We start from the raw sequence: 40,425 nt of genomic DNA, 5'->3' as shown, positions 1-40,425 counted from the left end.
TTCTTTATTTATAATACTTCGTATTATCGGCTCGCTTTCTTAGGGGACAGCTTCAGCCTGTAGTCTTCAGCTTGTCCTGTTCCCTCAAGAGTCTCGCCATAAATACTAGGTATTTATATGTAATTTATAATAGAATACTCAAAATTGGGACTATAACGAAAGTAATCTATAGTCAAAGGAAAATAGATGAAGAACCATTTTTTGGATTAATGTAGTAGCTCAACGAGCTGAAAATAATCAAAATAACAATGAAAAAGGTAATTTCTATATTATTTCAATAGAAATTACCTTTTTTCATTTGTCCAAGAACTTTATGTCCCGGACCTTTTTTGCATTTTATAAACTGTTAATCAGAGTACGGTGTCATTACTTTAGTGCTTTATTACCAATATCGTTTCTATAGAATAAATTATCACTATTAATTTTTTCAACATTTTTATAGGCTTCTTGTTGTGCTTTAGCTAAATTGTCTCCTTGTCCTATAGCTAATATGACACGACCTCCTGAATTAACGTATTGATTATTTTCTTTTTTCAAGCCACTTACATAATAGTTCTGATTCAATTCGAATCCACTTACTTTATGCCCTTTTTCATAATGACCTGGGTAGCCTTTAGAGGCTAACATCACACCAACTACAGATTCATCTTTCCATTCTAAATGAATCTCGTCACCTTTATCTAGAGCGATGATATGATCCATCAAATCACTTTTCATACGTGTTAATAATACTTGTGCTTCTGGATCGCCAAATCTTGCATTAAATTCAATGACTTTTGCTCCATCTTCGTTAAGAATAGCTCCGATATATAACAAACCGAAGAAATGATAACCTTCTTCAGCCATTGCATTAGCAATAGGTTGAGCTATTTCATCATTCGTTCTTTTTAGTATATCTTGGTTAATATGTGGTACTGGACAATATGCACCCATACCACCCGTATTAGGTCCTTCGTCATTATCATATGCACGCTTATGATCTTGCGCAATACAATCAAAAGGTATAGCTCTTTTACCATTAACAAAGGTCATGACTGAGAACTCTTCACCTTCTAAGAACTCCTCAAATACTACTGTACCAGAGTCCTCACTAAACATTTGATTCACAGCTTCTTTAGCATCATTTCGATTGGTAGCTATAACTACCCCTTTACCAGCTGCTAAACCATCTTTTTTAATCACAATTGGTAAATCGCAATGATTAACATATGTTAATGCCTCGTCTTTATTATCAATTTCTCTATATTGAGCTGTTGGAATATGATATTTATCCATAATTCTCTTTGCAAAAGACTTAGATCCTTCTATTTGAGCAGCATCACTATTAGGCCCAAATACTTTAATTTGATATTCTCTTAATAAATCAGGCAGACCATCAATCAGTGGTTGTTCAGGCCCAATCACGACCCATTCAATTTGATGTTGAGTTACAAATTCTAAAATACCTTCATTATCATTTTCCTTAATATCTGTATGAATTTGTGCAACATTTACCATAGCTTCATTACCAGGTATAACATGCACCTGATCAACTAATGGAGATTGATTTAATTTATTTGCTAATACATGTTCACGACCACCAGCACCTATAACGAGTACGTTCATGAATTTACTCCCTTCATGTTTTAACTTTTAGTGTTTAAAATGACGCATACCTGTCATTACCATTGTAATTCCATATTTATTTGCCATATCTATCGACGCTTGATCTTTAATTGAACCACCAGGTTGAATAATTGCTTTAATGCCATTTTTAGCAGCTAATTCTACTGTATCGTCCATCGGGAAAAAGCCGTCAGATACTAAAGCTACATTCTCATTAATTTCTATTGCTCTTTCTAATGCAATTTTAGCTGATCCAACTCGGTTCATTTGGCCCGCACCAATACCTACTGTTTGTTTTTCATTACTTAAGATAACAGCATTACTTTTAACAGCACTTACAACTTTCCAACCTAATAACATTGCATTCCACTGCTTTTCTGTGGGTTGAACTTCAGTTGCAACCTTCATGTCTTCACGACTAACTTCGTAATTATCTTTATCCTGTACTAAATATCCACCAGATACTGATACAAATTCCTCTTCTCTACTATCAATCGTAGTATCTATTTCTAATAATCGAATATTTTTCTTTTGAGTCAAAATTTCTAGCGCTTCATCTGTAAATTTTGGTGCGATAACTACTTCTAAAAAGATTGAATGTAACGTTTGAGCTAATTCTGCCGTCACTGCACGATTTAGCGCAATAATACCACCGAATATCGATTGATTGTCTGCATCAAATGCATTTTGAAAAGCAAATTCTATAGATTTCCCAATTCCGACGCCACACGGATTCATATGTTTAACAGCTATTGTAGCTGGTTCTTCAAATTTCTTTACTAATGACAGTGCTGCATCTGCATCTTTAATATTGTTATAACTTAATTGCTTACAATGTAATTGTTTAGCACCTGCAATAGTATGTTTAGCATTAGATGTTCTTACAAAATAAGCTGATTGTTGTGGATTTTCTCCGTAACGTAATGTTTCTTTATTATCTTTGAAGAAATTAACAATTGCTTCATCATATTGAGTCGTATGTTCAAATACTTTAATCATTAGTGATCTACGGTATGCTTCATCCAATTGATTGTTTTTGATTCTACTAATCACTTCGTTATAGTCTGATGGATGAACAATTGTAGTGACATGTTTAAAATTCTTAGCTGCAGCTCTTAACATCGTCGGACCACCAATATCTATATTTTCGATTGCATCATCTTCCGATACATCAGGATTTTCGACTGTTTTTTGAAATGGATAAAGATTAACAACAACTAAATCTATAAGATCAATATGTTGCTCTTTTAATTGATCTAAATGTTCTTGTTTATCTCTATCAGCTAATATGCCTCCGTGAACTGCAGGATGTAATGTTTTAACGCGCCCATCCATGATTTCAGGAAATTGTGTGAGTTCTGTAACAGATTTCACATCAACTTGAGCTTCTTCTAAAATTTGTTTTGTACCACCTGTTGAATAAAGTTCATAGCCTAAAGAGTGTAATGATTTTGCAAATTCAACAATACCGCTTTTATTTGAAACACTTAAAATTGCTTTTTTCATTGTTTTGTAATACTCCTCTATTGAATGATTTTTGCAATAACGCTCGGATATAATTCGTATTCTAATTGTTTAACTCTTTCTTCCAAGTCTTCTTTAGTATCGTCCGTTTTAATATCACATTGTCTTTGTTCAATAATTTCTCCCGTGTCCATACCGCTATCAACATAATGTACTGTAGATCCTGTTACAATATCTCCACTACGATATGCCTGTCCTATTGCGTCAATCCCCTTAAATTTCGGCAATAATGAAGGATGGATATTTAAAATTTTATGTGGAAACGCATTTAATATATCTTGTCCTATTAATCTCATATAACCTGCTAATATTATCCATTGAACCCCTTCTTCGGATAATAATGTCAGTAAGTGTTTTTCATATTGTGATTTAGATTCAAAGTCTTTCGGTTCATTGATATGTACTTTGATACCTAATGCTTTCGCACGATCGATGCAGTATGCGTCATTATGGTCTGTATATAGTGCTGAAATTTCAATATGCGATAAATTTCCATTTTGTACTTGTCGTACTATATTTTCAAAATTGCTACCAGAACCAGAAGCAAAAATCGCTACTTTAATCACATTTATACCCCCTGAATGTGAATTGGTTTACGGTCATCTTTGATAATACGACCAATCTCATACGCATCTATATTTTGTTCTTTTAACACTTTTAAAGCCTGCTCTTTGTCATTTTCATTCACAATGACAGTGTAGCCAATACCCATGTTAAAAATGTTATACATTTCATTTGTACTTATATTTCCTTCTTTTTGCAACCAGTCAAAAATAGCTGGCGTTGGAAAAGCATGACTATCTATGTCCGCTGCAAGTCCTTCAGGTAATGATCGTGGAATATTTTCATAGAATCCACCACCTGTAATATGATTCATGGCTTTAATTGAGACATGTTTCTTCAATTCAAGAATCGGTTTAACATATAATTGAGTAGGAGCTAAAAACGTTTCTAAATAGGTACTATCTCCAAACGAATCGTTTAAATTAATACCTGACTTTTTGATTAATTGTCTAACAAGACTATAACCATTTGAGTGTATACCATTCGAAGCTAACCCGATGATGACTTGTCCAGGTTTGACTGCTGATCCATCAATATAATCTTCTTTTTCAACTGCACCAACAGCAAATCCAGCTAAATCATATTCACCTTCGTGATACATTTCGCCCATTTCAGCTGTTTCTCCACCTATTAATGCTGTATTGGTTTCTTCACATCCATCGCTGATACCTTTTACTATTTGTTCAATAATTTCAGGCACGACTTTATGTGTTGCAATATAATCTAAGAAGTATAGTGGTTCGGCACCCGTTGTTAAGATATCATTGACACACATTGCAACTGCATCTATTCCAATAGTGTCATGTTTGTCGTTGTCGATTGCTAATTTTAATTTGGTACCAACACCATCTGTACCCGATACGAGTACAGGTGCTTTCATATTAAGTTGGGACAAATCAAATGTTGCACCGAAACCACCCAATCCTCCAATAACTTCTTTACGCAATGTTCGTTTAACATGACTAGACATTCTTTCTACCGCTTCATAACCTGCGTGAATATCAACACCTGATTGTTCGTATGCTTTAGACATTTATATTTCCCTCACTATCAAAATAATGTTTATTTTTAGTAATATATTCTTTTTGGCGTTTACTTAAATGCTTTTTATAATTTTCTTCATAATCAAACAATCCTGCTGGATAATCTCCGGTGAAACTTTCTACACATAAGCCATGATATGGTGCATCATAATCTAAACCAATAGATTCAATTAATCCATCTACGCTAAGATAAGCAAGTGAATCAGCACCAATATACTCACAAATTTCTTCAGGTGATTTACTAGCTGATATAAGTTCAGCAGTTGTTGACACATCAATGCCATAAAAACTTGGAAACATGAATTCAGGAGAAGCAATTCTGACATGGACTTCATTTGCACCTGAATCTTTTAACATTTTGACAATTCGTTTAGATGTAGTACCTCGTACGATTGAGTCATCGACTAATATAATATTTTGACCATCTACGATATCTTTAACTGCAGATAATTTAACTCTTACACCTTGCTCACGTAATTGTTGGGTAGGTTGTATAAATGTACGAGCAACATATTGATTTTTTACAAGTCCCATTTCATATGGAAGTCCAATTTCTTCTGCATAACCAGTAGCTGCTGACAATGAAGAATTAGGTACACCAATAACCATATCTGCTTTTACAGGACTTTCTTGTGCTAAACGCTTACCAGATGCTTTACGAACGGCATGAACATTTTTTCCAGCAATAGTAGAATCTGGTCTTGCAAAATAAATATATTCCATAGCTGAAATAGCCGTATTAGTGTGTCGTGTATAAGATTTAACATGAACCCCTTCATCGTTAATAATGACGTATTCTCCTGCATGTATATCTTGAACAAATTCAGCACCAAGTACATCAATGGCACATGTTTCGCTAGCTATAATATAAGTATTATCCTGCATTTTCCCAACTACTAACGGTCTAATTGCATTAGGATCAACAGCCCCATACAATCCATCTTTCGTAAGGATAGCAAAAGTGAATCCACCCTTAATTTGACGTAAGCTTTCTTTAAGTGCTTCTTCGAATGTTGGTGCTTTACTTCTTCGTATTAAATGCATGATTACCTCTGTATCAGAAGAAGAATGGAATATCGCACCATGTTTTTCTAAATTTTGTCTTAAAGATTTAGCATTAATCAGATTACCGTTATGACATATCGCAACACTCATATCATAAAAGTGATATAAAAATGGTTGTATATTTTCAATGCCTTTATTTCCAGAAGTTGCATATCTGACGTGACCTATGGCGTGATTATAGTCTTTTAATCTAGCTAATTGATTATCTTTAATTGCTTCCGTTAGTAAGCCAAGACCTCTTTCACCAACTAATTTTTCGTGATTAGAAGCTACAATACCGGCTCCTTCTTGTCCTCTATGTTGTAAACTATGCAACCCCATATAAGTTAATTGTGCTGCATCAGGATGATTCCATATGCCAAAGACACCACATTCCTCATTTAATCCTGAGTAGTTAAACATTGGTGAATTGCTCCTTCCCAAACATGTTTAATATCCGTTACTTCTTTGGTAATCTTAGTTTGTTCATTTGATACGTTAAATTGATTTGTATGTGTTAACTGACCAATTTCAATAGCACCATCAATATTTAAAGATTGATTTGCTTTAACCGCTACAATATATCTACCTTGAGATTCACTAAATAATTGTGGATTAGATACATTTACATGAGCTTCAAGTCCTAAATCATAATAAGCACTCATTTTAGCTAATGTAATTAATAGGCCACCTTTACCTACTGTTTGCACATGTGATGCAATTCCATTTCTAATGGCTTCTTTAATGGCTTCTCCTTTTTCAACTTCTTTACTTAAATCGATAGATTCAAATTCGTGATTGACTGAACCATATATTAATTTTTCAAGTTGACTGCCACCAAAATCATTACGGGTTTCTCCAACTAAATAAAGTTTATCTCCAGCTTGAGGTTTAAAATCAGTTAAGTAATCAATATTTTCAATTAAACCAACCATACCTACTACAGGTGTTGGGAATATAGAGGTACCTCTAGTTTCGTTATAAAGAGAAACATTTCCTGATACAACTGGTGTATTTAATACGTCACATGCTTCTGCCATACCTTTAGTAGAATCAATTAATTGTTGATAAATTTCTTTTTTCTCTGGTGAACCATAATTCAAGCAATCTGTCATAGCTAATGGCGTCGCACCGACAGCAATTAAATTGCGATACGCTTCAGCAACCACCATTTTCCCGCCTTCATAAGGTTGATTGAATACATAGCGTGCTTCCCCGTCAATTGTTGAAGCAATGGCTTTATTCGTTCCTTCTACTCTAACAACTGAAGCTTGTAAACCTGGCTTAACAATCGTATTTGCACCGACTTGTTGATCGTATTGTTCATACAAATGTTTTTTTGAAGCAATTGTAGGATGATTTAATAATTGATTGAATGTAGATTCAACATCAATTTGACTGTAATCATTTTTAGAAGTGTTGTATTCCTTTTCTTCACCTTCAAGTACATAAACAGGAGCTTCATCAGATAATGGTTGAACAGGTATATCCGCAAACACTTCATCTTCATACGTTAATACAAAACGATCAGTGTCAGTTACTTCTCCAATAATTGCACTATCCAATTCATGTTTTTCAAATAAACCTAGGAATTTTTGTTCTGTTCCTTTTTCTACAACTAGTAACATTCTTTCTTGTGTTTCAGATAGCATCATTTCATATGGAGAAATACCTGGTTCTCTTGTGGGAACTTGATCCAATTTTAAATGAAGACCGCTTCCACCTTTAGCAGCCATTTCTGAAGATGATGAAGTTAATCCAGCTGCACCCATATCTTGTATACCAACTAATTCATCAAAAGTGATAGCTTCTAAAGTTGCTTCCATTAATTTTTTACCAACAAATGGATCGCCAATTTGTACAGATGGTCTTTTACTTTCACTTTCTTCTGTCAATTCTTCAGACGCAAATGTAGCACCGTGTATACCATCTCGTCCTGTTTTCAATCCTACATAAATAACAGAATTTCCTACACCTTTAGCTGTCCCTTTTTGCACCATGTCATGATCGATAATACCTACACACATCGCATTAACTAACGGGTTGCCATCATAGCGATCATCAAATTCAATTTCTCCGGCAGTCGTTGGTATCCCAATACAATTACCGTAACCACCAATACCACTAACGACACCTTTAAGTAACCTTTGATTTTGTTTATTTGATAATTCACCAAAACGTAAACTATTTAATAAATTAATTGGACGAGCGCCAATGGAAACAATGTCTCTGATGATGCCACCTACGCCAGTTGCTGCACCTTGATACGGCTCTATAGCAGATGGATGGTTATGAGATTCAACTTTAAATACTACTGCTTGTTTGTCACCAATATCTACAACCCCTGCACCTTCACCCGGTCCCATTAATACATGTTCACCTGATGTTAAGAATTGTTTTAAAAATGGCTTCGAATGTTTGTATGAGCAATGTTCACTCCACATAACTGAAAAGATACCTGTCTCAGTAAAATTAGGTTCTCTACCTAAAATCTCACAAACTTTATCATATTCTTTATCGCTTAATCCCATATCTTGGTATAACTTTTCTAACTTAATCTCTTCAATACTTGGTTCGATAAATTTAGACATTTTGTTCCCTCCAACTATTTACCATTGCTTCAAATAATTTGACGCCACTATCAGTACCTAATAATAATTCCATTGCTCTTTCTGGATGAGGCATCATACCACAAACATTTCCTGCTTTATTAACTATCCCTGCTATATCATCATATGACCCATTAGGATTATCAGTATATTTCAAAATAATCTGATTATTTTGGCTTAAATCCTTATAAATTTCTTCATTACAATAGTAATGTCCTTCTCCATGTGCCACAGGATAAACAACAATTTCGTCTTCGTTATATAAATTAGTGAAGGGTGTTTGATTATTAACTACACGTAGTGATTCATTTCTGCTAACAAACAAATGTGAATCATTATGAAGTAATGCACCAGGTAGTAAACCAATTTCAGTTAGAATTTGGAAACCATTACATACCCCGAGTACTGGTTTACCTTCATTTGCTAATCTTTTCACTTCATTGATGACTGGAGCTACACTTGCCATAGCACCTGATCTTAAATAATCTCCAAAAGAGAATCCACCAGGAATAAGTACACCATCGAACCCTTCTAAAGAGGTAGTTCTATAATCAACATATTCCGCTTCAACACCTGATTTAATTGCAGCATTATACATATCTCTATCACAGTTTGACCCTGGAAATACAAGAACAGCAAATTTCATGTTATGCATTCTCCTTTTCATCAATCACTTTATAGCTATATTCTTCAATAACTGTATTAGCAAATAATTTTTCACTTAATGTTGTAATAATGTTATCAACAGCCTCATCAGTTGCTTCATCGACAGTCATATATAATAACTTTCCTACTCGAATATCATTCACTTGGTTATAACCTAAATCATGAACAGCTCTGTTTAATGCTTGTCCTTGTGTATCTAATACCTGTGGTTGTAACGTTACGTGTAATTCAATAGTTTTCATTATTTTAAATCCTCCAATTTATTTAAAAATGATTGATATGTTTCAATTAGTGATCCAGTGTCATTTCGATATACATCTTTGTCAAAATTTGTATCAGAATATTTGTCCCATATTCTGCATGTATCTGGGGAAATTTCATCAGCTAATAAAATATTTCCAGTTTCTGTAATGCCAAATTCAATCTTGAAATCAATAAGTCTTAATTCCATTTCATTCATTAATTTAGATAATATTGTATTAATATCTAATGCCATTGATTTTAAAGTGTCGATTTGTTCGTTATTAGCAATATGCATTAATTTAATGTGATCCTCAGTGATAAGCGGATCATTTAAATCATCATTTTTATAGAAGAATTCGACTAATGGCTCATCAAAAACGTAACCTTTTTCAAAACCTAATCTTTTAGTAATTGAACCTGCTGCTATATTTCTAACTACGACTTCTAATGGAATAATTTTTACTGATTCTACAAGTTGCTCTGTTTCTGATAATTGTTTTATAAAATGACTTTTCAATCCATTTTCGTTTAAATAATTAAATATAATAGAAGTAATTTGATTGTTTAATTTCCCTTTGCCTAGCATCGCATCTTTTTTAGCACCATTACCGGCAGTGACCTCGTCTTTATATTCCACTCTTAATTCATTAGGTTTATCAGTAGAATAAATTCGTTTTGCTTTACCTTCATATAGTAATGACATTAACCTTCTCTCCCCTCAAAACGCTTTAACATATCTTTTTCAGTTTCATCGATATCATTAGTTAGTATTGTCATATGGCCCATTTTTCTATTTGGCTTACGTTCAGATTTACCGTATATATGTACATGCCATTCTGGATGTTCTCCAAATTCATGTTCTAATAAATCTAAATCTTTACCTAATAAATTCATCATTACTGCTGGTTTTAAAACTTCAATTTGCTGGGGTAATGATTGTCCAGTTACTGCTAATATATGTGTATCAAATTGTGAATAATCACATGCTTCAATAGAATAATGTCCTGAATTATGTGGTCTAGGTGCAATTTCATTAACATATAAGTGATTGTTTTCATCAATGAAAAATTCAACAGTAAAAGTGCCGACAAAGTGAACTACGTTAGTTATCTTCTCTACTTCTCTCTTTGCACTTTCAGTTTTATCAGATCTTGCTGGAACAATTGTTTTAAATAAAATTTGATTTCTATGTTCATTTTCTTGTAGTGGGAAATAAGTGATTTGTTGATGATTACCGATTGTAACAGTAAGTGAAACTTCTTTATCAATTTCCAGAAATTTCTCAGCTACACATTCTTGTTTCGATATGATAGTTTCTGCTTCTTCTAAATCTTCTTCTGTCTTAACCAATACTTGTCCTTTTCCATCATATCCACCAAAACGCGTTTTAACTATAAATGGATAACCTAATTCTGATACGGCATTTGATAAATCATCTTTATTTTTTATAGAGGTATAAGGAACAATTTGTGTGCCCGCTTGCTCCAAAGTTTGCTTTTCAGTTAATCTATCTTGAAGTAATTCAATCGCTTGATAACCTTGAGGAATATTATATTTATCTGTTAGCGATTTAAGTTGGTTAGCTGATATGTTCTCAAATTCATAAGTGATGACATCTGCACTATCTCCAAGTTGTTGTAACGCTTTTTCGTCATCATACTCAGCATGTATAAATTCATGGGCAACATATCTACATGGACAATCAATATTAGGATCTAAAACAATAACTTTATATCCCATTTTTTGTGCTGATTGTGCCATCATTTTACCTAGTTGGCCGCCTCCGATGATGCCAATAGTAGCGCCAAATGATAATTTATTGAAGTTCATTTTGCATTTCCTCCACTTTTTGTACGAGAGATTTTTCATAATTTTCCAAATTTTTACGAACTGAAGAATGACTAATACCGAGAATTCTCGCTGCTAATATACCTGCATTTTTAGCGCCAGATTTACCAATTGCTGTTGTCGCTACTGGAATTCCACCAGGCATTTGAACGATTGATAATAGTGAATCTAAGCCCTTTAAACTTTTCGATTCTATAGGTACGCCTATAACTGGCAATGTAGTCATTGAAGCAACCATACCTGGTAGATGTGCTGCTCCACCTGCACCAGCAATAATTAAGTCGTAGCCGTCATTAACAGCATGACTTGCAAAATCTACCATTAAATGTGGCGTACGATGTGCTGAAACTACTTTCTTTTCATACGGAATTCCAAATTCTTCAAGCATATTGCAACTTTCTTTCATAATTTCCCAATCGGAAGAACTACCCATAATGACTGCAACTTTCACAATGTACACCCTTTCAAAACTTTGGATTTATTTGTCTTTAAGTTGTATATTACAGATATAGCATAACAATCATTATATGCTTTTTTCAATCAAAAATCGAACTTTGATTGAAAATTTTAATTAAATTTACGTCTTTTAGCTATTAAATGACGTATTATTAATGTTAAAGTTAAGTTATTAAATTATTAGGAGGAGATATTGTGGTAGCAAAGCTATTAGATGGTAAACAAATCGCAAAAGATTATAGACAAGGATTAAAAGAACAAGTGGAAGAGCTTAAAACAAAAGGTTATACACCAAAATTGTCTGTAATAATAGTTGGTAATGACGGTGCCAGCCTAAGCTATGTGAAATCAAAAAAGAAAGCCGCTGAAAAGATTGGTATGATTTCTGAAATTATTCATTTAGATGAAGATACATCTGAACAAGACGTGTTATCTGAATTAGAACGTTTGAATAATGTTGATTCTGTCAGTGGCATTCTTGTTCAAGTCCCTCTTCCAGAGCAGGTAAGTGAACAAAAAGTATTAGAAGCTATTAATCCTGAAAAAGACGTAGACGGTTTCCACCCTAGTAATATTGGTAAGTTATATATTGATGAACAAACATTTGTACCATGTACACCACTTGGTATTATGGAAATTTTAAAACATGCAGATATTGATATTGAAGGCAAAAATGCAGTAGTAATCGGTAGAAGTCATATCGTTGGTCAACCTGTTTCTAAACTGTTATTACAACAAAATGCTACAGTGACTATTTTGCATTCTAGATCAAAAGATATGGCAAGTTTTGTTAAAGATGCAGATATTGTCGTAAGTGCAGTTGGTAAACCTGAATTAGTAACAAAAGATATGGTTAAAGAAGGTGCTGTCATCATCGATGTAGGTAATACACCTGATGAAAATGGAAAATTAAAAGGCGATGTCGATTTTGAAGAAGTTAAAGAAGTTGCTGGCGCTATTACTCCAGTTCCAGGAGGCGTTGGTCCATTAACAATCACTATGGTATTAAACAACACTTTATTAGCAGAAAAAATGCGCCGTGGTATTAAATAAGTTTTGACTTTTAACATATAAATAAAAGCCGAAGAAAATGTTTCTTCGGCTTTTTTAATGTTTTGTTTTTATTAATATTTTATACTTGGAAACTTAATTTAGGGATAAATGTTTCATAGTGGATTTTATTTGTGTCTATATCAAGTTCTTTTATAGATTTAATAATTGATTGAATGAATGATTTACCACCACATACATATATTTCTGTATTTTCATCGATCCATTCTTTTAAATCTTCGCTACCAATATATCCATTTTTAGTTTTATCATGTAGCATATATGTTGCATTGTCACTGCCATTAGCAATTGTTTTTAGTACAGAAGAGAATGGCGCATCATTAATATCATTTGTAACTTGTACAAAACGAGTAGTGCTATCATTATTAACTACTTCATTAAACATAGATACTAGTGGTGTTACACCAATTCCTGAACCTAAGAATAATTGTTTATTGTCTTTTTCAACTACGTGGAACGGACCAACTGGTGCAGATAAATTGATGTCGTCGCCTTCTTTAAATTCGTCATGTAATATAGTAGAAACTTCACCTTCATGTTCAGTAGTTACATCACGTTTAACTGCAAATGTTAAATAATTTTCGTCACCTTTAACTATTGAATAGTGTCTTTTTGCTCTATATGGCATTTTTTCACTACCTACATCAACAGTAATATATTGACCAGGTACAAATTGGCTTAAATCATAGTCTTTTGAAGATACTGTAAATGCTTTAATATCAGAAGAAACTTCTTCAATTGTTTCAACTTTAAATGGTTGGAATCCATCCCATAACATTTCTGCATAAATATCTTTTTCAACTGAAATAAACACATCTGCAATTTCTTGATATGCTTTTTTCCATGTTTTGATAATTTCATGATCATCATCTAAACCAACAACTTGTTTAATTGCTTCGATCAAATTTTCACCAACAATATCATATCCAGCTGGTGGTACTTGTAAGCCACAGTGTTTATAGGCAATTCCTTTAACTACAGGTAAAATAGCTCCAAGATTATCTATATTTACAGCTGCTGCTAATACAGATTGAGCTAATGCAGTAGATTGTAATCCTGTTTTTTGGTTTGTTTGGTTAAACATATTTCTTAATTCTGGATGTTGATTTAACATACGACCATAAAATTTCGAAGTAATTTCTGTACCTTTATCCTGCAATACAGGCACCGTTTCTTTGACGACTTCTTTTTCTCTTTCACTTAACATAATTTCCACTCCCACTAATCTAGAATTAAAATTAATTCAATTTGCATATTCATTCTAATCCTATGTTAATTGTATATGCAATATAATGTAGAAATGTTCACATATCGTTCAATTTACAAAAGCTTAATTAAATTTTTTCTTATTATATGTTTTAAATAATTAATCAATCAGGTATATTAAGACTATAGTATGATGTATTATTCTGAAAATTAAGGTATATTATAAATAAATCATAGTCGACTAATATTCGGAGGTTACTTTATGAACAAACTAATACAGTCATTATCAGCTATCGGAGTATCTGCTACTTTAGTCACACCGAATTTAAATGCCGAAGCTACAACTAATTCTGAACCTCAACTTAGAGGTGTTAATGATATGATTATTGAACAAGGCGAAGATTATAATTTATTAAAAGGAATTAGTGCTTATGACAAAGAAGATGGCGATTTAACTCATAAAATTAAAGTCGATGGCGATATTGATACTAATAAACCTGGTACATATAAAGTTAAATACAAAGTTACTGATTCAGATGGAGCACAAAATACAACAGTTAGAAATATCAAAGTTAAATAACAAGATACTTAAGTTGAGATTATTTCTCAACTTTTTTTATTTTTCTGAATTATTGCTTTTTTAGACTAAAAACGCTTTTATTTATTGTATTTTCACAAATTTGTCCTTTTTCACAAAATGTACACATAATTTTAACAAATCTTACAATCCCCGTCATATCTCAAACTTTTTAAAATTTTTGGCTTATATTAATAATTTTTTTCTTCTAGGTACTTGTAAATATTGTGTAATAACTTAAAATTAGTGGTAAGCCCTACATTTGTAGTATTAGGAGGTCAAAAAAAGTGTCAAAATTTAAGTCTTTGCTTCTAATGGTCGGAACCCTAATTTTACTTAGTGGTTGTTCGAACATTGAAGTTTTTAATGCAAAAGGGCCAGTAGCAAGTAGTCAGAAGTTCTTGATCATCTATTCAATTATCTTCATGCTTGTTATTGTTGTCGTTGTTCTTTCCATGTTTGCATTCTTCATCTTTAAATACAGTTATAGTAAGAATGATGAATCTGGTAAGATGCACCACAATTCTTTAATTGAAACAATTTGGTTTGTGGTACCTATCATTATCGTTATTGCTTTAGCAATTCCAACTGTTAAAACATTATACGATTATGAAAAACCACCAGAGAAAGACAAGGACCCACTTGTGGTTTACGCAGTAAGCGCTGGTTACAAATGGTTCTTTGCCTACCCAGATCAACACATCGAAACTGTTAATACGTTAACAATTCCAAAAGATCGTCCAGTAGTATTCAAGTTACAATCTATGGATACTATGACAAGTTTCTGGATTCCACAATTAGGTGGTCAGAAATATGCCATGACTGGTATGACTATGAATTGGACATTAACAGCAGATCAAACAGGTACTTTCAGAGGTAGAAACTCTAACTTTAATGGTGAAGGTTTCTCACGTCAAACATTTGATGTAAACTCTGTAAGCCAAAGTGATTTCAACAAATGGGTGAAAAAAGCTCAAAGTAAGAAAACGTTAGATCAAGATACATTTGATAAACAAATCTTACCAAGCACACCTAACAAAGAATTAACGTTTAATGGTACGCATATGGCGTTCGTAGATCCTGCAGCTGATCCTGAGTATATCTTCTACGCATACAAACGTTACAATTACGTTCAAAAAGATCCTAACTTCGTTGATGAAAAAGATCTTTATAAAGACGTAAAAGATAAACCAGTCAAACCAGCTCGTAAGGTTACAATTTCAAATGCTAACTATAAACGTCACGGTATGACACCAATGATTCTTGGCAACAATGAAAAATACGACAATGAATTCAAGAAGAAAGAAAAACACAATTCTAAGGAAATGGAAAAAATTTCCAAAGAAGCTAAAGACGGTAATGCGTCTAAAAACAAAGAAAATGATGATCATGGAGGTGGACATTAATGAATTTTCCATGGGATCAATTACTAGTTAAAGGTAACTGGATGATTACGATGGCACAAATCGGTGCACCATTCTTAGTTATCGGCCTTATCGCAGTAATTACTTATTTCAAATTATGGAAATATCTTTATAGAGAATGGTTCACATCCGTAGACCATAAAAAAATCGGTGTTATGTATTTAATCTGTGCCGTATTAATGTTCGTCCGTGGTGGTATTGATGCGTTAATGCTTCGTACTCAATTAACTGTTCCAGATAACACATTCTTAGAATCTAACCACTACAATGAAGTATTTAGTACACACGGCGTTATCATGATTATTTTCATGGCTATGCCTTTCATCTTTGGTTTATGGAATATTGTTGTTCCATTACAAATCGGTGCACGTGATGTTGCCTTCCCTGTAATGAACAACGTAAGTTTCTGGCTATTCTTTGCTGGTATGATTTTATTCAACCTATCATTTATCGTAGGTGGATCTCCAGCTGCTGGTTGGACAAACTATGCACCACTTGCTGGTGAATTTAGTCCTGGACCAGGTGTCAACTACTATCTAGTTGCTATCCAAATTTCCGGTTTAGGTACGTTAATGACCGGTATTAACTTCTTTGTAACGATTTTAAGATGTAAAACACCTACAATGAAGTTTATGCAAATGCCAATGTTTACTGTAACTACATTCATCACTACATTAATCGTTATCTTAGCCTTCCCTGTTCTTACAGTGGCTTTAGCGTTAATGACAGTCGATAGAATATTCGGAACAGCGTTCTTTACAGTAGCTGATGGCGGTATGCCTATGTTATGGGCTAACTTCTTCTGGGTATGGGGGCACCCTGAAGTATATATCGTTATCTTACCTGCATTTGGTATTTACTCTGAAATTATTCCAACATTTGCGCGTAAACGCTTGTTCGGACATCAAAGCATGGTCTGGGCAACTGCTGGTATCGCGTTCTTAAGTTTCTTAGTTTGGGTTCACCATTTCTTCACAATGGGTAATGGTGCTTTAATTAACTCATTCTTCTCAATTTCTACAATGTTAATCGGTGTACCAACCGGAGTTAAGCTATTCAACTGGCTATTAACATTGTATAAAGGTAGAATTACTTTCGAGTCACCTATGTTATTCTCATTAGCATTTATCCCTAACTTCCTATTAGGTGGGGTTACAGGTGTAATGCTTGCGATGGCATCAGCTGACTATCAATATCACAACACTTATTTCTTAGTAGCTCACTTCCACTATACATTGGTTACTGGTGTAGTATTTGCCTGCTTAGCTGGTTTAATATTCTGGTATCCAAAAATGATGGGCTACAAATTAAACGAAACGTTAAACAAATGGTGCTTCTGGTTCTTCATGATCGGATTTAACGTTTGTTTCTTACCACAATTCATTCTTGGATTAGATGGTATGCCACGTCGTTTATACACTTATATGCCTTCTGATGGTTGGTTCTTATTAAATGTTATCTCAACTATCGGTGCTTTATTAATGGCAATTGGTTTCTTATTCTTAGTGGTAAGCATTGTTTACAGTCACATTAAAGCACCACGTGAAGCTACAGGCGATAACTGGGATGGACTTGGTCGTACTTTAGAGTGGACTACTGCATCAGCAATTCCACCTAAATACAACTTTGCTATCACTCCAGATTGGAATGACTATGACACATTCGTAGATATGAAGGAACATGGTCGTCATTATTTAGACAACCATAATTACAAAGATATTCACATGCCAAACGACACACCAGTTGGTTTCTGGATGGGAATATTCTTTACAATCGGTGGTTTCTTCTTAATCTTTGAAACAATCATTCCAGCCGCTATCTGTTTAGCAGGTATCTTCGGTACAATGATTTGGAGAAGTTTCCAAATTGACCATGGTTACCATATCCCTGCTTCTGAAGTAGCTGAAACTGAAGCACGTTTAAGAGAAGCACGTATTAAAGAAAGGGAGGCTGTAAGTCATGAGTCATGATACTAATACAATTGATTCACGTACGCATGAAGGCGAATTAAATAAACTTGGCTTTTGGATTTTCCTTACAGCCGAATTCGCGTTATTCGGTACCCTATTCGCAACGTTATTAACTTTGCAACATGGTGGCGATTACGCTGGCAAGATGACTACAGAGTTATTTGAATTACCTTTAGTTTTAATAATGACATTCGCGTTATTATTAAGTTCATATACATGTGGTATTGCAATCTACTACATGCGTAAAGAAAAACAAAACTTAATGATGTTTTGGATGATTCTTACTGTACTACTAGGGCTTGTATTCGTAGGATTTGAAATCTACGAATTCGCACATTATGTTTCTGAAGGTGTCAACCCTACTATCGGTTCCTTCTGGTCTAGTTTCTTTATTCTATTAGGAACACACGGTTGTCACGTTTCAGTTGGTATTGTTTGGATTATTTGCTTATTAATTCAAATTGGAACTCGTGGTTTGGATTCATATAATGCTCCAAAATTATTTATAGTAAGTTTATACTGGCACTTCTTAGATGTTGTTTGGATCTTCATCTTCACTGCCGTATATATGATAGGGATGGTGTATAGCGGATGAATACAATCGTAAAACATACAGTCGGATTTATTGCTTCTATCGTATTGACGCTTTTAGCAGTTTTCGTAACACTATACACATCAATGAGTTTCCATGCTAAAGTAACAATTATTTTTGGATTCGCATTTATCCAAGCTGCACTTCAATTATTAATGTTCATGCATTTAACTGAAGGTAAAGATGGACGTGTCCAAATGTTTAAAGTTATCTTTGCAATTATCATAACTCTAATTACTGTTATCGGTACTTATTGGGTTATGCAAGGTGGTCACTCACACCACTTATAAAAAGTATAAAGTTCATACTTTTAGACCTACTAGCATTGCTAGTAGGTCTTTTTTACGTCAAAATAGAACTAATGATAAATGAGAGGAGTTGGTATCAGTGGTCATACCTATTATTATAGATACTGATCCAGGTATTGATGATGCAGCTGCCATCAGCTTGGCATTGAGTCATCCTAATATAGAAGTTAAAATGATTTCTACTGTTAATGGAAATGTGAATGTTGATAAAACAACGAACAATGCACTTAAATTAGTTCATTTTTTCGATAGTAAAGTCCCAGTTTATAAAGGTACAGCTCGTCCTTTAATTTCCGATCCTGTTGATGCAGCCGAAGTACATGGCGAGTCAGGAATGGACGGCTATGATTTTGAATCATTTGAAAATCATCATATTCCACAAACAAATTCAATAGAAGCAATCAAAGATGAAATTATGAAGAGTTCTTATCCAATAACTATTGTTGCTATTGGACCATTAACAAATATTGCATTACTTTTAGCTACTTATCCTGAAGTAAAATCGAATATCAAACAAATTGTTATTATGGGTGGTAGTAGCGGTAGAGGCAATGTCACACCTTTAGCAGAATTTAATATATATTGTGATCCAGAAGCAGCAAACATTGTTTTTAATGCACAAATACCAGTTGTGATGATTGGATTAGATTTAGCAAGAAAAGCTATGTTCTCACATGATTTTATAAAAGAAATTAAACAAGTTAATCAAACAGGAAATATGTTATATCATTTATTACAACATTACAGAACTGAAAATGTTCACGAAGGTATAAAGTTATATGATGTATTTACAATTTTATATTTAATTAATCCAGATATATTTAACGTTTATGATGCCAATGTACAGATTGAGCTTCATGGTTTATTAACTAAGGGTGCCACTGTTGTTGATTTTGAGTCGCTAGAACCAAATTGTAAGGTAGTACATTCCCCTATTTCAACACACTATCAAGATTTATTTTTAAACGCCCTTTCATATTGTAAATAAAAATAGAACGCACATATTTAGTGTCTCAACAGACAATATATGTGCGTTCAGTTGTTTAATTTATTATTATTTTACTTTAACACCAGGAACGTTATATTCCTTTTTTTGATGAAGCATATTATAGAAAATATGTTTCATTTTGTTTTCATTCGCTTTTTCATTTTCTGTAATTAAATTACTTGCTAAAACAACAGTATATTTATCATTATAGTAAACAGTAAATATTTGTCCGAAGAACACGCCATTAATCCTATTCATTGTAGGAGTAACGTAGAAACCATATCTATATTCAATTGGATATTCTTTAGTACCAAATTCATGTAAAAATGGATTAGCTGTATCTGCATTAAATATCTTATACTGTTGCAGTGCATTGACTAATTTGCCCATATCATATGGAGCCATATATAAATTACCAGCGCCATAATATTGGTTTAATATTTTAGGATGCATCAAAGAAAATTTATTATGAGTCAATTTGTATCCATTTGCCATATTTTTACGATATAATTTTTCATCAAAGAAAGCTGTATGTTGTAATTGATATGGATTACCTAATCTATTGTAATAATTGGCAACATAAGGCTTATTTGTAACCTGCTCGATAACTTTCGCAAGCACTAAATAATTCCCATCATTGTAATGATCTTTATGGTAATAATTTTCATCTATACCTCTTTGTTGAATTGTTTTGACTGCTTGATCTAAATTTTTAATATTTGTTGATGCTTTATATTTGTATAACCCACTTCGATGTAACATCAAATCTTTTAATGTGATTTCTTTACTTGTTTTAAACCAAGGTAAATATTTGGTTACTGGATCATTGATATTCACTTTATTTTCTAATTCAAGTTGTTTTAACATTAATCCAGTAGTGAATTTTTGTGATGAACCGATAAGATACATTGTATTAGCTGTATTCTTTTTACCAGATTCAAAGTTTTGAAAGCCATAACCTTTATTCAACTTAATCTTACCATTTTCAAATATAGCAGCAGTACCATTAAAATTTGTATCTTTTAAATAGTTATCAATTTCTTTATATATAGGTTTTTTCTTATTAACAACGGTTTTTAGCTTTTTAGGTGCTTTCTCATGTTTATCTTTTTTAATAATATATGTAGCATTATCATTTTTTTGGAAGTACCGACTATCCATGTGCAGATATTCGTTCCATTTTTTTCCAAAAATTATCATTAATATGATTAGTATAATTAACACAATGATGAAAAACACAATCTTAATCTTGTTTAGTTTCATTTCGAAATTTGCCTCACATAATAATATCAATATTTTTCTTAGAAATATAAACATTAGATATCAAGGTCTTACTTTTATATCCATAATACTCGCTGAAAAATATATCTATTTGTCTTTTATTTTGTCTTGAACGTATCTATCAATTTAATTTCTATTACCTTACTTTAAATTTAATCCTCCCTTTTTTTATTAATTACCTCTATAAAGATCTTAAAAAATTATAAAGCTATTGTGATTACTACGATGTTACTCAATAAATATGATATGCATAATTATAAATCATTTTATGCATAAAATCACTTTAATTATATAGTTCACCTTTAACAGAAAGATTACATAGTACTTTAGTACCATAAATAATAATATCTTAAAAAATTTTATGAAACTGACAACACAGTATTTTAACGCCAGTCAATTTAATAAAAATGGAAATGAATTGTTTAGATAAGATCATAATAGCAAATAGTTTCAACATAAATTAGCATAAGTATAAATATGCATAATAATAATTGTTAAATTTGAATTGTTATATTGGTTATTAAAGTGTCACAATAAATGTAATCAAATACTCACATTTCTTACCATCAATCATTTATACTATAAGATATAAATAAAATTTTAGAATTCAATACTATTTATTGATATATGAGTTGTAATTTTTACTATAAAGTAATACAATTTAGGGCTATAGTGTGAAAAATTATAGACAACAATACGAAGAAACTACATAAATTTTAATCATATATTTAAAAATAAGTTAATAATGTTTAGGAGCAACAAATATGAATAAATTCTTTAAATACTTTTTAATTCTACTGACTTTCGCTCTTATTGCTATTCCTGTTGTTTTTGCTAGTAACCTATTCAAATCTTCAGAAAAAGCGTTTGAATCTTCTCAAGATAAAAGTAACGCAGATCGTCAATCAAATCTAAGAAGTTCAAAGGTCAACCCTGAAAAAGATCCAATTTCTATATTATTTTTAGGAATTGATGATAATGAAGGACGAGAAAAAAACGGACAAAGCTTGGAACATTCAAGATCTGACGCGATGATTTTATCTACTTTTAATCAAAAAAAACATCAAATTAGAATGTTGAGTATCCCACGTGATACGATAAGTTACATTCCTAAAGTAGGTTATTATGACAAAATCACTCATGCCCATGCATACGGTGGCCCAATTGCTGCAATGGATTCCGTTGAAGCAACAATGAATGTACCAGTTGATTACTATGCTCGTGTTAATATGAAAGCATTCGTTGAAGCTGTCGATGAACTTGGTGGCATTTACTATGATGTTCCATATAATTTAAACGAACCAAATAGTGATGATACAGGTAGAATTAAAATTAAAAAAGGCTATCAAAAATTAAATGGTGATGAAGCATTAGCAGTTGCTAGAACGCGCCACCATGACTCAGACTTAAAACGTGGACAACGTCAAATGGACTTAATTAAAATATTATTCAAAAAAGCACAAACACTTGATTCATTTGATAAATTAGATGAAGTTATTAATATTGTAGGTAAAAATGCTAAGCATAATTTAACTAAATCTGAGATTAAATCATTATCTAGAATGTACCTATCTGACAGTGTTAAAATGAAAAAATCACAACTAGAAGGTGATGATGATATGTTAGATGGCGTTTATTATTACAATCCTAGCATTAGTAGTATCCAGAAATATTCAAACATCTTGCGTACTGATTTAGGATTATCTAAAATTACTGATAAAGATGATTTCTTAAATCAAAGAGTTATTGATCATTATGGCTCTCTAGTACCATTAACTGAACTAGATGATTCTCTTTTAAGAAAAGGTCAAAATGATACAACTGATGACAAAAAAGATAAAGATAATGATGATAGCAGTAATGACAATAATAATGATGATCAACAAAACAGTGGAACTAACAATCAAACTCAAAACAATCAACAAACGGATAATCAAAACAACGGTATGAACACGCAACAAGATAATACCGTTAATAATCAAAATTACCAACAACAACAACAAGATACTACTGCTTATTAATTTTAATATATTATTTAATGAGAGGAGCTGCTTAAATGTCACGAAAAACGTATGAAAAAATTGCTAATATAAATGGTATGTTTAACGTTTTAGAACAACAAATTATTCATAGTAAAGATATGGCTTTATTTAGAAATGAATTCTTTTATGTAAATCATGAACATAGAGAAAACTACGAGGCTTTACTCATTTATTATAAAGAAAGTGCAAATAATCCTGTTGTAGATGGAGCGTGTTATATTGTAGCCCTACCAGAAATATTTAATAAAGTAGATATTTTTGAATCTGATTTACCATTTACTTGGGTATATGATGAAAATGGTATTACTGAAGAAATGAAAAGTATTAGCGTACCGTTACAATATTTAATTGCTGCTGCACTTGAAGTAACTGATGTAAATCTATTTAAACCATCTGGTTATACAATGGGAATGAATAATTGGAATATCGCTCAAATGAGAATTTTTTGGCAATACACTGCAATTATAAGAAAAGAAGCATTATAAAATATTAAATATCACTTAAGGAAGAAGTCATCAAATAACCAGGCTTCTTCCTTTTTTATAATAAAGGAGACTAAATATGTTCTATAAAGTTACGAATAAAGAAATGTTAGAAGCGTGTTTTGAAATTAGAAAAGAAGTGTTTGTTAAAGAGCAAAATGTGCCAGAAGATCATGAAATTGATGAATATGATGAGAATGCAATTCATGTCATTGGCTATGACAATGATAACCACCCTATTGCAACAGCACGAATACGCTTATTGAATGAAACTACTGGAAAAGTCGAACGCGTAGCAATTTTAAAAGATTATAGAGGTCGAGGCTTAGGATTAAAATTATTGAATTTTGTTGAACAAACAGCTAATGAAAATCAATTAACATTTTTAACAATGAATGCTCAACACTACGCAATCCCCTTTTATGAAAAATTAGGTTACAACGTTTTAGGCGAACCATTTGATGAAGAAAATATTAAGCATATCGTTATGGAAAAACATTTGTAACATATAGTATTCTCAAATTATTTTCTTTGTCATACTTTGTAATATTTCATTAACCACAAATTAATTTTTTATATGAAATTACTTGCGTACTATCAATGTTTAAACCCCTTACATCGCAATAAATTTAAAAAATTATAGGTTAAAGTTCTATTACAAATCTGTTAAAAACAATACACTTTTATTTTCGCATATTATAATTAATACAAATTCATAACATACAAGGAGTAATTATAATAATGGCGAAAAAATTCAATTACAAATTACCGTCAATGGTTGCACTAACTTTATTTGGAACAGCATTTACGGCTCACCATGCAGATGCAGCAGAAGCTACTCAAGACCAAACTAAAAACAAGAATGTACTGGATGACCAAACAACCTTAAAACAAGCTAACAATGCTAAAAAAGAAGTGAGTAACCCAACACAAAATATTTCTGGTACTCAAACTTATCAAGATCCAACTAAAGTAAAACCTGTACAGACTACTTCTACAGAAGATAATGATACATCTAAACAAAATGATACTGCAGATGTAACAAATATTACTAATACAACAAGTGATAGTACAAATTCTGATAAAGAATCTAAACAAAATGATACTGACAATCAAAAAGATGTGAGTACTGATGCTACTGATAATCAATCAACAACTAACGTTGACTCTGATAAATCAACTAACGATAATAATGAAGCTGTTAAAGAACAAACTGACAATAACACTAATGCTCAAGCTCAACAGCAAACTCAAAATACAGATAATAATGTAAAAAATAAAACTAGCCAAGAAACTAGTCAAAATGAAAACACTGAATCTACTAACCAATCAACTAAGCAAACAGTTAAAAATAATGGTGGTTATAGTTTAATTGATGATGAAGATGATGTTGAGAGTGAAAATGTGTCAGATAACTATTCAAATGACACTACTAAACAAACAGTAACAACTGCACAATCTGAAAGTAATAAAACAGATAAATCAGCTATCTCTAATCAAACTACAAAATCAACAAACACTAATACAACAAACACTAAAAATGATACTAAGGAATCAGCTAAAGTTGAATCAGCTAAAGTGAACGATTCATCAAATAATCAAGTGTCTACTTTTAGATCAGTAGCCAAACCAAGAATGATGTATGCAACTGCTAAAAAAGCAACATCTTCTTTACCAAAATACAAACCAGCAGTGAAATCTTCAATAAATGATTATATTCGTAAAAAGAATTTTAAAGCACCTCAGATTGAAGAAGATTATTCATCTTACTTCCCTAAATATGGATACAGAAATGGTGTAGGTAAACCTGAAGGAATTGTTGTCCATGATACAGCTAATGAAAATTCAACAATTACGGGCGAAATCAATTACATGAAGAACAATTACAACTCAGCTTTCGTACATGCGTTTGTAGACGGCAACAGAATCATCGAAACTGCCCCTACTGATTACTTATCATGGGGAGCTGGTCCATACGGTAATGAACGTTATATAAACGTTGAAATTGTTCATACACATGACTATGATTCATTTGCACGTTCAATGAACAACTATGCTGATTACGCTGCAACACAAATACAATATTATGGTTTAAAACCTAATAGCGCTGAAAACGATGGTAGCGGTACTGTTTGGACACATTCAGCAATTAGTAGATGGTTAGGTGGTACAGACCATGCTGACCCACATGGTTACTTTAAACAACATAATTATAGTTATAATGAATTATACGATTTAATCAATGAAAAATATCAAATTAAAATGGGACAAGTTGCACCTTGGGGTACTACTTCAACAAGTACAACTAAACCTTCTAGTGGAAGTACAACAACTAAACCTACTACTAAACCTTCAACTAGTAATAGTAAATTAACAGTTGCTGCAAATAGTGGTATGGCTCAAATTAACACAAAAAATAGTGGACTATACACAACTGTTTATGACAAAAAAGGTCACTCTACTAAAGAAGTACAAAAAGCATTATCAGTAACTAAAACTGCAACATTAGGTAATGATAAATTTTACCTTGTACAGGATTATAATACTGGGGAAAAATTTGGTTGGGTTAAACAAAATGAAGTAATTTATAATACAGCTAAATCACCAGTAAAAGTTAATCAATCTTATAATGTTAAATCTGGTACTAAAGCTTATACAGTACCTTGGGGTACTAGTAAACAAGTAGCTGGTACAGTTTCAGGAAAAGGAAATCAAACTTTTAAAGCTACTAAACAACAACAAATTGATAAATCAACATATTTATATGGTACAGTTAACGGTTTAACTGGATGGATTAGTAAAGCTTATTTAACTACACCTACTAACACTACTAAACCAGCTACAAAACCAACAACTAAGCCTACAACTACTAATAATAAATTAACAGTTGCAGCAAATAATGGCGTAGCTCAAATCAATTCTAAAAATAGTGGTTTATATACAACTGTTTACGATAAATCTGGTAAAACAACAAAAGAAGTACAAAAAACATTAGCAGTTTCTAAAACAGCTACATTAGGTAATGATAAATTTTACTTAGTTCAAGATTATAATTCTGGCAAAACTTATGGTTGGGTTAAACAAGGAGATGTAGTCTATAATACGGCTAAATCACCTACTTCTGTAAATCATTCATATAGCGTTAAACCTGGTACAAAAGCTTATACAGTTCCTTGGGGTACTTATAAACAAGAAGCAGGAACAGTTTCAGGTAACGGTAACCAAACATTTAAAGCTACTAAACAGCAACAAATTGATAAAGCTACTTATCTATATGGAACTGTAAATGGTATCACTGGTTGGATTAGTAAGTATTATTTATCTGAACCAACTTCAACTAAATCAACTGTTGCTAAACCTAAAATGGCTTTTAAATCATATGCTGTAACAAACGAAGAAACACCTAAAACTCAAACTACGGCTAAAACTAACATTACTCAAACTACTAAAAAAATTGGTCAAGTAAAACTTAACAACTCTGGTATTCGTAGTTCTGTATATGATAAAACAGCTAAAAATGGTGCTAAATACGCAAATCGTACTTTCACAATTTCTAAACAAAGAACTGAAGGTAATCAAACTTATGTGTTATTACAAAACACAGTATCAAACACACCATTAGGCTGGGTTAACATTAATGATATTAATGTTCAAAACCTAGGAAATGAAGCTAAAGAAACAGGTAAATATAAAGTGAATAGCAATAATAATGGGCTTTATTCAATTGCATGGGGAACTAAAAACCAACAATTATTACCTACAAGTCAATTAGTAAATCAAACTTTTAACGCTTCAAAAGCTATATATGTAGGTAACGAAAAATATTTATATGGTACAGTTAACAATCGCACTGGTTGGATTGCAGCAAAAGACTTAGAACAATCTAATACTAATAATCCTGCAACGCCATATAATTATACTTTCGTTATCAAAAATAATAATGGTTATTATTATGATGATCCTGCTGCAAAGAACGGTTATTCATTAAAAACTTATTATGAAAAACCATTTGTAGTCATTAAACAAAAACAGCAAAATGGTGTTACTTGGTATTACGGTAAATTAACTAATGGTAAATATGCTTGGGTTAAAGCAAACGATTTAACAAAAGAATTGGTTAAGTATTCAAATACAGGACGTACATTAAACCAAATGGCTTCTATTCAAAGTAATTTAAGCTATGGCCCACAAGTTCAAAGAACTCCTGGCGTATGGTCAAATGCAACTTACTATGAAACAAAAAATGCTATGGATTCTAATAAATTAGCTAAAAATCCTGTATCTAAATATCAATTTTTACGTTTAGATCAACCACAGTATTTATCTGAAGCTACTTTAAATAAATTACTTAAAGGTAAAGGCGTACTTGAAAACCAAGGTGCAGCATTTAGTCAAGCGGCTAAAAAATATGGCTTAAATGAAATTTACTTAATTTCACATGCTTTATTAGAAACTGGAAATGGACAATCTCAATTAGCTAAAGGTGCTAACATTACAAACGGTGTAGTAAATACTCGTTCTGCAACTAAATATCATAATGTATTTGGTATTGGTGCTTATGACTATAATGCTCTAGGCGAAGGATTAAACTTTGCTAAAGCGTCTGGTTGGAATTCAGTTTCAAAAGCGATTATCGGTGGAGCTAAATTCATAGGTAATTCATATGTGAAAGCTGGACAAAACACGTTATACAAAATGCGTTGGAATCCTGCACACCCAGGTACACATCAATATGCAACAGATATTAATTGGGCAGATTCAAATGCACAAGTATTAAAAGGATTATATGATCAAATCGGAGAAGTTGGTAAATTCTTTGATATTCCTACATTTAAATAATTCTTATTTCGACTAACAAGATAATTCTTGTTAGTCGATTTTTATTACGTCCCCCTTCTCTTTTCTATGATCCTATAACCTTTAAAAGGAAATTTTCTTGTTAATATTATTCCGATATAAATAAAGAAAGCAATTTCTATCTTATTTCAATAGAAATTGCTTTCTTTATATTTATTAAATCTATAAATCATTGACTCACGACATTTTTAATATCTTTATCATCCATTAATGAAAACTATGGCGACTATTTAACTTGTTTAATAATTGATTTAAACTTTCGATTTCGTTTTCTGATAAGCATTGACATCTAGCCTCTATTAATTCACATCGAGCAGTATTTATCTGCTTAATTAATGCTCGTGCTTCCTCTGTAAGAATTAATTCCTTACATCTTAAATCTTCATGTGACTGCTGACTTGTAATATATCCTTTCAATACAAGTTTTTTAATCCATCGTGACACAATCGATTGTTCTCGACTAATCTTCATTGTTAAATCATATTGTGATAAACGGTCGTAATTATACAGTATTCGTAATAACTCTAATTGTTCTGATGTAATGTCTGTTCTTTGTCCAAAGCGTCGGTTAACTATATTCAAATCGTTGTTAGTAAGTGTAATAAGTTTTTCAAGTTGTTTATACATGCTGTTTCTACTCCACTTTATTTAGTTGATAATATTATATGCTTTTTTTATAAGATATACAATAGAATTTTATATTGTAGTCAAAATCGTTGCATTATCGCCATAAAATATAATAAATTAAGTACAGTTAAACAATAAAAAGGAGACATATTTATGCCTTCCATTAAGGACAGGGATTATTTTTTTGATAATGCCCGAGCGATACTTATATTTTTAGTAGTGTTTGGACATCTATTACAGCCGTATACTTCAGAAGATAAAAATTTATCAGCACTATATCTAGTTATTTATAGTTTCCACATGCCAACATTTTTATTTATATCAGGTTACTTTGCTAAAAATTTAGACAAACCTTATTATTTAGAAAATATTGCTAAAAAATTATTATTACCGTATTTCATATTTTTCGCATTTTACTCGGTGTATTATTTTTTAACTGGAAAAAGCGATAGTTTACAATTAGATCCATTCAACCCTGTATTTGCATTATGGTTTTTATTAACGTTATTCTTCTTCCATGTCGTTTTAGTTATTGTAAGAAGATATAATCCATGGATTGTTCTTACTATTTCCATTGTTTTTTCAGTATTTGCCGGTTATTCGGCTAACATTGATGAATACATGAGTATTTCTCGTACCATTGTATTCTTCCCAATTTTCTATTTAGGTCATTTATTTACTAAAAACCAAAGTATGGTGTTAAGAAGTAAAAAATGGGTGCCTATCTCCATTTTAGTATTTATCCTTTACTTTGTAGGTTATTATTTACATCCAATTAATTCTGATTGGTTATTAGGTAGTACGCCTTATACTTCATTAGAACAAAATGCCGAAGACGTATATAGTCCACTGAAACGTTTACTATTGTATGTAGTTATTTTAGTGTCGATGTTTGCATTCTTAAATTTAACATCTCAAAAATTACGTTTTTATACCTATATTGGTAGTAGGACAATGTATGTCTATTTATTACATGGTTTAATTATTGGTATTATTCGTGGATTTGAACTCTATCCATTTAAATCGCCAATTTCTGTATTTACTTATCTATTTTTATTTATTACATCTGGCATTATAGTTTATATCTTATCGAACCGGTGGATATGTAAATGGACAAATCCAATCATAAACTTAAAATCCCCTTCTAAATTCAAAGGGTAATGTTTATTATAAAATTAATTCGTATACCAAAATGTAGTGCTTAAAATATGTTATGATTGTAATAATTTGAAAGAATTATACGACATTTCAAACATTAAAAGTACTATATTTTGGTATTTTTTAGAGGAGTAATGATTTATGAAATTACAATTAAATGAGCAGTCAAAATTTTTAAAAGCACCTAGTATTCGACAATTTTCAAACCGTATGAAAGATATTGATGATTGTATCAATTTAACAATTGGGCAGCCTGATTTTCATATGCCAGAAGTGGTAAAAGACGCTTACATCAAAGCCATTAAAAATGACCAAACAAGTTATTCTCACAATAAAGGGATCATAGAAGCTAGACAGGCTATAAGTAATTATTATCAAAATAAATATGGTTTCGAATATAGTGTTGATGAAATAATTATGACTAATGGTGCTAGTGAAGCTTTAGATACTACATTGCGTAGTATTATCAATCCAGGAGATGAAATTATCATTCCAAGTCCTACATATGCGGGCTATATCCCTTTAATTCAAACTTTAGGTGCTGTGCCAAAATTTATTGATACTACCGAAACATCTTTCAAAATCACACCAGAATTGTTGAATCAATATATCAATGAAAATACAAAAGCTGTTTTACTTAATTATCCTACAAATCCTACAGGCGTGACATTAAATCGTGAAGAAGTCAGCGATATTGTAAATACATTGTCTAAATATAATGTATTTATCATTAGTGATGAAATCTATGCAGAAAACACGTTTAATGGTGTTCATACTTCTTTCGCTGAATTCGATGAGATTAGAGATCAATTAATACTCATCAGTGGTTTAAGTAAATCACATTCAGCAACTGGTATCCGTGTTGGATTTTTAATTGGACCAGAATATTTAATTGAAAAATTAACTTTCATGCATGCATATAATTGCATTTGTACAAATGTTCCAGCTCAACATGCATGTATCGCTGCATTAAATGAAGGTTTAGAAGCGCCAAAATATATGAATAAAGCTTATATTGAGCGTCGTGACTATTTAATCGAAAAACTTCAAGACCTTGGTTTCGAATTAAATGCTGTACCTGAAGGCGCATTTTACATTTTCCCAAGTATAAAAAATTATACAGATGATGATTTTAATTTTTGTGTTGATGTGTTAGAAAAAGCTCACGTTGCTATGGTACCTGGTTCGTCCTTTACAGATATTGGGAAAGGCCATGTAAGAATTTCTTATGCTTATGATATGTCATTACTCAAAGAAGGTATGTCACGTTTAGAAGATTATTTAAAAGAGCAATATCCGGAACAATTTCCAACTAATAAATAAATCATAAACACAGTAAAAAACCCCTTAAAGTATGATGGCTTTAACACCATACTTTAAGGGGTTCGTTTATATCAAATCTTATGGGAATTTAGGGAATTGGTCAAAGTCAGGGTCACGTTTTTCTTTAAATGCGTCACGACCTTCTTTAGCTTCATCAGTTGTATAATAAAGTAAAGTTGCATCTCCAGCCATTTGTTGTAAACCTGCTAAGCCATCTGTATCTGCATTCATAGCTGCTTTTAAGAAACGTAGTGCTGTTGGTGAATGTTTCATGATATCTTGACACCAAACAACTGTTTCGTCTTCTATTTGATCTAATGGAACGACAGTATTAACTAATCCCATGTCTAATGCTTCTTGTGCATTATATTGACGACATAAGTACCAAATTTCTCTTGCTTTCTTATGTCCAACAATTCTTGCTAAATAACCAGAACCATAACCAGCATCAAATGAACCTACTTTAGGACCAGTTTGTCCGAAAATAGCATTGTCTGCTGCAATAGTTAAGTCACATACTACGTTTAATACGTTACCTCCACCAATAGCATAACCACGTACCATTGCGATAACTGGTTTTGGAATAACTCTGATTAAACGTTGTAAATCTAATACATTTAAACGAGGAATGTCATCTTCGCCAACATAACCACCGTGTCCACGTTTCTTCTGATCTCCACCAGAACAGAATGCTTTATCTCCTTCACCAGTTAAAATAATAACTGATATTTTTTGATCATCACGCGCACGTGAAAAGGCATCAATCATTTCAGCTACTGTCTTAGGTGTAAATGCATTACGTACTTCTGGACGATTAATTGTTACCTTTGCAATTCCATCGTAAAATTCATATTTAATTTCATCATATTCTCTAAGTGTTTCCCACTGTCTAGTCATTTTGCTCCTCCTTTAAAAAACCTAATATTATTGTATCAAATTCCGCGCTATCTTCCACGTGAATTGTATGACCTACTTCAGAAACTATTGTTTTTCTACTATTAATAATTTGTTCATTCATCTTTTGGGCAATATTTACAAATTTCTCATCTTTTTGACCAGCTAATATAATTGTCGGTATTTGAATGTTAATAAGTGATGGCCATAAATTTGGCATTTGCCCTGTACCATAATCTCTCAAAGCTTTTGCTAACTTACTAGGATCTTGATTCATTCTGTTTTGACGAATTTGTTTTTTAACTGATTTATCTAAATCATATTGGGATGCAAATAACGGTAATCTTTCCCAATCGTTAACAAATATTTCCAGTCCAGCAATTTCTAATACTTTCGCTCTAGCATTATCAACTTGTTGTCGTTCTATCTGATCTTCTTCTTTTTGTATACCGGGCGACGTGCTTTCTAATATTAAACCTGACAATTCATTAGTACCATGTAATGCATAGTAAAGTGATACTCTACCACCCATAGAATAACCTAATAAATATTGATGATATTGATGATATTCACTTAATATTTGGTCTAATTTTTGACTTATATATGAAAAGTTCCATTCTTGGTCCATAGGTGAATCATCATTACCATGTCCTGGCAAATCAACAGTCAATACATTAACTTGTTTAGTCAACGTATCTATATGACTATCAAATGTTGATCCATCACTAATAAAGCCATGTAACATAATCAACAATTGATTGGATGGTTTGTTGGATGAATAAAATTTATGATGTAGCATTAATTATTTCACTCAATTTCTTATATAAAATTTGATGTTGCTGTAAATTGTCTTCTCTATCAGTAATGATTTCATATACGATAGCGCCGGATTGTGAAAGCGTCATATCTTTAAATTCAGATAAAGTATTAAAACGTTTGAAATTAAATTCATATAATAATGCGGCATGTTCAAAATCCAACCCAGTTGGTGTACCAAATAAACGCTCAAAGTATTCTGATGCAGATGATTTTTGAGGTAAATATGAAAAGATACCTCCCCCATCATTATTCAATAAAATTACATTTAAGTGTATGTTATTTAATTTTGACATGAGTAGTCCATTCATATCGTGGTAAAAAGCTAAATCTCCAATTAATAAAGTAACATGTTTATGAACTGCCATACCTAATGCTGTAGATACAACACCATCAATACCATTGGCACCACGATTGGCATAGATTTCAGCTTCACTATTAAATAATAGATTATCAACATCTCTTACTGGCATACTATTACTTACAAATAATGCATCTTGTTTAGTTAGTTTTGAAATCAATTCTCCTACATAAGCCGCTTCATCAGTAGCATGTTGTAGATAATCATTTATTTCAATACGAGCTTGCTTTTCTAATGTTTGCCATCTCTCTATCCATGCTTTTCTATTAATAGGTTGGTTATTCTTTAAAGATCTGAAAAAGTCATTCGCAGATATTTCATAAGAAACATCAGGCGGTACTGGAAATACATCAATTTTATCATTATTTTGAACTAATATTTGAAACGCTGATGTAGCCTTCAACCATTGATTTAACTTTTTAGATATAACAGGTTTACCAACTCTAATTACAAAATCGACTTCCCAATCCATACCAGCTCGATACAATAAATCATACGTTGTAATAACATTAGGATGATTATTACGTCTTAACTGACTTAGCGGATCGGCTAACACAGGTAAATCATTTTCAGTTGCATAAGATAATATTTGGTCAACTTCTTGGTGTTGCATATCACCTACTATGATTAAACCTTTATCTTTTTCTATCTTTTCTTTGATTGGCATAACATCAATCATTTTTTGATAATGTGGTAGTGTCTTAGATTCTGATTTTAATAATTCTGTTCTATCTAAATTAGGTGTTAAAGGTTCTCTAAATGGTAAATTAAAGTGAATTGGTCCTTTGTGTGGTCCAAATAAATACTGACTAGCAATTTGCATTTGATAATGAATAGTATCTAGCATATTTGTTGTTCCATCAGCAATTGGCATATCAAATTGGAAATTCACATAGTTACTAAACATATTCACTTGATTAATTGCTTGTGGCGCTCCTACACTTCTTAGTTCATGAGGACGATCACTAGTTAAGACAATAAGTGGTATACGACTAATCTGACTTTCAGCAATTGCTGGTGTATAATTAGCTGCTGCTGTACCAGAAGTACATAATATAGCTACAGGTCTCTCGCTACCTTTTATTAAACCTAATGCAAAAAAGGCAGCGCTTCGTTCATCTGGATGAATCCAAGTTTTAATGTTTGAATGCGCTTCTAATGCGATAGCTAATGGGGTCGAACGAGATCCCGGACTAATTACAACTTCTCTTACGCCATAAGCATATAATTCTGATGCAAATGTAAATACTTGAGTTGTTAATGCTTCATTATAATTACTCATTTTCATCTACTCCTAATGCATTCATCATTGGTGAAAATTTTACTGCTGTTTCAGCAATTTCACTATCTGGATCAGAGTCTTTCACTATTCCACAACCTGCAAATAATGTTGCTTGATCGCCTTTAATTAACATCGAACGAATAGCTACTATAAATTCACAATCATCATATACATCAATAAAACCTACTGGTGACCCATATAAACCACGTGTTCCAAATTCTTTTTTCTCAATAAATTCTAATGCTTCATCTTTAGGGTATCCACCTAATGCAGGTGTAGGATGCAAACGATCGATTAAACTAATATATGAATGATCATTTAACTTACCTTCTATTTGTGTATATAAGTGATATAAATGGTCATTTTTTAAAATATTAGGTGTTTCATTGTAGTCTACATCTTCAACATAAGGTTGAATATCATTTAAGATACTTTCAACGACAAATTGATGTTCACCTAAATTCTTTTTGTCATTTAGAAAAGCATTTATATTCGCTTGATCTTCCTGTTCATCATGAGATCGTTTAATTGTTCCAGCAACAGCTTTAGTAGATAGAACTTGATTCTCAACTTTGATTAATTGTTCTGGTGTTTGTGAAAAGAAGACAGATTGATTTGATTCAAGTAAAAAGATATAACTATTTTTTTCATTTTTTAAAGCTTTAGATAAAACATATGGAATGCTGATTTCTTCATCAAATTTAATTAAACGTCTACGTGCTAAGACAATTTTCTTAGAATAATCTATACTTTCGATGGCTTCTTTAACCAAGTCACGCCATTCGTCTAAATAAATATCTTCCATTCTTGTCACATTACCTATATGCTCATCGTATGAATCTACATTGGCCTGCTCAAATTGACTAACTAATGTTTTAAAAGCATCTATATCAAATTTATCTCTTTCTGTTGTGTAAGTGATAAAATGACGTTGTCCCTCTGTTGAGATTAAAACTTCAGGTAATACTAAATGATTTAAACCGTATTCTCTCCACTCATCATCTGATTTATGTTTTGAAAATTGAAAACCACCACATAAACGTAAATGGTGTTTTTCACTATCTGGATGTATTAATTCTATATCTTTTTTTAAGGCTTCCCATTCTTTAAAGATAGACTGTTTATTTTCGAAATTATTTTTGAACTTTCGAATTGCATGATATCCGAAATATGAAGATTGATTATCGTTTAGACGTAAATAAAAACGATCACCTGCTTGTGATTCAGTTAAATGAAATAACGTACTTGGATCTATACTTTGGTTGATTTCAACTTCTACTGAGACCCAATCTTTAGAGCTTCCATATAACTTATTGACAATCTCATCTTCTTTAACGTTAACAGCCATTCATTTCACTTCTTTCTTCTATATTTACTCATTAGTATATTGTATCATTTTTCAAACTTAATTTTAGTGGAATTGCTTAATAAAGTAATGCAATTTTTCACGTGAATTGACCTTTATTAATAATTACTTTAAAATATTAATGTTAAAACTATAAAAAAATAAGAGGTTATAAATTATGGCAGATCAATATCAACAATATTCAACTGTGAAAAAATATTGGCAATTAATGAGACCTCATACTTTAACTGCTGCAGTTGTTCCCGTGTTAGTGGGTACTGCATCGGCTAAACTATATCTTCTAGGAAGCGAAGATCATCTAAAATTTAGTTTATTCTTAGCAATGTTACTTGCTTGTTTGTTAATTCAAGCAGCTACCAACATGTTTAATGAATATTACGATTTTAAAAAAGGTCTAGATGATCATACATCCGTAGGTATTGGTGGCGCTATTGTACGTAATGGTATGAGCCCTAAATTAGTTATGAACATCGCAATTGCCTTTTACATTATTGCCGCTTTACTAGGTATATTCCTCGCTTTCCAAAGTTCATTTTGGATTATTCCTATTGGGATTGTATGTATGGCGATTGGTTATTTATATACTGGCGGTCCAATTCCAATTTCTTGGACACCGTTTGGTGAATTATTCTCCGGCTTGTTTATGGGTATGATTATTATTCTTTTATCATTCTTTATTCAAACTGGAAATGTACAAGGATTAATTGTATGGTTAAGTATTCCTATCGTTATTACAATTGGTCTTATTAACATGGCTAACAACATTAGAGACCGTGTTAAAGATAAAGCAAGCGGACGTAAAACTTTACCAATTTTACTTGGTAAACGAGCATCTGTTATCTTTATGGCAACTATGTATATCGTTGCGTATTTAATTGTCATTTTCACTGCATTATTTAAATCTGGTGGATCACTCTTCTATTTATTAGTATTATTGTCATTCCCAATGCCAATTAAAGCTGTTAGAAGATTTAATAAAAACGACACACCAGAAACAATGATGCCAGCAATGGCTGCTACAGGAAAAACAAATACTATTTTCGGTATTTTATATGCATTAGGCATTTATATTAGTGCATTACTTGGCGCAATTTAATTAAATATATAGATAGTCGACAATGAACATGTTCATTGTCGATTTTTTTATTGTTTAATCATATGTTGATATATATGACCGTATAGATCAATATCACTAACTGTTTTAAAACCTAGTTTTTCGTATAATCTTTGTGCTCTAGTATTACCATAATCGCAATTTAAACTCCATTTTTTATCAGAATGATTTTCAATCACATACTTTAATAAACTTGTGGCTATTCCTTTACCTCTATATTCCGGGAAGGTAGCAACTGTTTCGATATACATTTCATCATCTTCTGCTTCTTTAATAGGTAATGGTGTACCAAATGCTCTGATATCTTCATCGAGTGGAAGTTCAAGCCATTTCTTTTCATATTCAAGTTCATTTTCACCATCATATGCAATTAAACAACCTGCTACTTCGCCATCTTCCTCATAAACCCAAACGTTCTCATAATAACTACGATATTTAACATTGACCACACTCAATTCTAAAATATGAATAATTCGTTCTTTACTTATTTGCTTCACCATATCTAATTCCATGTCTTCCCATATCATATAACATAATTCCGCTATTCTTTTATTATCACTAGGATGCGCTTGTCTAATCATCAAATACCCTTCCTTTATTAAGTGTCATAATTTAATTATATAGAAACTACGCTACGATATAAACGAAAGTCATCATCTAATTTCCAATAGTTATCATGACTCATTTTAAAAATGTCTTTGTTGATATCATAATATATAACACATACCTATAATTACAGTTTAATTGAATAACTAACCTTTAATTGTTTAAAATAAAAATTAAGGAGGCAGTCAATCATGAAAGTGAACAAACTTATTTATATACTTGTAGCAATCTTTTTAGGCGGCGTGGGTGTCCATAAATTTTATGCCGATAAAGTTGGTCAAGGCGTACTACATCTCGTTTTCTTTTGGACAGGAATTCCTAGTATTGTAGCAATTGTACACGCTATTATCGTTGCATTTACTAAAAAAGCTGATAAAGATGGATATATTGTATTCGAAAGGTAAAAAATGATTATAATATTCATATAAAAATCATATCTTACATTTAAAATGTTGAAATTTGGGTATATATAACTTAAATAGAACAAAAATAAAGGGAGATTTTTTAATGATGAATATTATTAAACGCGCAATTAGAATAGTTATTACAGGTTACATTGTAAAAGCTATCCGCAATTTAATTTCAGGTAAATCAAACGGTGGAAAATAAATATTTGAGTTATGTGAAAAAGTCAGTCCTAAATGGGCTGACTTTTTGCTTTACTATAATTTTTTAAGTTCACAAGCTAAATCTTTATCATTTAATTGATCGCTTTGATTAAGATGTATGATAATATTTTCCTTTTCAGATTGAGTTCTATTTTGACTCATTTTAAATGCTGCTTCAAGTTTGTTAATTTTAACTTTAAATCCAACAATACCTTTAATTTGTTGTTTTGCTTCTTTAGATAAATTATTCCAAGTTGCACCATTAGGTCGATGGTTTTCATATTTATCAAGCATTTTAATTAATTCACTTTCTAATTCTTCAGTTGTTAATAATTGTCCTGTTCCATATGCATGAACGCTTTGGTAATCCCAAGTCGGCACATCTTCAGTATCATACCAAGTTGAAGATATATATCCATGAGACCCTTGAAAAATGATTAATACTTGCTGATTCTGATCGATCGTTTTCCATTGTTCATTACCTTTAGCAAAGTGACCCGAAATGTATAATTCATTATGTTTTTCTTCAATATTTACTGGTAAATGAGTAGCAATTGGTGTCGTTCCATTATAAGTAACTATCGTGACAAAATTATGTTCATTCATAAATGATTTAATCATTTCATAATCATGGATTTGATATTGCTTTGGAATATACATATAATTCTCCTCCCTTTTATATAGCAATAGACATTATTTCATCAATTTGTTTATCTTTTCCCATATAAAAAGTATGTTCCCCTATTTTTTCAAAGCCAAGTTTTTTATAAAATTGAATTGCTTTTAGATTGTGTTCCCAAACGCCTAACCATATTTTGTTGTATCCATGTTCTCTTGCAACCTTTAAAGCATGATTATAAAGTTCTCTTCCAACACCCATTTTTTGATAATGGTTAAGTACGTAAATTCGTTCAATTTCAATATATTCATTACCAAAATCTTCGGTTTGTGCCTTGTTAATATTGAGTTTTAAATACCCAGCCAATTGATCTTCAACATAAATAAAATATATAAATGAATCTTCATTTTGCAATTCTTTAAGCACATTATTATCAGTGAAAGTTTGTTTCAAATAATTATCAATATCTTCATCTTTATTTTGTGGTCTAAATGTTTCATTAAAAGTCTTATACTCAATATTTTTTAATTTTTCTAAGTCCTCTTCATTACATTGTCTTATTAACATAGTAATAACCCCTTTTTAATATATTCGCTTGTTACCATTTTTAACATTTTTCCAATCCTCAGATATATTATGTTTAACTCTATTCAACATTTTTGATAATTCATCAATTTCTTTATTATTGAATCCCTCTAATGCCACTTCATTGGAATGATTGTTTTCCCTTATAATAAATGGATATAATTTCTGCCCTTTTTCAGTAGGATATAACAATTTGTTCTTTTTATTATTTTCATTATAGGTTTTATATATAAAATTGTTCTTTTCCAAATTTTTAATTGATCTTGATGCTGTAGCTCTATCAATTTTCAACATATCTACAAGTTGCTCTTGTATCATACCTGGATTTTCACAAATTCTTACTAAATAGATAAATTGACCTTTTGAAAGTTTCAAATCTTTAAATTCAATATTACTGATTGAATCTAATGCTCTTGCTATTATTCCTATATCTCTTAAAATATCTTGCAAATTCTACACCTCTTTTTATTGCATTTGCAATAATTTTACAAACTAAGAATAACACATTTATGGTATATTTACGAATTTAATATGATTTTTAGTACATGTTTCTGCGTATCTCTGAATTATTTTAAACTACCTTACCAAATGAATACTAAGTGACAAGAAATAAAAATCAATATATAATAAAATAAATTTTATAAGTAATAATATTTATAACTATAT

At 31.6% G+C, this 40,425-nt stretch carries 38 protein-coding genes and 1 pseudogene; 17 read left to right on the top strand and 22 right to left on the bottom strand.

Translation table 11 applies throughout. From position 1 onward, the window contains the following. Nucleotides 1-155: 155 nt before the first annotated feature. Nucleotides 156-403, top strand: a pseudogene (locus tag CD121_RS07845) (hypothetical protein); the annotation flags it as partial. Here the strand turns inward: CD121_RS07845 and purD are convergent. The 11 genes from purD to purE are packed head-to-tail and all read right to left on the bottom strand — an operon-like array spanning nucleotide 367 to nucleotide 11,597. Further along, on the bottom strand, nucleotides 367-1,605 hold the full coding sequence (purD, locus tag CD121_RS07840) for a phosphoribosylamine--glycine ligase (protein ID WP_126567835.1): 1,239 nt from the start codon (nucleotides 1,603-1,605) through the stop codon (nucleotides 367-369). The pseudogene CD121_RS07845 and the gene purD overlap by 37 nt on opposite strands. A gap of 27 nt (nucleotides 1,606-1,632) precedes the next feature. Continuing rightward, the gene (purH, locus tag CD121_RS07835) at nucleotides 1,633-3,111 is read right to left on the bottom strand and encodes a bifunctional phosphoribosylaminoimidazolecarboxamide formyltransferase/IMP cyclohydrolase (protein ID WP_126567833.1); all 1,479 of its coding nucleotides are present in this window, start codon (nucleotides 3,109-3,111) and stop codon (nucleotides 1,633-1,635) included. Between the two features lie 17 nt (nucleotides 3,112-3,128). Next, nucleotides 3,129-3,695 carry a phosphoribosylglycinamide formyltransferase gene (gene purN / locus CD121_RS07830; protein ID WP_017637042.1) on the bottom strand — a complete coding sequence of 189 codons (567 nt, stop codon included), beginning with the start codon at nucleotides 3,693-3,695 and terminating at the stop codon, nucleotides 3,129-3,131. Nucleotides 3,696-3,697: 2 nt separating this feature from the next. Then, the gene (gene purM, locus CD121_RS07825) at nucleotides 3,698-4,726 is read right to left on the bottom strand and encodes a phosphoribosylformylglycinamidine cyclo-ligase (protein WP_126567831.1); all 1,029 of its coding nucleotides are present in this window, start codon (nucleotides 4,724-4,726) and stop codon (nucleotides 3,698-3,700) included. Then, nucleotides 4,719-6,203 carry an amidophosphoribosyltransferase gene (gene purF / locus CD121_RS07820; RefSeq protein WP_017637040.1) on the bottom strand — a complete coding sequence of 495 codons (1,485 nt, stop codon included), beginning with the start codon at nucleotides 6,201-6,203 and terminating at the stop codon, nucleotides 4,719-4,721. The genes purM and purF overlap by 8 nt, the downstream gene beginning before the upstream one ends. Next, nucleotides 6,182-8,371 (bottom strand): phosphoribosylformylglycinamidine synthase subunit PurL, encoded by a 2,190-nt coding sequence (gene purL, locus CD121_RS07815; protein ID WP_126567829.1) that lies wholly within the window; start codon nucleotides 8,369-8,371, stop codon nucleotides 6,182-6,184. Before purL ends, purF begins: the two co-directional genes overlap by 22 nt. Beyond that, a complete protein-coding gene (gene purQ / locus CD121_RS07810; RefSeq protein ID WP_017637038.1) occupies nucleotides 8,364-9,035 on the bottom strand; it encodes a phosphoribosylformylglycinamidine synthase I in 672 nt (223 codons plus the stop codon). Before purQ ends, purL begins: the two co-directional genes overlap by 8 nt. A 1-nt stretch (nucleotide 9,036) precedes the next feature. Continuing rightward, a complete protein-coding gene (gene purS / locus CD121_RS07805; RefSeq protein WP_017637037.1) occupies nucleotides 9,037-9,297 on the bottom strand; it encodes a phosphoribosylformylglycinamidine synthase subunit PurS in 261 nt (86 codons plus the stop codon). Then, nucleotides 9,297-10,001 (bottom strand): phosphoribosylaminoimidazolesuccinocarboxamide synthase, encoded by a 705-nt coding sequence (purC, locus tag CD121_RS07800; protein ID WP_126567826.1) that lies wholly within the window; start codon nucleotides 9,999-10,001, stop codon nucleotides 9,297-9,299. Before purC ends, purS begins: the two co-directional genes overlap by 1 nt. Further along, the gene (gene purK, locus CD121_RS07795) at nucleotides 10,001-11,128 is read right to left on the bottom strand and encodes a 5-(carboxyamino)imidazole ribonucleotide synthase (protein WP_017637035.1); all 1,128 of its coding nucleotides are present in this window, start codon (nucleotides 11,126-11,128) and stop codon (nucleotides 10,001-10,003) included. Before purK ends, purC begins: the two co-directional genes overlap by 1 nt. Continuing rightward, nucleotides 11,115-11,597 carry a 5-(carboxyamino)imidazole ribonucleotide mutase gene (gene purE / locus CD121_RS07790; protein ID WP_017637034.1) on the bottom strand — a complete coding sequence of 161 codons (483 nt, stop codon included), beginning with the start codon at nucleotides 11,595-11,597 and terminating at the stop codon, nucleotides 11,115-11,117. The genes purK and purE overlap by 14 nt, the downstream gene beginning before the upstream one ends. A gap of 200 nt (nucleotides 11,598-11,797) precedes the next feature. Between purE and folD the strand changes: the two genes are divergently transcribed. Beyond that, nucleotides 11,798-12,655: a bifunctional methylenetetrahydrofolate dehydrogenase/methenyltetrahydrofolate cyclohydrolase FolD gene (gene folD / locus CD121_RS07785; protein WP_126567824.1), complete on the top strand. Its 858-nt coding sequence runs from the start codon at nucleotides 11,798-11,800 to the stop codon at nucleotides 12,653-12,655. Between the two features lie 79 nt (nucleotides 12,656-12,734). Here the strand turns inward: folD and CD121_RS07780 are convergent, their stop codons facing one another. Next, complete coding sequence (locus CD121_RS07780) at nucleotides 12,735-13,880, bottom strand: globin domain-containing protein (RefSeq protein ID WP_017637032.1); 1,146 nt, start codon at nucleotides 13,878-13,880, stop codon at nucleotides 12,735-12,737. 261 nt (nucleotides 13,881-14,141) lie between these two features. On the opposite strand from CD121_RS07780, the gene CD121_RS07775 reads away from it, so the two are divergent. The 6 genes from CD121_RS07775 to rihC all read left to right on the top strand — a co-directional run bounded on the left by CD121_RS07775 (nucleotide 14,142) and on the right by rihC (nucleotide 19,738). Beyond that, nucleotides 14,142-14,459: a DUF5011 domain-containing protein gene (locus tag CD121_RS07775; protein ID WP_029055545.1), complete on the top strand. Its 318-nt coding sequence runs from the start codon at nucleotides 14,142-14,144 to the stop codon at nucleotides 14,457-14,459. Between the two features lie 284 nt (nucleotides 14,460-14,743). Continuing rightward, nucleotides 14,744-15,862: a cytochrome aa3 quinol oxidase subunit II gene (gene qoxA, locus CD121_RS07770; RefSeq protein ID WP_017637030.1), complete on the top strand. Its 1,119-nt coding sequence runs from the start codon at nucleotides 14,744-14,746 to the stop codon at nucleotides 15,860-15,862. Then, nucleotides 15,862-17,850 carry a cytochrome aa3 quinol oxidase subunit I gene (qoxB, locus tag CD121_RS07765; protein WP_017637029.1) on the top strand — a complete coding sequence of 663 codons (1,989 nt, stop codon included), beginning with the start codon at nucleotides 15,862-15,864 and terminating at the stop codon, nucleotides 17,848-17,850. Before qoxA ends, qoxB begins: the two co-directional genes overlap by 1 nt. Further along, nucleotides 17,840-18,445, top strand: a complete 606-nt coding sequence (gene qoxC / locus CD121_RS07760) for a cytochrome aa3 quinol oxidase subunit III (protein WP_017637028.1) — start codon at nucleotides 17,840-17,842, stop codon at nucleotides 18,443-18,445. Before qoxB ends, qoxC begins: the two co-directional genes overlap by 11 nt. Continuing rightward, nucleotides 18,442-18,732, top strand: a complete 291-nt coding sequence (gene qoxD, locus CD121_RS07755) for a cytochrome aa3 quinol oxidase subunit IV (protein ID WP_017637027.1) — start codon at nucleotides 18,442-18,444, stop codon at nucleotides 18,730-18,732. The genes qoxC and qoxD overlap by 4 nt, the downstream gene beginning before the upstream one ends. Nucleotides 18,733-18,829: 97 nt before the next feature. Then, entirely contained in the window at nucleotides 18,830-19,738 is a 909-nt protein-coding gene (gene rihC, locus CD121_RS07750) for a ribonucleoside hydrolase RihC (protein WP_017637026.1), read from the top strand. Nucleotides 19,739-19,804: 66 nt separating this feature from the next. On the opposite strand, the gene CD121_RS07745 is transcribed toward rihC, so the two are convergent. After that, the gene (locus tag CD121_RS07745; RefSeq protein WP_126567821.1) at nucleotides 19,805-21,001 is read right to left on the bottom strand and encodes a serine hydrolase domain-containing protein; all 1,197 of its coding nucleotides are present in this window, start codon (nucleotides 20,999-21,001) and stop codon (nucleotides 19,805-19,807) included. A 782-nt stretch (nucleotides 21,002-21,783) separates the two neighbouring features. On the opposite strand from CD121_RS07745, the gene CD121_RS07740 reads away from it, so the two are divergent. The 4 genes from CD121_RS07740 (at nucleotide 21,784) to CD121_RS07725 (ending at nucleotide 28,382) form a co-directional block, all read left to right on the top strand. After that, nucleotides 21,784-23,040, top strand: coding sequence for an LCP family protein (locus CD121_RS07740; RefSeq protein WP_126567818.1), 1,257 nt, complete (start codon nucleotides 21,784-21,786; stop codon nucleotides 23,038-23,040). Nucleotides 23,041-23,075: 35 nt separating this feature from the next. Beyond that, nucleotides 23,076-23,546, top strand: coding sequence for a DUF2538 family protein (locus CD121_RS07735; RefSeq protein WP_017638081.1), 471 nt, complete (start codon nucleotides 23,076-23,078; stop codon nucleotides 23,544-23,546). A 76-nt stretch (nucleotides 23,547-23,622) separates the two neighbouring features. After that, on the top strand, nucleotides 23,623-24,048 hold the full coding sequence (locus CD121_RS07730; RefSeq protein WP_070452210.1) for a GNAT family N-acetyltransferase: 426 nt from the start codon (nucleotides 23,623-23,625) through the stop codon (nucleotides 24,046-24,048). A gap of 236 nt (nucleotides 24,049-24,284) precedes the next feature. After that, nucleotides 24,285-28,382 (top strand): glucosaminidase domain-containing protein, encoded by a 4,098-nt coding sequence (locus CD121_RS07725; protein WP_126567815.1) that lies wholly within the window; start codon nucleotides 24,285-24,287, stop codon nucleotides 28,380-28,382. A gap of 225 nt (nucleotides 28,383-28,607) precedes the next feature. On the opposite strand, the gene CD121_RS07720 is transcribed toward CD121_RS07725, so the two are convergent. Continuing rightward, nucleotides 28,608-29,027, bottom strand: a complete 420-nt coding sequence (locus CD121_RS07720) for a MarR family transcriptional regulator (RefSeq protein WP_029055549.1) — start codon at nucleotides 29,025-29,027, stop codon at nucleotides 28,608-28,610. Nucleotides 29,028-29,180: 153 nt separating this feature from the next. On the opposite strand from CD121_RS07720, the gene CD121_RS07715 reads away from it, so the two are divergent. Further along, the gene (locus CD121_RS07715) at nucleotides 29,181-30,188 is read left to right on the top strand and encodes an acyltransferase family protein (RefSeq protein ID WP_017638077.1); all 1,008 of its coding nucleotides are present in this window, start codon (nucleotides 29,181-29,183) and stop codon (nucleotides 30,186-30,188) included. 138 nt (nucleotides 30,189-30,326) lie between these two features. After that, on the top strand, nucleotides 30,327-31,508 hold the full coding sequence (locus CD121_RS07710) for an aminotransferase class I/II-fold pyridoxal phosphate-dependent enzyme (protein WP_017638076.1): 1,182 nt from the start codon (nucleotides 30,327-30,329) through the stop codon (nucleotides 31,506-31,508). A gap of 78 nt (nucleotides 31,509-31,586) precedes the next feature. Here the strand turns inward: CD121_RS07710 and menB are convergent, their stop codons facing one another. From menB to CD121_RS07690, 4 genes are read right to left on the bottom strand one after another with little or no spacing between them, the layout of a single operon-like run. Then, nucleotides 31,587-32,405, bottom strand: a complete 819-nt coding sequence (menB, locus tag CD121_RS07705; protein WP_126567814.1) for a 1,4-dihydroxy-2-naphthoyl-CoA synthase — start codon at nucleotides 32,403-32,405, stop codon at nucleotides 31,587-31,589. After that, the gene (gene menH / locus CD121_RS07700; RefSeq protein ID WP_126567811.1) at nucleotides 32,398-33,201 is read right to left on the bottom strand and encodes a 2-succinyl-6-hydroxy-2,4-cyclohexadiene-1-carboxylate synthase; all 804 of its coding nucleotides are present in this window, start codon (nucleotides 33,199-33,201) and stop codon (nucleotides 32,398-32,400) included. Before menH ends, menB begins: the two co-directional genes overlap by 8 nt. Continuing rightward, on the bottom strand, nucleotides 33,188-34,861 hold the full coding sequence (gene menD, locus CD121_RS07695; protein ID WP_126567809.1) for a 2-succinyl-5-enolpyruvyl-6-hydroxy-3-cyclohexene-1-carboxylic-acid synthase: 1,674 nt from the start codon (nucleotides 34,859-34,861) through the stop codon (nucleotides 33,188-33,190). Before menD ends, menH begins: the two co-directional genes overlap by 14 nt. Then, a complete protein-coding gene (locus CD121_RS07690; protein WP_126567806.1) occupies nucleotides 34,854-36,209 on the bottom strand; it encodes an isochorismate synthase in 1,356 nt (451 codons plus the stop codon). Before CD121_RS07690 ends, menD begins: the two co-directional genes overlap by 8 nt. Nucleotides 36,210-36,384: 175 nt before the next feature. Between CD121_RS07690 and CD121_RS07685 the strand changes: the two genes are divergently transcribed. After that, nucleotides 36,385-37,323 carry a 1,4-dihydroxy-2-naphthoate polyprenyltransferase gene (locus CD121_RS07685; RefSeq protein ID WP_017638071.1) on the top strand — a complete coding sequence of 313 codons (939 nt, stop codon included), beginning with the start codon at nucleotides 36,385-36,387 and terminating at the stop codon, nucleotides 37,321-37,323. 47 nt (nucleotides 37,324-37,370) lie between these two features. Here CD121_RS07685 and CD121_RS07680 read toward each other — a convergent pair whose 3' ends face one another. Beyond that, nucleotides 37,371-37,922, bottom strand: coding sequence for a GNAT family N-acetyltransferase (locus CD121_RS07680; RefSeq protein WP_017638070.1), 552 nt, complete (start codon nucleotides 37,920-37,922; stop codon nucleotides 37,371-37,373). Between the two features lie 216 nt (nucleotides 37,923-38,138). Here CD121_RS07680 and CD121_RS07675 point away from each other — a divergent pair, with 216 nt between their 5' ends. After that, the gene (locus tag CD121_RS07675) at nucleotides 38,139-38,351 is read left to right on the top strand and encodes a TM2 domain-containing protein (RefSeq protein ID WP_017638069.1); all 213 of its coding nucleotides are present in this window, start codon (nucleotides 38,139-38,141) and stop codon (nucleotides 38,349-38,351) included. A gap of 103 nt (nucleotides 38,352-38,454) precedes the next feature. After that, a complete protein-coding gene (locus tag CD121_RS12420; RefSeq protein ID WP_017638068.1) occupies nucleotides 38,455-38,556 on the top strand; it encodes an SAR1012 family small protein in 102 nt (33 codons plus the stop codon). 53 nt (nucleotides 38,557-38,609) lie between these two features. Here the strand turns inward: CD121_RS12420 and CD121_RS07670 are convergent, their stop codons facing one another. The 3 genes from CD121_RS07670 to CD121_RS07660 are packed head-to-tail and all read right to left on the bottom strand — an operon-like array spanning nucleotide 38,610 to nucleotide 40,209. Beyond that, nucleotides 38,610-39,215: an FMN-binding negative transcriptional regulator gene (locus CD121_RS07670; RefSeq protein WP_117239350.1), complete on the bottom strand. Its 606-nt coding sequence runs from the start codon at nucleotides 39,213-39,215 to the stop codon at nucleotides 38,610-38,612. Between the two features lie 16 nt (nucleotides 39,216-39,231). Next, nucleotides 39,232-39,741, bottom strand: coding sequence for a GNAT family N-acetyltransferase (locus CD121_RS07665; RefSeq protein WP_126567804.1), 510 nt, complete (start codon nucleotides 39,739-39,741; stop codon nucleotides 39,232-39,234). A 15-nt stretch (nucleotides 39,742-39,756) separates the two neighbouring features. Then, the gene (locus tag CD121_RS07660) at nucleotides 39,757-40,209 is read right to left on the bottom strand and encodes a MarR family winged helix-turn-helix transcriptional regulator (protein WP_070452237.1); all 453 of its coding nucleotides are present in this window, start codon (nucleotides 40,207-40,209) and stop codon (nucleotides 39,757-39,759) included. Between the last annotated feature and the right edge of the window lie 216 nt (nucleotides 40,210-40,425).

Source organism: Staphylococcus pasteuri (assembly GCF_003970495.1).
GTDB classification, from domain to species: domain Bacteria; phylum Bacillota; class Bacilli; order Staphylococcales; family Staphylococcaceae; genus Staphylococcus; species Staphylococcus pasteuri.
This window is presented reverse-complemented; position numbering and strand designations above follow the sequence as displayed.

Coding starts and splice junctions, on each gene's coding strand:
- CD121_RS07675 (WP_017638069.1), top strand. CDS start 38,139: ATGAAAGTGAACAAACTTATTTATATACTTGTAGCAATCTTTTTAGGC.
- qoxB (WP_017637029.1), top strand. CDS start 15,862: ATGAATTTTCCATGGGATCAATTACTAGTTAAAGGTAACTGGATGATT.
- CD121_RS07720 (WP_029055549.1), bottom strand. CDS start 29,027: ATGTATAAACAACTTGAAAAACTTATTACACTTACTAACAACGATTTG.
- purK (WP_017637035.1), bottom strand. CDS start 11,128: ATGAACTTCAATAAATTATCATTTGGCGCTACTATTGGCATCATCGGA.
- purM (WP_126567831.1), bottom strand. CDS start 4,726: ATGTCTAAAGCATACGAACAATCAGGTGTTGATATTCACGCAGGTTAT.
- CD121_RS07775 (WP_029055545.1), top strand. CDS start 14,142: ATGAACAAACTAATACAGTCATTATCAGCTATCGGAGTATCTGCTACT.
- purS (WP_017637037.1), bottom strand. CDS start 9,297: ATGAAAACTATTGAATTACACGTAACGTTACAACCACAGGTATTAGAT.
- CD121_RS07740 (WP_126567818.1), top strand. CDS start 21,784: ATGAATAAATTCTTTAAATACTTTTTAATTCTACTGACTTTCGCTCTT.
- menD (WP_126567809.1), bottom strand. CDS start 34,861: ATGAGTAATTATAATGAAGCATTAACAACTCAAGTATTTACATTTGCA.
- CD121_RS07665 (WP_126567804.1), bottom strand. CDS start 39,741: ATGTTAATAAGACAATGTAATGAAGAGGACTTAGAAAAATTAAAAAAT.
- purD (WP_126567835.1), bottom strand. CDS start 1,605: ATGAACGTACTCGTTATAGGTGCTGGTGGTCGTGAACATGTATTAGCA.
- CD121_RS12420 (WP_017638068.1), top strand. CDS start 38,455: ATGATGAATATTATTAAACGCGCAATTAGAATAGTTATTACAGGTTAC.
- CD121_RS07715 (WP_017638077.1), top strand. CDS start 29,181: ATGCCTTCCATTAAGGACAGGGATTATTTTTTTGATAATGCCCGAGCG.
- purH (WP_126567833.1), bottom strand. CDS start 3,111: ATGAAAAAAGCAATTTTAAGTGTTTCAAATAAAAGCGGTATTGTTGAA.
- menH (WP_126567811.1), bottom strand. CDS start 33,201: ATGCTACATCATAAATTTTATTCATCCAACAAACCATCCAATCAATTG.
- CD121_RS07735 (WP_017638081.1), top strand. CDS start 23,076: ATGTCACGAAAAACGTATGAAAAAATTGCTAATATAAATGGTATGTTT.
- purC (WP_126567826.1), bottom strand. CDS start 10,001: ATGTCATTACTATATGAAGGTAAAGCAAAACGAATTTATTCTACTGAT.
- CD121_RS07745 (WP_126567821.1), bottom strand. CDS start 21,001: ATGAAACTAAACAAGATTAAGATTGTGTTTTTCATCATTGTGTTAATT.
- CD121_RS07670 (WP_117239350.1), bottom strand. CDS start 39,215: ATGTATATTCCAAAGCAATATCAAATCCATGATTATGAAATGATTAAA.
- CD121_RS07685 (WP_017638071.1), top strand. CDS start 36,385: ATGGCAGATCAATATCAACAATATTCAACTGTGAAAAAATATTGGCAA.
- menB (WP_126567814.1), bottom strand. CDS start 32,405: ATGACTAGACAGTGGGAAACACTTAGAGAATATGATGAAATTAAATAT.
- CD121_RS07730 (WP_070452210.1), top strand. CDS start 23,623: ATGTTCTATAAAGTTACGAATAAAGAAATGTTAGAAGCGTGTTTTGAA.
- purL (WP_126567829.1), bottom strand. CDS start 8,371: ATGTCTAAATTTATCGAACCAAGTATTGAAGAGATTAAGTTAGAAAAG.
- CD121_RS07710 (WP_017638076.1), top strand. CDS start 30,327: ATGAAATTACAATTAAATGAGCAGTCAAAATTTTTAAAAGCACCTAGT.
- CD121_RS07780 (WP_017637032.1), bottom strand. CDS start 13,880: ATGTTAAGTGAAAGAGAAAAAGAAGTCGTCAAAGAAACGGTGCCTGTA.
- CD121_RS07690 (WP_126567806.1), bottom strand. CDS start 36,209: ATGGCTGTTAACGTTAAAGAAGATGAGATTGTCAATAAGTTATATGGA.
- purQ (WP_017637038.1), bottom strand. CDS start 9,035: ATGAAATTTGCTGTTCTTGTATTTCCAGGGTCAAACTGTGATAGAGAT.
- CD121_RS07725 (WP_126567815.1), top strand. CDS start 24,285: ATGGCGAAAAAATTCAATTACAAATTACCGTCAATGGTTGCACTAACT.
- qoxC (WP_017637028.1), top strand. CDS start 17,840: ATGAGTCATGATACTAATACAATTGATTCACGTACGCATGAAGGCGAA.
- qoxD (WP_017637027.1), top strand. CDS start 18,442: ATGAATACAATCGTAAAACATACAGTCGGATTTATTGCTTCTATCGTA.
- CD121_RS07680 (WP_017638070.1), bottom strand. CDS start 37,922: ATGATTAGACAAGCGCATCCTAGTGATAATAAAAGAATAGCGGAATTA.
- purF (WP_017637040.1), bottom strand. CDS start 6,203: ATGTTTAACTACTCAGGATTAAATGAGGAATGTGGTGTCTTTGGCATA.